Origin of the sequence: Rubellimicrobium roseum, assembly GCF_006152145.1 — a bacterium.
Taxonomy (GTDB): domain Bacteria; phylum Pseudomonadota; class Alphaproteobacteria; order Rhodobacterales; family Rhodobacteraceae; genus Rubellimicrobium; species Rubellimicrobium roseum.
On the sequence record NZ_VDFV01000020.1, the window covers coordinates 1 to 53,468 of the forward strand.

The window sequence follows — 53,468 nt, forward strand, 5'->3', positions numbered from 1 at the left end:
CCTCCGAAGTCGGGCCGGATGAATCAGCTAAGCCGCTGAAACGCCAGAGCGCTTACAGGTCCTGAGCCTAGACGTTCGGCGAGTTCACGGGCCGCAGTGGCGTTGAAGGCCAGAAGCAGGATCTCCTCGGGTTTGGCCAGACCTTCAAGCAGGAGATAGCCTGTCTTGGCCACCAGGGTGGAGGTCTTACCCGAGCCCGCGGCCGCGACGATTTGATCGGCGGCGTCCATACAGATGCACGCTTCGGCCTGCTCGTCCGTCAGCGGATTCTTCTCCACGGTTGCGAAGAAGGGCCTCAGTCGCTCCTTCTGGGCGGGCATGAAGGTGACATTGGCGGCCGCGAACTCTGCGTCGAGAGCCTTCTGGATGCTGTTCCGGCTTCGTTCGAACTGGCTCGACCGGATTATGTTGGTGCCCGGGTAGCTGTAGCTCGACAGAAGACGCGCTGCCGTTCCGGCTCGGATCCATTTGGAGCGGTCGATCGACCTATCCCATAGCGCCTTCCATTCCGGGAAGTCGTCGCTTGTCAGAGTTAGCTCGGCTGGACGAGCCGGCGGCACGTAGACCGGCCTCCGCAGCTCATCGCGAACCGACGATGTGCTGGAACTTCCGAGACCGAAGAGGGCTGCAATTCCCTGAGGACGAGCCACTCGATCAAGCTTCAGCTCGCCTCTGTTGTTTGAGTGATTGTAGCCTCGCGTTCCAAGGCGCGAGCCACGGCTCACCAATCGCCGCGTCCATGATGATCTCCCCAATATACTGCCTGCTTGGTCCAAGACCCCTTGGGCCAGCGTGGCCTGCCGGCGCCGACGGAACAAGGGCAAGCGGAGATCTGATCCGTGGCTTACTGGCAACCTATTGGACGGAGACGGCCATGGACTTCCCAGAGGCGCTGGCGACGGCTGCGCGATAGTCGGTCGCCCTCAGGGCAGGGTACCGCCGGCTCGACCGTCAGGGTCTCCATCCGGTGCTGAACGATTACCTTTTCGGTCGCAATCGAGCCTGATGCCCCTCTATAAATACGATGCAAGCTGGATAACGAGGATGACGCCGATACGCGGGGCTCTTTACGAGCGCAACCTCGTGCACCATGCGGAAGTGCGGGATCTGCCCCATGTCGTCACCAACTCCCTCCCGATCCCCTACTTCGGGGATGTGGAGGCCTACGATGCCTCCGACCTCCGCATCGTGACAGCCGCCCTGAACCCCTCGCGCGAAGAGTTCCCGGTCGGCGGCCCGGCGCGCTTCGACCTTAAGGAGGGGCTGTCCGGGCAGGAGGGGCTCGAAACCCAGCTGTCCAACTACTTCAAGCATAAACCCTACACGAGATGGTTCGGCAACTTCGAGCATGTCCTGAACGGGATGGGAGCGACCTACGGCGGCCACATGCGGGGCCGTGACAACCGCCGGACCGCCCTCCACCTCGACCTGTGCTCGCCTATCGCCACCAATCCCACCTGGTCCAAGCTCGACGCGGCTACCCGGGAGAGCTTGAGGGGACCGGGCCGGGCACTCTTCGAACTCGCCGTCCAAGCCCTCGAGCCTGACATCATCATCGCCTCCGTGGGTCCAAAGCATCTCACGGGGTGGCGGAAGGAGCTCGCACCGGGCCCACACTGGGAGGAGATTCTGGGCTACAAGGTGAAGGAGAACGGACAGCCGTTTGTCTCGCCCTTGGTCGTCTGCGTGACCTCGGCGGCGTTCGGCACAGAGCGGTTGATCCCTTTCGCGAACGGCTCCGCCTCCATCAAGCCGTTTGTCAACTTCGCCACCTCGCGGAAGCGGACGGCGGGGGAGGCGCTCCTGAGGTGGCTCAAGACCAACGGCGAATGATCGATAACTGAGGCTGCTGGGCGTGCTGCGAGGACTCGTCAGGCCGGTTCTCGGCGCGGAGCACTACCTTGGCAACTTTCGGTCAATTCGTCGATTTGGGCCGAAAAACCCTTATGGATCAGAGGCCTAAAAACCCTTAGCAGGGGTGTGCCTTCGACCACTCGTCCACGTTTCCGGGGGCGTGTGTAGGGGGACGGGCCGGGGAAAACAAGGCGAAAACGCCCCCCCATGGCAGCAAGCTTCTAAGATCGTGATCCCCGTTCGTGGTGGCCCCGATCCGTAAGATCCGTCGCCCGATCACCAATGAAGCAGTCGTTCCTGCCTGCCCGGAATGTGGGCAGACTGTCGCAGGCGTTGCACGAAAGCGGCATGAACATTACCTGAACGTTATGACAGCCCTGACCCTCCAAGAGAAGCTCGCGATCCTGTCGGACGCGGCGCGCTACGATGCCTCCTGCGCCTCCTCGGGCACAGCCAAGCGCGATTCGCGCGATGGCAAGGGCCTGGGGTCGACGGACGGCAACGGCATCTGCCACAGCTTCACACCGGACGGCCGCTGCGTGTCGCTCCTCAAGATCCTGATGACCAACTTCTGCATCTTCGACTGCGCCTATTGCGTGAACCGGGTGTCGTCGAACGTGCAGCGCGCCCGCTTCACGCCCGAGGAGGTCGTGGAACTCACGCTCGAGTTCTATCGGCGCAACTACATCGAGGGGCTGTTCCTGTCCTCGGGCATCATCAAGAGCCCGGACGACACCATGCGCGACATGGTCCGCATCGTCCGCACGCTGCGGGTGGAGCACGATTTCCGCGGCTACATCCACCTCAAGACGATTCCTGGCGCATCGCCGGAACTCGTCGCCGAGGCGGGGCTCCACGCCGACCGCCTTTCGGTCAACATCGAGCTGCCAACGGAGGCCAGCCTCGCCGCCTTTGCGCCCGAGAAGGACCCCGCCGAGATCCGCCGGCACATGGCCGACCTTCGCCTGCGCAAGGAGGCCGCCTCGGATACGACGCTGAAGGGCACCCCGGCGCCCAAGTTCATTCCCGCCGGGCAGTCCACGCAGATGATCGTCGGCGCCGATCCGACCGACGACGCCACGATCCTGAAGCAGTCCGCGCGCCTTTACGGCTCCTACGGGCTCAAGCGCGTCTACTATTCTGCCTTCTCGCCCATCCCCGACGCCACGGCCAAGCTGCCGCTGGTGCAGCCTCCCCTCCTGCGCGAGCATCGGCTGTATCAGGCGGACTGGCTCATGCGATTCTACGAGTTCGCGCCCGAGGAGATCGCCTCGCAAGGCAATCTCGACCTCGACCTCGACCCCAAGCTTGCCTGGGCCTTGCAGCACCGCGACCGCTTTCCGGTGGACGTGCAGCGGGCCGACCGCGAGATGCTGCTGCGCGTGCCGGGCTTTGGAACCAAGTCGGTGGACCGCATCCTGCGCACACGCCGCCACCGGACGCTCCGTTACGATGACCTCCTGCGCATGGGGACGACGCTGAAGAAGGCCCGGCCTTTCATCGCGCTTACCGATTGGAGCCCTGGCGCACTCACCGACCACAAGGATCTGCGTGCCCGCTTCGCGCCCGAGCCACGGCAGCTGTCCCTGTTCTGATCCCGCCACGCTCCGGGACCCCTTGCCAGACTCGGGCGTTGCTCTCACGTTGCGACTCGGATGCGCGAACAATACATGAACTCCATGCCCCATGTGACGCTTCCCAAGGTCGGCACGGCCGAGGCCTGGCGCGAGGCCGCGCGCGCCTGCCTTTCGGCCCGCATCCCGCCCGAAGGGATCACCTGGAGCCGCGGCCCGACCGAGGCCGTGCTCTTCACCGAGGACGAGGCGCCGCCCGCGGCCAAGGTCGGCGCCATCCGCGTGCCCGAGAGCTTCGTCCACCTCGCATCTCAGGTCGTCTGGCACAGCCACCCCGAGCGGTTCGCCCGCCTTTACGCCGTCCTTTGGCGACTGCGGACCGAGCCCCAGCTCATGCAGGACGCCGCCGACCGCGATCTCGTGGCGCTCCGGCAGATGGAGCGGGCCGTCCATCGCGATCTTCACAAGCTCAAGGCATTCGTGCGCTTCCGCGAGGTCGGCGAGCGCGCAGCCTCCCGCCGCAAGTTCGCCGCCTGGTTCGAGCCCGCGCACCATACGCTCGAACCCGCGGCCCCCTTCTTCGCCAGACGCTTCGCGGACATGGACTGGCTCATCGCCACTCCCGACCTCGTGGCCCGCTTTGAGGATGGCGTAGTGACATTCGAGGAGGGCGCCGAGCGTCCCGACCTCCCCGACGACGCAGCCGAGGACCTGTGGCTCACCTACTTCCGCCACATCTTCAATCCGGCGCGCGTCAAGGTCGACCGGATGCTCGCGGAAATGCCCAAGAAGTACTGGAAGAACCTCCCCGAGACCGCCGCGATTCCCGATCTCCTCCAGACGGCCGAATCCCGCGTCCGCGCCATGGCCGAGGCCGCGCCGACCCGTGCGCCCTTCTACGCCAAAGCCATCGCCGCCCGCCCCAAGCAGCCTGCCGCGCCTCCGCCCGACTCGGGCTCGCTCGCCGGCCTGCGCGCCGAGGAGGCCGCCTGCACACGCTGCCCCCTGTTCAGCGAGGCCACGCAGGTCGTCCCCGGCGAGGGGCCGCCCGATGCGCCCCTGATGCTGGTGGGCGAGCAGCCGGGCGACCAGGAGGACCTTGCAGGCCGTCCCTTCGTGGGTCCCGCGGGCCAGCTTCTCGACGACATCATGGTCCAGGCCGGCATCGACCGGCGCCGCGTGTTCCTCACCAACGCCGTCAAGCACTTCAAGTACACGCTCAAGGGCCGCCATCGACTGCACCAAAGCCCCAACGGCAGCGAGATCTCGGCCTGCCAATGGTGGCTCCGGCAGGAGATCGACCTCGTGAAGCCCCGGCTTCTCGTGGCCTTGGGGGCCTCCGCCGCCGAAAGCCTCACCGGATCACGCGATGGCATCCTGAAGCGGCGGGGCCAGATCGAGGACGGGCCCGAGGGCCTGCCCGTCTTCCTGACCGTGCACCCGAGCTTTCTCCTCCGCCTGCCCGACCCCGTGGCGCGCGAGATGGAGACCGAGCGCTTCCGCGATGACCTCGCCGCCGCCCGCGAGCATCTGGAGCGCCTGCTCGCCGCCTGACCGCCCCTTCCGGGATCGGGAGCGAATGCTATCTTGCAGGCGACCGGACACAGGACACCCGCCTCGGCCATGCCCGACCTCGTCCTCCTGCCCAAGCCCAAGACGCGGACCGAACGGCCGCGCCTCTACAAGGTCATCCTGCTCAACGACGATTTCACGCCGCGCGACTTCGTGGTGAAGGTGCTCAAGGCGGTGTTCCGAATGACCGAAGCCGAAGCGCTGGGCGTCATGCTGACCGCCCACCGCAAGGGCGCCTGCGTGGTCGCCGTCTACACGCAGGAGGTGGCCGAGACCAAGGCCCGGCAGGCTACCGATATGGGCAGCCAGGCCGGCTACCCGCTGGCCTTCACGACCGAGCGGGAGGAGTGACGCCCCCCTTCATCGCGTGAGCCCGGCGACGGCCCGTTCCGCCTTGAACTCCGCTTCAAGAGCTTCGCGCCACAGCCGGATGAAGCGCCGATACCCGTCCGGGTCCAACCAGGCCGCCGTGCCCCCGGTCGCGGCGCGCCCGCGCTTGCCCCAAAGATCGACGACCGGGTTGTGGGGCGGCAGCCAGGTGTCCGGGTGCAGCATCTCCAGCCGGTGACAGGTCTCCCGCAGGTCGCCGCCGATCCCCGGATAGGAGGGATCGACCTCGACGCGGGTGCCGGGATCGATCTTCGTACCGTCCGGGAACACGACGCGGTAGACCCGTCCGCCGCCCATCGCGAAGGTCGCGGAGCCCATCGTGTGCCCCGGAGTCGCGATGATCTCCAAAACGACCTAGCCCAGCGTTACGCGGTCCCCGCCCCTCAGCACGCGGTTTACTTCGACGGGATTGAAGGCCGTGTTGCGGGCCCGTCGGCGTAATGGAAGTCCAGCTTGCCCCCGCTCTCGATCAGCGGCACCTCGGTATCCAGCATGATCATCTGCGCGGCGGACAGATCTTTCATCTAGGCATGGCCGCCCACGTGATCGACATGGGCGTGCCCGGCCAGCAGGATCTCGATCTCCGCCGGATCGTGCCCCAGGGCCCGGATCGGCTCCTCGATCATCGGGCCCGAGCCGGGCATCCCCGTGTTCATCAAGATCAGCCCGTCGCCCGTCTCGATCAGGCAGATGCCAAGCCCGCGCGTCCCGACGAAGCTGATGGGTCCCACGATGCGGAACGGCTCCGCCGGCTCCTCCCACCGCCGCCCCTGATCGGTGGCGAGCGCGGCGGCCCAGTCCTAAGGCGCCTGAGCGAACGCGGGCTGACCCGTCCAGGCAAACAGGCCAAGGGTCCCCAGGCAGGCAAGCCGGCCTCAAGACCCTCCCGCACCCGTCCTTGAAACAGGAGCGACAAGCATACGGCGCCCTTACGTCAGCCTGTCCGCCGGTCCGGGATCGGGACCGACGCGCCTCAGGTGTTGAACAGGAAGTGCATCACGTCGCCGTCCTTGACGACGTAGCTCTTGCCCTCGGCGCGCAGCTTGCCCGCGTCCCGCGCCCCGGCCTCGCCGCCATAAGTCACGTAGTCGTCGTAGGCGATGGTCTCGGCCCGGATGAAGCCCTTCTCGAAGTCGCCGTGGATCACCCCAGCCGCCTGCGGGGCCAGCGTCCCCTGCCCGATCGTCCAGGCCCGCGCCTCCTTGGGTCCGACCGTGAAGTAGGTCTGGAGGTGCAGGAGTTCGTAGCCCGCGCGGATCAGCCGGTCGAGCCCGGCCTCCTCCAGCCCCATCGTCTCTAGGAACTCCGTCTGCTCCTCGGGCGGAAGCTGGGCGATCTCCTCCTCGATCCGGGCCGAGATCACGACATGGCTGTTGCCCTCGGCGCGGGCCATCTCGGCCACGCGGGCCGAGTAGGCGTTTCCCTCGGCCGCATCGTCTTCGTTGACGTTGCAGACGTAGAGCACGGGCTTGGAGGTCAGGAGCTGCAGCAGCCGCCACGCCCGCCGCTCGTCGTCGCTGACCTGCACCGTTCGCGCGGGTTTGCCATCGGACAGCGCGGCTTGGGCGCGCTTGAGCAGCACCTCCTGCTCCACCGCCTCCTTGTCGCCGCCCTTGATCTTGCGCTGGATGTTCTGGAGCCGCCGCTCGACCGACTCGAGGTCCGCCAGCATCAGCTCGGTCTCGATGGTCTGGGCGTCCGCAACGGGATCGACGCGGCCTTCGACGTGGGTGATGTCCCCATCCTCGAAGCAGCGCAGCACATGGGCGATGGCATCCGTCTCACGGATGTTCGCGAGGAACTGGTTCCCCAACCCCTCCCCTTTGGACGCGCCCTTCACCAGCCCCGCGATGTCCACGAAGGTCATCCGCGTCGGGATGATCTGGCGCGACTTGGCCAGTTCCGCCAGCCTGTCCAGCCGGGGGTCGGGCACCGCCACCTCACCCACGTTGGGCTCGATGGTGCAGAACGGGAAGTTGGCGGCCTGCGCGGCGGCCGTGCGCGTCAGCGCGTTGAACAGGGTGGATTTGCCCACGTTGGGCAGCCCCACGATCCCCATGCGAAAGCCCATGATCCCCTCCGTGGCCGAAACGCCGCGCTTCTAGGGCGACCTTGGCCCCACCGCAAGCAAGGCTTGGGAACAAAACAGGAACGTGGTAGTTTATGAGTCGCCCCAAGGGAAAGGAATCGGTCATGACCATTCCCCGCATCCGCATCGAGGGCCTGGACGAGGCGCGGCGCTCCTATGCCGCGATCTTTCGCCCCCCGGCCCGCTCCCGCGTCCTTTACACGGCCATACGGACCCGCTCGGGCTGGCGCCGCCTCGCCGATCCCGCGCGAACCGAACCCGGTCACGCCGTGGCGCTCACGCTCTCCGACCCGGGTGAAGGGCGGCGCGTGTTCGACGCCCTAGCCATTGGGGGGCGCGTCGAGACGCCTTACCAGCCCACGGTCTGGTCGCCGGGCTTCGGACGCCTCATCGATCGCTGGGGCACGCGCTGGATGGTGGATGCGATGCCGGCGCCGCGTGGCGGGGCCTAACGGTCGTATCGCCGGGCACGCCGGTCCTCCTGCCGCTGCCAGATGATGATCCAGGCGAGCAGCACGAAGATCGGATGTCCCAACCCGCCAGAGAAGATGATGGCGGGCACCCAGAACAGGAACACCACGACGGCCAGAAAGGGCCGACCTGCAAGCAGGATCGACAAGGGCGGGAGGAGAAGGGCGAGCAGGTAGTTCATGTCCCACCATCTAGGTGCGCGACGGTCCTCCTTCACCCGGCATCGGCAGAAAATGACCTAAGGGCAACTCGGCGCTTTGGAACGAAACATGAACATGGTAACCTGACGCCACCCAACCCGGAGGACGACGCCATGACCCCGATTCCTTATCTCTTCTTCAAGGGCACCTGCGAAGAAGCGCTGCGCGCCTACGCCCGCATCTTCGGCTCGCCCGAGCCCGAGCTGATGCGCGAGCGCGATGCCCCCGAAGGGCAGTCGATGGGCGGCCACCCCGATCACGTCATGCATGGCTCGGTGAAGATCGGCGACGGCCTGCTCTACGCCTCCGACTGGTCGCAGGCGCAGCCGATGGCAGGCAATTCCATCTGCCTCACCGTCCGCGACACGGCCGAGGGCCGCCGTCTGTTCGACGCCCTCGCCGACGGCGGCGCGATCGAGATGCCCTACGAGCCCACCTTCTGGTCCCCCGGCTTCGGCGCCTTCACCGACCGCTTCGGCACCCGCTGGATGATTGATACCGAACCGCAACAGGCCATGGCCGATCCGGCCTTTGCCATGGCCTGAGCGGCGCCGCGCCCCATCTTGCCCAAGGCCGGGCACCCCTGCCCGGCCAAGGACCCGAGGCTCCCATGCCCACGATCCCCTATCTCCACTTCCGGGGCGACTGCGCCGAGGCGCTGGCCTTCTACGCAGGCGCGCTGGGCGGCACCGACCTCGCCCTCTTGCGCTACGCCGACAGCCCCAACGCCTCCGAGGCGGCCAAGGGCTCCGATCGCGTCATGCACGGCCAGCTTCGCCTGGGCGACGGAATGCTCATGGCCTCCGACGTCCCTCCGGGGATGGAAGGCCACCCGCAGCAGGGCGTCTCGGTCATGCAGACCTTTCCGGAACCCGCGGCAGCACATCAGGCCTTTGATCGCCTGACCGATGGCGGCACGGTCATCCAGCCCTTCGCGCCGACCTTCTTCTCGCGCGGCTTCGGCATGGTCCGCGACCGCTTCGGCACCCATTGGATCATCTCCACGGCACCCGAGGCGGCGTCACAGTCCGCCGACCCCGCCGCCGTGGCCGAGACCGAGGCGCACCCGACCTGAGGGCGCCCCCGACAGGGCGGGCCGGTTTCTCCTCCCCCGGCCCGCCCGCCCCGGCCCGCATGCTGCCCGGCGGGCCGGGGTCCTTGCCTTTCCCCGCGTCCTGTCGCATCCCCGGACCGTCACGGGGGAGCTTGGCATGACACGCATCGACGACACCTTCGCGCGGCTGAAGGAACAGGGCCGCAAGGCTTTCGTCTCCTACATCATGGCCGGCGACCCCGACTTCGAGACCTCGCGCGAGATCGTCCTGGGCCTGCCCGCCGCCGGCGTCGACATCATCGAGCTCGGGCTTCCCTTCACCGACCCCATGGCCGACGGCCCGACGATCCAGCTCGCCGGACAGCGGGCGCTGGCCAACGGCCAGACGCTGGACCGCACGCTCCAGATCGCCCGCGACCTGCGCGCGACCGGCGACCAGACACCGATCGTCATGATGGGCTACTACAACCCGATCCACTCGCGCGGCGTGGACACTTTTCTCGCGCAGGCCAAGGAGGCCGGGATCGACGGCCTGATCGTGGTGGACCTTCCGCCCGAGGAGGACGACGAGCTCTGCATCCCCGCCCAGAAGGCAGGCCTGAACTTCATCCGCCTCGCCACGCCGACCACGGATGACCGCCGCCTGCCCAAGGTGCTGCAGAACACCTCGGGCTTCGTCTATTACGTCTCGATCACCGGTATCACCGGCGCGGCCGCCGCGCAGGCCACGGACGTGGGCCCCGAGGTCGCGCGCATCAAGGCCGCGACCGACCTGCCCGTGATCGTGGGCTTCGGCATCCGCACCCCCGAGGCCGCCCGCGAGATTGCCTCCGTCGCCGATGGTGCGGTGGTGGGCTCGGCCATCGTCGCCGAGATGGCGCAGGGACGCAGCCCGGCCGAGGTCCTGGCCTTCGTCCGCTCCTTGGCCGAGGGCGCTCACACCGCCTGACACGGGGGGCGGGACCTCCGGTCTCCGCGCCCATGGGTCCGGGCCCGACCTGCCAAGGGCCAGTCACCGAGCCCCGGACGTCACGGCCAGCCAGCCGTGCTCACGGCGGACCAGGACGGTCCCGGTCGGCATCGAGCGCCCGGCGCAGCGCCTCGAGTCCCGGCACCAAGGCCGCCATGGTTTCCTCGGGCACAAGCGCCGCAAGCCGCGCCACATCGGGCCCCAGCCCGGCGATGGCCTCCTCCCGGAAGGCGCGGCCCTCTTCCGTGATCCAGACGCGTTTGGATCGACCGTCTTCCGGGTTGGGCCGCATCTCGACGAGGTGCGCCCGTTCCAGCCCGCCCAGCGTGTGCGTCATCGTGGTCTTGGGCACTTGGAAGGCGCGCGCCAGTTCCAGCGGCGTGCGCCCGTCCCCTACGCGGATCAGATGGTTCAGCACCGAGAAATGGGACACGAGGAACCCGGACGGCAGCCGCGCCTCGAATAACGCGCGGGCGAGCTGGTCGATGATCGCCACTTCGTTGAGCACGCGGAACCACAGGTCCGTGGTGGTGTCAGGCATTCCGAATCTTCGACTCCAGCGACCAGCGGGGGCTCGGGGGGACAACCGCGCCGAAGCCCACCCGCGCGAACATCTGGACCGTCCCGCCCTCGGGGGCAAGCCGCGCATGGATCTCCCGGTAGAGTCCATCCATCTCGGGATATTCCTGCAGCGCCTGGCTCAGCGGCTGCACGCCCAACCCCTCGGTGGTCACCGCAAGGTTCACCCGCAGCCAGTCAACTCCCGCCGCCAACTGCCCGACGCGCGAGTTGTCCCGCGACACCAGCCACAGATGTCCCATCGCGCTGTCGGCATTGGCAAAGACCGCATCAAGCCCGGCCCGGTAGACCTGCGACGAAGGATCCGCCGCCGCCTCGCGCGTGAAGAGGCCCGCCATCCGCAGTGATTCGAACAGCGGTCCGGTGAAGTCGATTCCGTCGGGGTTCGCATCCACCTCGCGCCAGCCGATGCGGAACAGGTCCACGCTTTCCTGAAAAGTCCGGGGCGTTTCGACCTCGATCCGCAGCGCTTCGCGCGTGAGCGCGCGGAGAGCCACGACTTCGGCCTCCGTCACCGTGTTTCCGAAGCGTGTTCCTCGAACCACGTCACCGATCCGCTCCAAGGACGCAGCGGGCACGGGACGGGTCATGTCGAAAGGCTCCTTGTTCGATCTCCTGGCCAGCGCCTGCGCGAACAGCGGCTCTCGTGCGACATCAGGCTCCTTGAGGAACACCGCGCGCGCAACCGGCCGACCATCGAGTTCACTGGGGTCTTCCCCGTCCGGGAACGGAACGATCTCCACACGGTATCCGTCCGCGGCGGCCGCCATCCGCATCAGTTCCAGAAAGGCGCCGAGCCCGATGGTGATCTGGCGGCTGTACGGATCCGTTTCCGGCAGCAGCCGACCAAGATCGGCGCGCAGCGTCACGATGCCCTCCTCGCGCAGATCCGCGATCCAAGGCTGGCGATTGTGGGGGTTGGGCGCCAGCAGCGCCCAGGACAGGGCCCGTTCCCGCGGGCCCTCGTAGGTTCCGGCGAGTTGCCATGGACGCCCCGCCAGTTGTGGCTCGCGCGTTGCCGCCCATCCGGCTCCGCCTCCCGCCGCAAGAATCATGCCTCCGCCGACAAGGCCCAGCATTCGACGCCGCGTCAGGGTCATGGCCGCCTCCATAGTTTCACATCGCACTATATAGTACGATATGATACTAAAGGCAACGCCGTTAAGTTGAGCTTGGTGTTCGGCTCCCGTTCACAAGCCTGACCTGTGGCAGCGGCCGATCCTCCACGGCAGGCCACGTCAGCCGGCGTCTTGCAGAATTCCTGGCTCGTCGGCCAGCAGCTGCGCAATGCCCTCGGCCGGTTGCGGGCGCCCCAGAAGAAAGCCCTGTCCCCGGGCGCAGTGTCTTTGCTGCAGGAAGCGCAACTCCTCGTCGCGTTCGATCCCTTCGGCGGTGACGGACAGCCCCAGCGACTCGGCCAAGGCCAGGACGCCCGTGACGATCTTGCCCCGCTCGGGAAGCCGATCCACGCCGGCGATGAAGCTCCGGTCGATTTTGATATGGTCGATGGGGAGCTGGGTCAGGATGGCGAGGCTCGAAGTCCCGGTCCCGAAGTCGTCCAGCGACACCCGCACGCCGGCCTCCGCGAGATCCCGCACGATCCGCCGTGCCACGTCGATATCGGCCAGGACGGCCCGTTCGGTGATTTCGATCTCCAGCCGCGAGCCCGGCAGCCCGTGCCGCCCCAGGATCTCCAGGATGCGGCGGGGAAGATTCGGATCGGCGAACTGCCGGGGCGAGAGATTGAACGAGAACGGCAGCGGCAAAGGCCAGGCCGCCGCCGCCGCGCAGGCCCGGTCCAGCACCAGCTCCGACAGGCGCTCGATCTGCCCCAGCTCCTCGGCCAGGGGGATGAAGACATCGGGAGGCACGAAGCCGCGGCGGGGGTCGATCCAGCGCGCCAGCACCTCGACGCCGCGCAGCGACCGGCCGCCTATGGCCCAGATCGGCTGGAACCAGGGCGTGATCGCCCCGATGGCCAGCGCGACGCGCAGATCCTGCTCCAGCGCGGCTCGCTCCCGCTGACGATCGCCCAAGGGACCGTCGAAGCGGGACCAGCCGTCGCGACCGGACTGCTTGGCGCGGTACATGGCCTGATCGGCCATCCGCAGCAGGTCCGCCGACCCCAGTCCCGGCATCCAGTCAGCCACGCCGATGGAGCAGGAAATGCCCGCCGACCACCCGTCGAAATCGAACGGCTCCGTCAGGGCCTGCAGGATGTGCTGGGCCAGCGTCTCCCCCATTCCGGAGGCGTCGGCGCGCGCAAGCACGACCACGAATTCGTCTCCGCCCAGCCGGGCGACCATGGCGTCCTCGGGGCAGGTTTGTCGTAGCCTCTGTGCGACCGCGCGCAGCAGCAGGTCCCCCGCGTCGTGGCCACGCAGGTCGTTCACCGGCTTGAACCGGTCGAGGTCGAGAAGCAGCAGCGTCACGCCGCCCGGCCCCTCCCGTTCGGCCGCTCGCATGGCGTACTCGTGAACGGCGCGGCGGTTCGGCAGCCCGGTCAGCGGGTCCTGCAGGGCGACCCGCTGCGCTTCGTCCTGGGCCTCGCGGGTCTGGCGCTGGGCCATCGCCAGCCTGCGGTTCCAGCGCCACTGGAACAGCGGCAACGTCACCCCGGCCACGATGGAGATCGCGAAGAACTCGTCGATCTCCCAGTCCTCGTGCAGCCTGGAGAACTGATAGAGTCCCTCCAGAAGCTCCAGGCGCATGGCCAGGAGGACAGCCCCGGCCGAGGCGGCCAGCCACAGGAGCGCCGCTGGCTGAAGCGCACGTTGCAACAGGTTCCTCATTCCGATCTCACATTTGAGTCGGGATCAGTTCTAAAGGGCAAACGGAAAGACCCGGTTAAGGCCGCGAACGGTTCTTTCATCGGCGGGGGAAAGAACGCTAAATCCCTCCGATCACCTGCGAGAACCCCATGCCCGTCATCACCTGCATCGACGACCTCAAGCGCCTGCATCGTCGGCGCACGCCCAAGATGTTCTTCGACTACTGCGAGTCGGGCTCGTGGTCCGAGCAGACGTTCCGCGAGAACACCACCGACTTCGACCGTCTGCGTTTCCGCCAGCGCGTGGCGGTGGACATGTCGGGGCGCACTCTGCGCTCCACGATGCTGGGCGAGCCGGTGACGATGCCCGTGGCGCTCGCGCCCGTGGGCTCGCTCGGGATGCAGCGCGCCGATGGCGAGATCCTGGCCGCCCGCGCCGCCGCGCGGTTCGGCGTGCCCTTCACGCTGTCCACGATGTCGATCTGCTCCATCGAGGACGTAGCCGAAGCGGTGCCCCAGGCGCCCTTCTGGTTCCAGCTCTACGTCATGCAGGACACGGGCTTCACGGACGAGATCATCGAGCGCGCCCGCGCCGCGAATTGCTCGGCCCTCGTGCTGACGCTCGATCTCCAGATCCTCGGGCAGCGGCACAAGGACATCAAAAACGGCCTCTCCGCGCCGCCCAAGATCACGCCCCAGAACGCCTTCGACTTCGCCACCAAGTGGCGCTGGTCCTTCGCCATGGCGGGCACCAGGCGACGCACCTTCCGCAACATCGTGGGCCATGCCAAGAACGTGGGCAACCTCGCCTCGCTCCATTCCTGGACGGCCGAGCAGTTCGACCCCCGCCTCGATTGGGCCAAGGTCGAGCGCATCCGGGCCAAGTGGGGCGGCAAGATCATCCTGAAGGGCATCCTCGATGCCGAGGACGCGCGCCTAGCCGTCAAGGCCGGGGCCGACGCCATCGTGGTGTCGAACCACGGCGGCCGGCAGCTCGACGGGGCGCTGTCCTCGATCCGCGTCCTGCCCTCCATCGTGCGCGCAGTGAAGGGCGAGACCGAGATCTGGCTCGACTCGGGCATCCGCTCGGGCCAGGACATCCTCAAGGCCGTGGCCCTGGGTGCCGACGCCACGCTCGTGGGCCGCTCCTACGTCTACGGACTGGGCGCGATGGGCGAGGCCGGGGTGACCCGCGCCCTCGAGATCCTGCAAAAGGAGATGGACGTCACCATGGCCTTGTGCGGGCGCAGGAACCTTCAGGAGGTCGACCGCGACATCCTGCTGGTCCCCAAGGATTTCGAGGGCGAGTGGGCGCAGAACGCCTGACGGCTCAGGTCCGGCGCCCGGCCTCCAGCGGCTGGCAGGTCCAGCGCCGGACCTCCCATCCTGGATGATCGTTCAGCCATTCGGCCAGTTGCGGCTGCGCGCCCATGAGGCAGGCCATCAGTGACACGTCGGCGAACTGCATCGCCTTCTGCTCGCAGCGCATCGGCTCCGTGCCGAGACACACCACGAATGCCAGTTCGATCATGACAGGAAACCCCTTTCCACATTGCGTCGGACGCCCGACGCAGGCGAAAGCCTGCGCACGGGACCATGCCCCGTCCCGAAACGAACCGGAAATCCGGCCGAATTCAGGTCGCCTCCGCGGTGAAGTCGCGCAACGGCGGGGCCGGCACCGGGCGCTTGCCCGAACCGCCATCCTGCCCTAACCCGCCAAGGGTTCCGCGAGTCCCGGAGGACGCCCCATGGCCAGATCAACGACCGCCCCCCATGGCCCCGCCACCCCGCGCCGGGCGGCAGGTCCGGCCCCTGACCCGCTCTTCCCCCTGCGCTGGCGCCGGGCGCTCCGCGACCTGCGCGGTCCCCTCGCCCGACTCTATGGCGAGGCGCACGACGTCCCGGCTCTCCTGGACCGCATCCGGCGGATCGCCGAGGCCGCCTCGGTCGCGCGGCCCGAGGACCTGCGCGCTTTGGACCTGCGCCGCGACGTGGACCCCGAATGGTTCCTGAGCCAGGAGATGGTGGCCTACGTCGCCTACCCCGACCGCTTCTGCGGGACCTTGGCCGACCTGCCTCGGACCATCCCCTACCTCCGGGATCTGGGCGTCACCTATCTCCACCTGATGCCCTGCCTGCTGCCCCGTCCCGGCCAGTCCGACGGCGGCTATGCGGTGATGGACTACCGCCGGATCGACCCGAAGGTGGGCACGATGGAGGACTTCGAGCAGGCCGCCCGCGCCCTCCGGCAGGAGGGGATCTCGGTCTGCCTCGACCTCGTCCTCAACCACACCGCAAAGGAGCATAGCTGGGCCGAAAAGGCGAAGGCCGGCGACCCGTTCCATCAGGCCTTCTACCTGATGTTCGACGACGACCGCCTGCCCCGCGCCTACGAGGAAACGCTGATCGACATCTTTCCCGACCAGGCGCCGGGAAGCTTCACCTTCTATCCCGACCTGAACAAATGGGTCTGGACCACTTTCAACGAATACCAGTGGGACCTGAACTGGGCCAACCCCGAGGTCTTCCTCGCCGTCCTCGACACCATCCTCCACCTCGCCAACAAGGGCGTGGAGGTGTTCCGGCTCGACGCCGTGGCCTTCATGTGGAAACGGCTCGGCACGCCCTGCCAGAACCTGCCCGAGGTGCACGACATCCTGCAGGCCATCGTGCAGGCCACCCGCGCGAGCGCCCCGGCGGTGATCCACAAGGCCGAGGCCATCGTCGGCCCCCGCGACCTCGTCCCCTACCTGGGCCAGGGCGGGAAATCCGGCAAGGTTGCCCAGCTTGCCTACCACAACAACCTCATGGTCCAGTTCTGGTCGTCGCTCGCGTCCCGCGACACGCGGCTGATGACCCACGTCCTCCAGACCCACTTCCCCGAACGCTTCTCGCGCGCGTCCTTTGCCACCTACATCCGCTGCCACGACGACATCGGCTGGGCCATTACCGAGGAGGACGCGGCCCAGGTCCCTCACCTGCTGGCCCACGCCCACCGCAACTTCCTCGCGGACTTCTACAACGGCAGCTTCCCCGGCAGCTTCGCGCGCGGGGCCGATTTCCAGTCCAACGCGGAAACGGGCGACCGTCGCACCAACGGCAGCTTCGCCAGCCTCGCCGGGCTGGAGCAGGCGCTGGAGGCCGGCGACCCCGGCCTGATCGACCACGCCGTGGCGCGCGTCCTTCTGGGCCATGCGCTGATCGCCAGCTTCGGCGGCCTGCCACTCCTTTACATGGGCGACGAGTTGGGGCTCCTGAACGATCCCAGCTACCGGGAGGACCCCGACCTCGCCCCCGATGGGCGCTGGATGCACCGGCCCCGGATGCCCTGGGACCTGGCCCAGAGCCCCGCCGGCCCCTCCGCCCGTATCCTTGCTGGGACCAAGGCGATCTTGGCCGCGCGCAAGCGGCTCGACGCGCTGGCGGGCCAGATCCGCACCCGCATCCTCGACACGGGCCACCCGGCGCTTTTCGCGTTCCTTCGCGCCGACGAGCAGGACCCGGTCACCTGCGTCTTCAATTTCACGGAACGCGAGCAGCGCATCGCCGCCTGGGCGCTGCGACTGGAGGGCCCCGTCGTGGACGCGCTCTCGGGCCATCCCCTGGACTGGGAGGGCGACACGCTGCGCGTCGCCCCCTACGCTGCGCTCTGGCTCAGGCGGGCTGGCTGACGACAGGGCGTCGCGCCAGCGCCAGCGCCAGCGGCACCGCGCAGGCCACCAGCACCGCCATGGCGGTGAAGGCCCAGCGCAGACCCGCCGCCTGGCTCACAAGCCCCATGATGACAGGGGCGAAGAAGAAGCCCGAGAAGCCCATGACTGCCGCCCGGCTGATGGCCTCCGTGCGGAAATGCGCGGGCACCATCTTTCCCACGAGCGCGAGGCCCATGGGCCCGATCACCGACACGCCCAGCCCGAACATGCCGAAGCCCAGGTAGGCCACCACGGGCGCAGGCGCCCAGGCGGCGACCAGCGCGCCCGCCGCCGCCAGCGCCGAGGCCGCCACGACCACCTGCACCTCGCGCAGCCGCTCGGCCACCACCTGCCCGCCGAAGCGCCCGATGCTCATCGTGAGCCCCAGCATCGCCGGTCCCAGCGCGCCCTCGGCAGCCCGCCCGCCCAGCGTCCGCTCGATGTGGAGCGCCGACCAGGCCTCGGTCGCGGCCTCGGTCATGAAGGCCGCCAGCACCACGCCGCCGCAGAGCAGGATCGGCACCAGCGGATAGCGCCCCCGCCCGCCCTCCGGGTGCGGCACGACATGGGGCTCCTGCCGCATCCGGGGCACGAGGCCCACGACCACGACCACCGCCACGCACAGGAGCGCCCCCACCGGGGGCAGCCCCGCTTCGCGCGCGAAGCCCGCGAAGACCGCCCCCAGCGTGTAGCCCACCGAGAACATCCCGTGCGCCCCGTTCATCAGGCTGCGCCCCGTCTGCGCCTCCAGTTCGGACACGCGCGAGTTCATGGTGACGTCCAGAAGCCCCGAGCAGAGCCCCACGACGACGAGCGCCGCGAAGAACGCCGCCTCCGAGGGCGCCAGCGTCGGCAGAAGCCAAGCCAGCGCGAAGCAGGCGGCCAGCACCTGCATCGCCCGCGCGCCCAGCGCCCGGTCGGTCCGCGGCGCAATCCACATCGCGGACACGAGCCCGCAGGCCGAGCCCAGCAGCAGAAGCCCGAAGGTCCCGTCCGAGACCCCGAGCCCCCCCTTCACGACGGGAACGTAGGCGGCCCAGCAGCCCCAGAAGAGCCCCAGCGAGAAGAAGGCGGCGCTCGGCCGGGCCGATAGCCGGACGGCGGTCAGGATGGACATGGGATCAACCTGTTCGTGTTCGGAATGAGGCGCTTCTCGCAGCCCCGCCCGCCCCCCGCAACAACTCCGGCTTCACCGATTGTTACTCCAGCGGCAGGACATTTCAGCCCGCCGAGGACAGCTTCATCAGGACCAGCCCCGCGACGATCAGCCCGGCCGCCACGACCCGCCCCGGATTCAGCGGCTCCCCTAGGACGATCACGCCCACGGCGAAGGCCCCGACCGCGCCGATGCCGGTCCAGACCGTGTAGGCGGTCCCCAGCGGCAGCACCCGCATCGACCAGGCCAGGAGCGCGACGCTCGCCAGCATCGCGACGAGCGTGACGACGGTCGGCCCAAGCCGGGTGAACCCCGCCGACTGCTTCATGGAGAAGGCCCAGACCACTTCCAGCAGTCCGGCGACAAGGAGCGACATCCAGGCCATGCGGCCCTCCGCGAAAAGGGCCGGGCCGTCCCGGACGATGGTGCCAAGGAATGGGCGGGGCCGTCCCCGCGCGGGACATATGGTCCGGTCCGGCCGGCGCGGCAAGAGGGTCCTTCCCTTCCGCCGCGACCTGCGCTAAGGGGGCCGCCTCGAAGCCGGGCCGCACACCCTTGGAGGGCGGCCCCTTTTTTCATATTGGAGACTACCATGGCTGGTGAGGTCATCGATCTCGTGGCCCAGGTCCGCGCGGGGACAGGCAAGGGGGCCGCCCGCGCCGCTCGCCGTGACGGCGCGGTTCCTGGGATCGTCTACGGCGGCGGGCAAGAGCCGCTTCCGATCAACCTCGAATTCAACGCGTTGATGAAGCGCCTGAAGGCCGGGCACTTCCTGTCGACCATGTTCAACCTCAAGGTCGAGGGTCAGGCCGACCAGCGCGTCGTCTGCCGCGGCGTCCAGCGCCACGTGGTCAAGGACCTGCCGACGCACGTCGACTTCCTGCGCATCTCGCCCACGACGCGGATCAACCTCCGCATCGACGTGGTGTTCGAGAACCACGCCGCCGCCCCCGGCATCAAGCGCGGCGGCACCCTCGTGGTCGTCCGCCCGCAGGTCGAGCTGGAAGTCACCGCCGGCGACATCCCCGACCACATCACCGTGGACCTGACCGGCCGCCAGATCGGCGACGTCATCCACATCAACGACATCTCGCTCCCCGCCGGCGTCAAGCCGACCATCGAGCGGAACTTCGTCGTCGCCAACATCTCGGCCCCCTCGGGCCTGCGCGCCTCCGACGCGGTGGACGAGCCCTCGGCCGAAGCCTGAGCGGATCGCACCTGACGTTCGACCGGACGGGGCCCTTCGGGGTCCCGTTTGCGTTCGGGGCCCTCAATGCCCCACGGACTTGGAGAACAGGTTCACGACCAGCACCCCCGCGAGGATCAGCCCCATGCCGAACAGCGCCGGGCCGTCCAGCGCCTGCCCGTAGCGCAGCCAGGCCACGGCGGCGATCAGCACGATCCCCAGCCCCGACCAGATCGCATAGACGATCCCCGTCGGGATGACCTGAAGCGCGAGCGACAGGAGCCAGAAGGCCACCGCATACCCCCCGATCGCCACCAAGCTGGGGACGAGCTTCGTGAAACTCGCCGAGCGGGCCAGCGCGGTCGTTGCCACCACCTCGGCCGCGATGGCCACGGCCAAGACGGCGTAGATCTCGATTCGGCCCATGGCGTACCTCCCTGTTCCCAAGTCGTGCCACGCCGCCCCGCCGCGCGCGGCGGCCTCCGCGACACGGCCGCGCCCGCCCGCGACCTCCCCCGTTCCCTTCGGAGGGCCCGCGCACTACAACCCAAGCCATGAAACTCTTCGTCGGCCTCGGCAACCCCGGCGCGAAGTACGCGCTCAACCGTCACAACATCGGCTTCATGGCCGTGGACCGCATCGCCGAGGCGCACGGCTTCGGCCCCTGGCGGTCGCGCTTCCAGGGCCAGACCTCCGAAGGCACGCTCGGCGGCGAGAAGGTCCTGCTCCTCAAGCCCCAGACCTACATGAACGAATCCGGTCGCTCGGTGGGCGAGGCGATGCGCTTCCTCAAGATCGCCCTGCCCGAGGTGACGGTCTTCCACGACGAGATCGACCTGCCTCCCGCCCGGCTCAAGGTCAAGACCGGGGGCGGCCATGCCGGGCACAACGGCCTGCGCTCGCTCCACGCCCATGTCGGCGACGCCTACCACCGCGTGCGGATGGGCGTGGGCCATCCGGGCCACAAGGACGCGGTGCCGGGCTACGTGCTCCACGACTTCGCCAAGGCCGACCGCGAGGGGTGGCTGGAGGATCTGCTGCGGGGCGTCGAGGACGGCGCCGCCGCGCTGGCGCAGGGCGACGTCGCCACCTTCCAGAACAAGGTGGCCCTGCGCCTCAACCCGCCGCGCTCCTCCAGGCCCGCACCTGATGCCAAGGCTCCGGCCGCTTCCGCCGAGCCCCCGAAGACGACCTCGGACACCCGCAGCCCCCTCCAGAAGCTCGCCGACCGCTTCCGCTGAGGCGTCGCGCCTTGTCCGCCGGGCGACCCGACCCAATGTTCCGAAAGACCGCAACGCACCGGAGGACAGCATGGACAAGGATCCCTCGCTCAACGTGCTGGGCGGCGCCCTCGCCCCCTGCTCGCGCGATCCTCTCACCGGCTTCTTCCGCAATGGCGCCTGCGACACGTGCCGCGAGGACCGCGGCTCGCACACCGTCTGCGCGGTGATGACGGCCGAGTTCCTCGCCTACTCGAAGTACGTGGGCAACGATCTCTCCACCCCGCGTCCCGAGTTCGGCTTTCCCGGCCTCAAGCCTGGCGACTCCTGGTGCCTCTGCGCCGGCCGCTTCCTTCAGGCGCACGAGGAAGGATGCGCCCCCCGCGTGCACCTGGAGGCCACGCACCGCCGCGCGCTCGAGATCGTGCCGCTGGAGATCCTGCGCGCCCAGGCCGCCGAGAGCTGAGCCTCAGGCCTTGACCGGCACGCGGCTCTTCTCCAGGGGCCCGTCCATCAGGTCCTCGATGAACAGCGACAGAAGCTGAGGCCGGCCCGACACGCCCGCCTTGCGGTAGATCGCGGCCGTCTGCGCCTTCACGGTCCCTTCGCTCGTCTGCCGCATCTTCGCGATCTCGGGCGTCGACATCCCCTTGATGGCGAACAGGGCCACGTCCCTTTCGGCGGGCGTCAGACCCCAGGCGGCGAACCGCTCCTCCAGCAGGTCCATGAAGGCCCCCGAGGCCGCGCGCAGCCGCGCCTCGGCCTCGCGGGTGCGGATCAGGCTGCGGCGCAGCGCGACGCCGCCCAGCACCGTGCCCAGGATCAGCCCCAGCGCGGCGCCGATCTCGGTCAGCTCATACACCACCCAGGCCACAGGAGCCACGCCGAGCACCGAGAAGACGATGTTGGCGATGAAGAGCACCGCCGACACCGCCTGCACCGCAAGGATGGCGACGATCACGCCCGTCCGATTCACAAAGGTCCCTCCCCCGAAGCCTCTATGTAGGGGAAAGCGTCTCAGTCGTCACCGTCATCGCTGTCGTCGTCGTCATCTCCGCCCCGACCGCGCCCTTGGCCGCCGCCATTGTCGTCATCGTCGTCCGACCCGGACCCGCCATTCCCGCGCGGGTCGTCGCCGCCCCGGCCGCGCCCGCGCCCCTGGCCGCCATCATCATCGTCATCGTCGTCGGCTCCGGAGCCGTTGCCATTACCGTTGCCGTTGCCATTACCGTTGCCGCGGCCCGGGCCGTCGTCAGAATCGTCGCCGCCCCGACCGCGTCCCCGCCCCTGGCCGCCATCGTCCTCATCCTCATCGTCGTCGGCACCGGAGCCATCGCCCGATCCGCTGCCCGCATCATCCGAGTCGTCGTCCGAGGCATCGTCGCCACCCCGGCCGCGCCCGCGCCCTTGGCCGTCGCCCTCATCGTCACCCGCGACCACCGCGCCACCGCCCGCTGTCCCGTTTCGGCCCTCGTCATCGTCCTCCTCGACGGGGTCGAAGATCCGAGGCACGGCGCTGCCGTCCCGCCGCTCGATGTAGTCGCGCAGGATCTCGCCCGTGCCGGGATTGAAGACGATCTCCCGCCGCTCCTGCGGATTTTCGGCCACCACGCGGATTCGGCCCAGCAGGGTCCGCGTGACCGTGAACTCCTCGTAGCCCTGCGCCCGGAGCTGCTCCACCACGCTGTCGGCAGCCGACTGCGCCAGCGCCGCGCCCGCCCCCAGCACCAGCGCCGCCGCCAGGAGCCGTCCGCGCCAAGATCCCATTCCCATCCCCCTCTCCGGCCCAAGGCCCCCGCATCGCTCGGATGCGGAGGCCGGGTCCCGTGTCACGCCGGACGTCGGCGCTCAGTCGTCGCTGTCGTCATCGCCGCCGCGGCCCCGGCCACGCCCGCGCCCGCGGTTGTCGTCCTCGTCATCGTCGTCCCGGTCGCTCCGGTCGTCGTCGTCGTCGTCGTCGTCGCGACCACCGCGGTCATCGTCATCATCGTCACCGCCGCGGCCCGGATTGTCATCGTCGTCGCGGTCGTCGTCGTTGCCGTGGCCCCGGTCGTCATCCTCGTCGTCGTCGCGGTCCCGGTCCCCGCCGTTGTCGTCCTCGTCATCCTCGTCCACGCGCCCGTCACCGTCGTCGTCCACGCCGTTGCGGTCATCGACGTCGTGGTCGCGATCCGGGTTGTCGTCCTCGTCGGCCTCGTCCACCAGCCCGTCGCCGTCATCGTCCCGGCCGTTGCGATCGTCCCTGCCGTCCCCGCGCGACCCGCTGCGCACGAAGTCCTCGTCCTCGCGGTCGATCTCCACGCCGGGGGCGGTATCGTCGTCGCCGTCGACCCGCTCGACCTCGCGGCTCAGGACCTGGCCGGTCGCCCGGTCATAGACGTATTCGAGCTTGGTGTCGCCCTGGATCGCCTCGACCTTCATCTGGGTCGGGCCTTCCTTGACCTCGATGCGGGTGTAGCCCTGGGCCTGAAGGCCCGCAATCACCTCCTCGGCGGCCGACTGCGCCAGCGCGGCGCCGGTGCTCAGGGCCATGACGGCCGTGGTGGCCAGGAACATGCGCGTCATCTCGAACCTCCGGTTTGGCAGGGCAGTCTGCGCCTGCGGCTGCCCCGACCATGCACGCCGCGCTCCACCGATCCATACTCCGCCTGCATAGCGCGCCCCAACCGAACGCAGTAACATGGGTTATGGCGGAAAGTTTAAGGGCGGTTTGGCCCGCCCGCCAATCCGGACGCCACCCCGTCACCACACCTCTGCCCCATTGTCACCCCAAAGAGACGGGCCCGGAGGTGTCCCTCCGGGCCCCGGCCCGTCGCACGACTCGCGGTCCCCCGCCCTAGGTGCGGACTTCGACGCCCAGGTGCTTGGCCACCGTGAAGATGTCCTTGTCGCCCCGCCCGCACATGTTCATCACGATCAGGTGGTCCTTGGGCAGCGTCGGCGCGATCTTCATGACATGCGCGAGCGCGTGGCTCGGCTCCAGCGCCGGAATGATCCCCTCCATCGCGCAGCAGAGCTGGAACGCCTCCAAGGCCTCCTTGTCGGTGATCGCCACGTACTCGGCCCGCCCGATGTCATGCAGCCAAGCGTGTTCCGGCCCGATCCCCGGATAGTCGAGCCCCGCCGAGATCGAGTAGCCTTCCAGGATCTGCCCGTCCTCGTCCTGCAGCAGGTAGGTCTTGTTCCCGTGCAGCACCCCCGGCCGCCCGCCGGTCAGCGAGGCGCAATGCTCCATCTTCTCGTCCACGCCCTTGCCGCCGGCCTCCACGCCGATGATCCGGACCGTGGGATCGTCCAGGAACGGATAGAACAGCCCCATGGCGTTCGAGCCGCCACCGATGGCCGCGATGATGGTGTCCGGCAGCCGCCCCTCGGCCTCCATCATCTGCGCCTTGGCCTCCTTGCCGATGATCGACTGGAAGTCGCGCACCATCGCCGGATAGGGATGCGGCCCCGCCACCGTGCCGATGCAGTAGAAGGTGTCGCGCACGTTGGTCACCCAGTCCCGCAGCGCGTCGTTCATCGCATCCTTGAGCGTGCCGCGCCCCGAGGTCACCGGCACGACCGTCGCGCCCAGCAGCCGCATCCGGAACACGTTCGGCGCCTGCCGCTCCACGTCGTGCGCGCCCATGTAAACGATGCACTGGAGCCCGAACTTCGCGCAGACCGTGGCGGTCGCCACCCCATGCTGCCCCGCCCCGGTCTCGGCGATGATGCGCGTCTTGCCCATGCGGCGGGCGAGCAGGATCTGCCCCAGCACGTTGTTGATCTTGTGCGCGCCCGTGTGATTCAACTCGTCGCGCTTGAGGTAGATCTTCGCCCCGCCGAGGTGCTCGGTCAGCCGCGGCGCGTAATAGAGCGGCGAGGGCCGCCCCACGTAATGAGTCCAGAGATCGTCCATCTCGGCCCAGAAGGACGCATCCGTCTTGGCCCTCTCGTACTCCGCCTCCAAGTCGAGGATCAGAGGCATCAGAGTCTCCGAGACGAAGCGCCCCCCGAACTCCCCGAAGCGGCCGCGCTCGTCCGGCCCGGTCATGTAGCTGTTCTGTCGCGTATCCGGCATCGCGCGCCCTCCCCTCGTGTCCGGGCGTGTCTAGCGCGATCCGAGGTGCGGCGGAACCCATGGTCCGTCGGTTCCGCCACAGGCCGATTGAAAGGGCAATGTCGGCACTTGACTCAACCCATGGGTGATCTAATGGAACCTTGTAAGCGCATGATGAGAGCGCCGAATGACTGGCCCTTCGAACAGACCCGTTGCCCGCCTTCTCCTCCCCTGTCTCACGGCCCTTCTCCTGATCTCCGCTCTCCTGTCGGCTGGTCCGGTCCCGGCGATGGTCCCCGGAGCGCCCACGTCCAGCGGAGAAGCCGTCATGGCAGGCGCGCAGCCCGACGCCGCCCTGTCTGATCTCGGGATGGGGCTGCCTTCGGCCGCGGGCACTCCGTTCGCGCCAACCGAACGTGCGATCCCATATCGGCGTCTGGACGGCATCGCGGCGACACTACCAATGGTCGTGCCGACTGCCGAAGGTCCGCCGACCGCCCAAGGACGTCCATCCCTGATCCCGGATGGTTCCCTGCCGCTGCCCAAGCCGCTGAATCCGCTCGCCCGGTGGCTCCTGATCGGTGGGAGCCTGGTCCTTCTGTCACTCCTTCTGTGGCTGGTCTTGGCGCTGCGTCGCCGGCACCAGGCCCGCGCCGAAATCCGCAAGAGGCTGCGCCGAAGCAGGATCCGCCAAGATCGCCGGAGCAGATCGACGCTGCCTCTTCGCCGCACGTTTCCCAATGCCGAGCCGATGCCGGGGACCGCGGATCTCCGGGAAGCCGCCTAGGCCATGCGGCCGTCAGACCGAGCAGGATCGGGCGCCCTTGGGCCACCCCCAGAGACGGCGGGCAAGACGAGCTAGTCCGTAGCCCTTTCGGCTAAGGGGCTGCCGGCCGGCCTTGGCCAGTCCCCTACTCCCAAGGCCGGCGTCCTCCCTCAGGAATGACCGCTCCCTGCCGCCTTCACGAAGGCGCGCACGAGCCCCGCGTCCTTCACCCCCGGCGCGCTCTCGACGCCCGAGGAGACGTCCACCTGCCGCGCGCCGCTCGCGGCCAGCGCCTGGGCCACGTTGTCAGGCCGGAGCCCCCCGGCCAGCATCCACGGCACGCCCCAGCGCGCCCCGGCGACCAGCCCCCAGTCGAAGGCCACCCCGTTGCCTCCGGGCAGCGGCGCCCGCGCCGGCGCCTTGGCGTCGAGGAGAAGCTGGTCCGCCGCCCCCTCGTAGCCTCGCGCCCGCTCCACGTCCTCCGGCCCGGCGATGCCCACGGCCTTCATCACCGGCAGGCCCCAGCGCTCGCGCACCTCGCGCACCCGCTCCGGGGTCTCGCGGCCATGGAGCTGCACCATGTCCAGCGGCACGCGGTCGATCACCGCCTCCAGTTCCTCGTCGGTGGCGTCCACGAACAGCCCGACCTTGGCCAGCCCGACCGGAGCCGCCCAGGCGATCTCGCGCGCCGCATCGATGCCCAAGGCGCGCGGCGAGGGCGGAAAGAACACGAGCCCCACATAGCCCGCCCCGGCCTCGGCCGCGGACTCGACCTGCGCGGGGGTGGTCAGCCCACAGACCTTGACCCGCACCGGGCCGCCAGCCCGCCCGGCCGCCCGCGAACCCGCGGCCTCCGGCCCGGTGACGCGAAAGGCCATCAGGCCCGCCGGGCCGGGACGACCGGCGCCTCGATGGCGGCCAGCACCCCATCCTTGGGCGCGGCGGCCTCGCGCTGGCGCGCGACCTCGCGGCGCAGCCGCTCCAGCTCGCGCTGCGTCGCGCGCAGCTGCGCCCGCTCGGGGATCTCGCGGATCCATTCCCAGATGAAGCCGATGAACAGGCCCAGCGCCACGCCCGCCAGGATCACCAGGAACTGCGGAAGCTGCAGGTCCGGCGCCACCCCCAGCCAGTCGCTGAGCGCCTCGGGCAGCACACGGAGCCGCACGATGTCGCGGTTGGCGAGCCCCATGGTCACGAGGGCGATGGCGACGATCGCCCAGAAGGCGGTCTTGAGCAGTCTCATGCAGCGGGCTCCCGGCTCTGGCGGCCGACCTATAGCGCCGGCCCTGCCCCATCCGCAACGGGGCGCGTCAGTCCTCGCCGTTCTCGTCGATGCCGATGCCCTGGCCGTTCAGCCTCTCGCGCAGCAGCTTGCCGGTCTTGAAGAAGGGAACGTGCTTCTCGGTGACCTCAACCGACTCGCCGGTCCGGGGGTTGCGACCCGTGCGCCCGTCGCGCTTCTTGACGGAGAAGGCGCCGAAGCCCCGCAGCTCCACCCGGTTGCCCTGCGCCATGGCCTCGACGATCCGGTCGAAGATCACGTTCACGATCTTCTCCACATCCTTCTGGTACAGATGCGGGTTCTCTTCCGCGATCTTCTGGATCAGTTCGGACCGGATCATCTCACCCCCAGGGACAGTGAACGTCGTGCAGGCGCGCCCTGCTTTGTTCGTGGACTATAGGGGTTTCCCGTTCTGCGACAAAGGCTTTCGCACATCGTCGCCACGTCACCCCGCCCTGTGCGGCCATTCGCCGGGCGCATGGCCGGTCCCCGCCTGCGGCTTGCGCCAGATCAAGGCGCCGAGAGCGGCCGGCTCCGATCCTTCGGCCGGAACCAATCACGAGGGATCATCATGAGACGACTCATTCCCCTGGCAGCGGCCCTGGCGCTGACGGCCGGGGCCACCTCCGCGCAGGAGGCCGAGGTCGCGCCGGGCTACACGGACGCGGCGCTTCGACAGGCCGCGCAGGACAGCTTCGACGTCATCCTGCCGCCCGCCCCCGCCGCCGACGGGATCGAGGCCGCCCGCCGCGAGCTCGGCGCCATGCTCTTCTTCGATCCGCGCATGTCCTCCTCGGGCCTCTTCTCCTGCCAGACCTGCCACAATGTCGGCATGGGCGGGGTGGACGCGCTGCCCACCTCCATCGGCCACGGCTGGCAGAAGGGCCCGCGCAACGCCCCCACCGTCTACAACGCGCTCTTCAACGCCGCCCAGTTCTGGGACGGCCGCGCCGCCGACCTGGCCGAGCAGGCCATGGGCCCCGTCCAGGCCGCCGTCGAGATGAACAACACCCCCGAGCAGGTGGTGGCCACGCTCAATTCAATGGACGCCTACCGCGAGGCCTTCGTCGCCTCCTTCCCCGACGAGGCCGAGCCGGTGAGCTTCGCCAACTTCGCCACCGCCATCGCCGAGTTCGAGGAAACGCTCGTCACGCCCGGCGCGGATTTCGACCGCTGGCTGGCGGGCGACGCCGACGCCATGACCCACGAGCAGAAGCGGGGCCTCGCGCTCTTCATGGACTCGGGCTGCTCGGCCTGCCATTCGGGCGTCAACTTCGGCGGTCAGGACTATCATCCCTTCGGCGTGGTCGAGAGGCCCGGCGCCGACGTCCTGCCCGAAGGCGACCGCGGCCGCTTCGCGGTGACGGCCACGGCCGGGGACGATTACGTGTTCCGCGCCGCCCCCCTGCGCAACGTGGCGCTGACGCCGCCCTACTTCCACTCGGGCGCGGTCTGGTCACTCGAGGAGGCGGTGCACATCATGGGCACGTCGCAACTCGGCGCCGACCTGGGCGAGCCCGAGATCGCGGCCATCACCGCCTTCCTTCACAGCCTCACGGGCGAGGCCCCGAAGGTCGAGCATCCGGTGCTGCCGCCCCGGACCGCGGAAACGCCGCAGCCGACGCCGTTCTGAGGCGCCCGCTGCGCCCCGGCTCCTGGACAACGCAAAAGGGCCCCGCCAATGGCGGGGCCCTTCTGATGTCATCGTTCTGGCCTTGAGGCCGGACGGTCCCGACTCAGCGGTCGCCGCCGCGCAGCGCCGCGCCCAGGATGTCGCCGAGCGAGGCGCCCGAGTCGGACGAGCCGTACTGCTCCACGGCTTCCTTCTCTTCCGCGATCTCGCGGGCCTTGATCGACAGGCCCAGCTTGCGGGCCTTGGTCTCGACCGACACCACGCGCACGTCGACCTTGTCGCCGGGCTGGAAGCGCTCGGGGCGCTGCTCGGAGCGGTCGCGCGACAGGTCCGAACGGCGGATGAAGGACTTCATGCCCTCGTAGTCCACCTCGATGCCGCCGTCCTCGATCTTCGAGACGGCCACGGTGATGACGTCACCGCGCTTCACGCCGCCCAGGGCCTCGGCATAGGGATCGTTCTCGAGCGCCTTGATGGAGAGCGAGATGCGCTCCTTCTCGACGTCGACCTCGATGACCTTGGCCTTGACGTGGTCGCCCTTGCGGAAGGACTGGATGGCGTCCTCGCCACGCTGGTCCCAGGACAGGTCCGACAGATGCACCATGCCGTCGATGTCGCCGGGCAGGCCGACGAACAGGCCGAACTCGGTGATGTTCTTGACCTCGCCCTCGACGGACGCGCCCTCGGGATACTGTTCGGCGAACACTTCCCACGGGTTGCGCTGGGTCTGCTTGAGGCCCAGGGACACGCGGCGCTTCTGGCTGTCGATTTCGAGCACCATGACCTCGACCTCTTGCGAGGTGGAGACGATCTTGCCGGGGTGCACGTTCTTCTTGGTCCAGGACATCTCGGACACGTGGACGAGGCCCTCGATCCCCGGCTCCAGCTCCACGAAGGCGCCGTAGTCGGTGATGTTGGTGACGCGGCCGGTGTGGACCGACTCGATCGGGTACTTCCGCTCGACGGTGTCCCACGGATCTTCCTGGAGCTGCTTCATGCCCAGGCTGATGCGGTGGGTTTCCTTGTTGATCTTGATGACCTGCACCTTGATCGACTCGCCGATCGACAGGATCTCGCTCGGGTGGTTCACCCGGCGCCAGGCCATGTCGGTCACGTGCAGCAGGCCGTCCACGCCGCCCAGGTCCACGAACGCACCGTATTCGGTGATGTTCTTGACCACGCCCTCGACCACCTGGCCCTCGTAGAGGTTGCCGATGACCTCGGCGCGCTGCTCGGCGCGCGACTCTTCCAGGATGGCGCGGCGCGACACGACGATGTTGCCGCGGCGACGGTCCATCTTGAGGATCTGGAACGGCTGCTTGAGGCCCATGAGCGGGCCCGCGTCGCGCACGGGGCGCACGTCCACCTGCGAGCCCGGCAGGAACGCCACGGCGCCGCCCAGGTCCACGGTGAAGCCGCCCTTGACGCGGCCGAAGATCGCGCCCTCGACGCGCTCCTCGCGCTCGTAGGCCTTCTCCAGGCGATCCCAGGCTTCTTCGCGCTTGGCCATCTCGCGGGACAGCACGGCCTCGCCACGGGCGTTCTCGACGTTGCGGAGGAAGACCTCCACGTCGTCGCCGACCTTCACGGCGGGGGCTTCACCCGGAGCGGCGAATTCCTTGAGGTCGACGCGGCCTTCCATCTTGTAGCCGACGTCGATGATGGCTTGGCCCGCCTCGACGGCGATGACCTTGCCGCGCACCACGGTCCCTTCGGACGGGGTGTCGATCTCGTAGCTTTCCTTGAGGAGTTCCTCGAACTCCGCCATGCTGTTGCCAGCCAAATGCTTATCCTTTTCTCGGTTTTCGGGCCTGGCGGTTGTCTCCGCCGGTCTGTGGGGGATTCGCCCCATATGGGACACGCCCCTCTACATCACAAGAGCTTTCGGGGCAAGCAAAAGGCGCAAAACCCCGACGGACGGCCTTGCCGCGCGCCCGTCGCCGCCCGATCAGGCGGGCCTCCGTGCCCGCTCCGGCCACCGCCTGCGCGGCAGCGCGGCGCTCACACCTCCCCAAGCGCCCCCTGCACGGCCGCGAAGAAGTCGCCCACCTGCCGGCCGTCCACCAGGGCGTGATGCACTTGAAGCGTCATCGCGCAGGTCCAGCGCCCGCCCGCCTCGACGAACCGCCCCCAGGAGATGCGGGGGATGCAGTCGTCCGCATGGGGCAGCGCGTTGTCGAGGCTCGTGTAGTCGAGCCAAGGCAGGCAGCTCAGATAGGCCAGGTCGTCGCGCGACCCGTCATTCGCCGCAAGAGGCTGCCCCGCCCGCACCGCCTCGATCCGCCGCGCGGCCCCGGCGTCGAAGGCCGCGAAGTCCGGCTCCCAGGGCAGGTAGACGTAGTTGAAGTTTCCGTCCGCCAGCGGCACCGTGGCCGACAGCTCGATCCGGTCGTATTCGGTCACGACGTCTTCCCGGAACCGCATCCGCAGTTCGGGCACCGCATGGACCCCCGCTCCGATGGCCCAGATACAGGCCCGGAAGGGCGAGACCCCCTCGCGCCGCCCCGCCTTGAGCCGCGTCACGTCCACCCGCGCCGTGATCGCATAGTGCGGCCTGCCGAAGCCGCGGAAGAACCGGAACTGGTCCGCGCGCGGCCAGGCCGCCAGATCCACCACCCGTCCCGCCATCGTGCCGCCCCCCTGCCGACGTTTCGCCCCTGCCCTAGCGCCTCGCGGTCCGGATGCCCATGCGCCGCGTGACCCTCTAGCGCGCGCTCTCGGCCGCGATCAGATCGGCCAGGGTCCGGCGCACCTCGCGCAGGCCGAAGTCCAGCGCCCCCCGCCCCCCGTGCAGCAGGGTCGCCGGGTCCTCTCCGGCCAGATGCTTCTCCAGCCTCTCCAGCGCCGGATCGAGGTCCCCCGGATCGGGGCTCCGCTCGCCGCGGGCCAGCGACGTCAGCACCCGGCAGGCCTCGCGCCGAAGGTGCTCGACCTCCTCCCGCATCCGCCGCGCCCCGGCCACCGGCGGCTCGTCGCTCTCGGCCGCGCGGTCCAGGATGATGACCGAGTTGTAGAGCCGCCGCAGCGCCTCCAGCCGCCGCCGCATCCCGTCGCGCTCCACCAGCTTGGCCGCGTCCAGCGCGTCCTGCGCCCGCCCGACCGCCCGGTGATAGGCCGAGACATGGTCGGCCGGCGCGGCCTCGCGGCTGGGCTCCATCGTGGCCTCGATGGCGTCCGACAGCCGGGTCGCCGTGGCGCGCAGCGCCTCGCGCAGGTGGCGGTCGAAGCGCGCCTCCGCCCGGTCGGGCCAGGCCAGCAGCGACACCAGCACCCCGATTCCCGCGCCGATGGCCAGCGCCAGGGTCCGCTCGACCGCCTCCTCGACTGCCTGGTCCTGGCTGGCCAGCGCGATCCCTACGGCCGCCACCATGCCGTAGCTCCAGTCCGACCGCAGCCCCGACACGCCACCCACGACCAGGAGCGACAGCGCCAGCGCCCCCATGGTGCCCCAGCCATCCGGCAGCACCAGAAGGCAGGCGAGCCCCAGAAGGCTGCCCACCACCGTCGCCTGAATGCGCGTCAGCGCCGCGCCCATGGTCCCGCCGATGCTCGTCGTCAGGATCAGCGCCGCGCCCAGGACGGCCAGGAACTCGTGTCCCAGCCCCAGCGCGCGCACCGCCGCATAGGTGCCGACCCCCGCCAGGGCCGCCTGCAGGCCGCGCCGGATCGCGTCGCGCCAGTCCTCGCGGGGGATGGTCCGCAGCCGTTCAAGCATCCGTCCTCGGGTCCTGCCTCGTCGCGCCCCAACGCCGCCCGGCCCGCCCGGGTCCGCCGGGGGATGCTGCGCGAATCGGCCGGGGACCGTTCGGTGCCCCAAGGTTTCGTTAACCTCTGCCGGCGATCCTCTCCCTCAGACCCAGGGAGAGCCCATGCCCGCCGCCCACCGCCTTGCCCCTGCCGACGCGCCCCGCCCGGGCGGCCTCGGGCGCTCAGCGCCCGATCCGGCTCCGCACCACCGCCAGCGCGGCGGAGACCGCCTGCTCGATGCTCAGGCCCGAGGTGTCGATCAGCACCGCGTCCTCCGCGGGGCGCAGCGGGGCCACGTCGCGCCCGGCGTCCCGCGCGTCGCGCGCCCGGACCTCGGCCAGCGTGCCCTCCAGGGTCGAGTCGAGCCCCGCCGCGACCTGCTCGGCGTGGCGCCGTCCCGCGCGGGCCTCGGCGGTCGCGGTGACGAACAGCTTGGCTTCGGCCTCGGGGCAGACCACCGTGCCGATGTCGCGCCCGTCCAGCACCGCGCCGCCGTCGCGCCGGGCAAAGCCCTTCTGGAAATCGAGGAGCGCCGCCCGCACCTCGGGGATGGCGGCGATGCGGCTCGCCTCCTGCGCGACCCGTGGCTCGCGCAGCCGAGGATCGCCCAGCCGCTCGGGGTCGAGGCTCCGCGCCGCCGCCACGGGGTCCTCGCCCTCCAGGCTCCGCAGCGCGACCGCTCGGTAAAGGCTCCCGGTGTCGAGATGCCGGAAACCCAGCTCGCGGGCGAGCGCCTTGGCGATCGTCCCCTTGCCCGAGGCGGCCGGCCCGTCGATGGCGACCGTGAAGATCATGGGACCTGCCGCCCGCGCGTCAGCTGCGACAGCAGCCGCGCCGCCCCGATCCCGCCCAGGGCCACACCCAGCAGCAGCCGGCGCCGCGACCGCGGGGCGGCGGGTTTCGCCTCGGCCTCGGCAAGCCGCGCCAGCGCCTCGGCCCGCGCCGCCCGCATCCGCCGCATCGCCACCGCCTCGGGCGTGTTGTCCAGAAGCTCGTCCCGGCTCGGCTCCGCGCTCATGTCAGCCCCGCGACAGATCGGCGCCAAGGTCGCGCATCAGCGCCTCGAAGATCGGGAACGAGGTCGCGATGGGCGAGCCGTCATCGACGCTCATCCCCTTCCTCGCCGCCATCCCCAGAATCAGCCCCGACATGGCGATCCGGTGGTCGAGCCGGCTTTCGGCCACCGCCCCGCCCCCGACCCCGTCCGCGCCGCGCCCGTGGACGATCCACCAGTCCGGCCCTTCCTCGACCTCCACGCCCGCCGCACGCAGGAGCTTGGCCATCGCGTCGATCCGGTCGCTTTCCTTGACGCGCAGCTCCTTGACCCCGCGCATGACCGTGGGCCCCTCGGCAAAGGCCGCGACCACGGACAGGATGGGATATTCGTCGATCATGCTGGCCGCGCGCTCGGGCGGCACCTCGAGGCCCTTGAGGTTGCCCCCGAACCGGGCGCGCAGGTCGGCCACGGGCTCGCCTCCCTCGTCGCGCAGGTTCTCGTAGGACAGATCCGCGCCCATCTCGCGCAGCGTCGTGAACAGCCCCGCCCGCGTCGGGTTGAGCCCGATGTTCGGCACCAGCACGTCCGACCCCGGCACGACGATCCCCGCGCAGACCGGAAAGGCGGCGGAACTGGGGTCGCGCGGCACGGTGATGGTCTGGGCCCGCAGCTCCGGCTGGCCCACCAGCGTGATGACGCGCCCCTCGGCCCCGTCCTCGACCCGGACCTCGGCACCAAAGCCCGCGAGCATCCGCTCGGTATGGTCGCGCGTGGCCTCTTTCTCGATCACGACCGTCTCGCCGGGGGCGTTCAGCCCCGCGAGCAGGATCGCCGACTTCACCTGCGCCGACGGCACGGGCAAGGCATAACGCACCGGCACGGGCTCCCTCGCGCCCACGACCGTCATGGGCAGGCGCCCGCCCTGCCGGCCGAAGCTCTGCGCCCCGAACAGCGAAAGCGGATCGGTCACGCGTCCCATGGGGCGGCCCCGCAGGCTCGCGTCCCCGGTGAAGGTCGCGGTGATCGGGCTCGTGGCCATGCACCCCATGATGAGCCGCACGCCTGTCCCCGAGTTGCCGCAGTCGATGACGTCCGACGGCTCCGCGAAGCCCCCCACGCCCACGCCGTGAACGACCCAAGTCCCATTCTGCCGCTCGACCTGCGCCCCGAAGGCCCGCATCGCCTTGGCGGTGTCGAGCACGTCCTCCCCTTCGAGGAGGCCCGTCACGCGCGTCTCGCCCACCGAGAGCGCGCCCAGGATCAGGGAGCGGTGCGAGATGGACTTGTCGCCGGGGACGTTCGCGACGCCGTTCAGCGGATGCCCCGGACGGGCGGTCATCGGGATGGGTTGGCCGTGGCCGGACATGGCGCCTCCTTGTTCGGGGGGCCTTCTAGCCCGCTGTCAGAGGCGACGGAAGGTCATGTAATGCGGCGACCGCCCCTCGCGCAGCGCCTTGGCCTCATAGCGGGTGCGCGTCCAGTCGGGCCAGGCCTCGTCCGTGGGCCCTCGCTCCAGCGCGAAGCCCGCCGGCGGCACCTCCTCCAGCGTCTGGCGCACGTAGTCCTCGATATCGGTGGCGACCCGCAGCTCGGCCCCCGGCGCCATGGCGCGGGCGAGGAGCCGCAAGGGCTCGGGCGTCACGAAGCGTCGCCGGTGATGCCGCGCCTTGGGCCAGGGGTCGGGGTAGTTGAGGAAGGCCTTGTCCAGGCAGCCGGCGGGCAGCACCTCCAGCAGGTCGCGCGCGTCGCCCGGATGGACGCGGACGTTCCCCACTCCCTCGGCCTCCAGCTTGCCCAGGAACTGCGCGATCCCGTTCACGAAGGGCTCGGCCCCAATCAGCGTCACGTCCGGGTAGGCCTTCGCCATGTGGACGAGATGCTCGCCGCCCCCAAAGCCGATCTCCAGCCAGAGCGGCCCGTCCAGGGCCGAGACGTCCAGCACCTCGCGTCCCGGATTCTCCTCGCGGGTGACGCCGCCCAGGGTCAGCCGGGGCAGCAGCCCCTCCAGCCGCTCGCGCTGGAGCGGGCGGAGCGTCTTGCCCCGGGTGCGGCCATAGAAGTTGCGCCACTGGCGGTCAGGCATGTCTTCGGTCATGGGACCGGGCGTATGGGAGCCACCCGGTCCCGCGTCAAGTCAGCTCCGGGCCGAGCCGTCCTCGTTCAGCTCGATCCAGCGTCCCGCCTCTCCGGCCGACCGGTAGATCGCCTCGATCAGCCGCACGTCGCGCAGCCCCATCTCGCCCGGGGTCAGGACCTCCGTGTCGTTCAGGATCGCCCGCGACAGGTGGTCGATCTCCCGGTCGAACTGGACTTGGCTGCCGAACTCGGACTGCCGTTCCTCGGTCCCTTCGCTGGACGACACCATGAGCCGGTTGCCCATGTACTCGGTCGCGGGGTCGAGCACCGCCACCGCCTCCGAGCCCCAGGCATCGATGCGCTTCTTGTCCGCGATGTAGCCCGAGGACAGCGTGGCGAGCCGCCCCGAGGAAAAGCGGAGCTGCACCGTGCAGACGGCCTCCACCTCGGCGAAGCGCGAGTCCCCCTCCGGGCTCCAGGTCCGGGCCGACAGCGCGGCGGGCGTCTCGCGCAGATACCAGAGCGCGCCGTTCAGGGCATAGATGCCGATGTCGATGAACGAGCCGCCGCCGGACAGCGCGCGCTTCATGCGCCACTGGTCCTTGGGCGTGGAGGGATCGAGCGGCCGGTGGTGATCCGAGGAGAAGAAGGTCAGGTCGCCGATCTGCCCTTCGCGGATCATGGTCCCGGCCATCAGGTTCACGGGCTCGAAATGCGCGCGATACGCGACCATGAGCTTCTTCCCGGCCGCGTCGCGCGCCGCGATCATCGCCTCGCAGTCCGCAGGGGTCGTCGCCATGGGCTTCTCGACCATGACGTGCTTGCCGGCCTCGAAAGCCCGGACCACGAGGTCGCGGTGCAGCGAGTTCGGTGTGATGACGTAGACGACGTCGATCTCCGGGTTCTCGGCGATCCGGTCGAAATCGTCGTAGCTGTAGACGCTTCCCTCGGCGACGCCCGTGCGCTGGGCGATCTCGGCCGCCTTCTCGGGATTGCCCGAGACAAGGCCCTTCAGCTCCGAGTAGCGCGCCCTGCCCAGCGCCGGGATCTGGTAGGAGGTGGCGAAGTGGCCCAGTCCCGCCACGGCCCAGCCCAGACGGCGCGCCTCGGGCTGGCGCAGCTCGTTCTCGATCTCGGCGGGCCGACCCACCAGTTCGTTGGGGACGTCCGCATCGCGCACGACCCCGCCGGCAGCCTCCTGCGCCTGGGCCCGTCCGGCCGCTCCGGCCAGCACGGCCCCGGCAGCCAGGCCGCTCGCCCCGGCCATGAAGCCGCGGCGCGAAACGTCCGCGGTCCAGTTCTGATGCGCCATCGCTCGTGCTCCCGTGTCGGTGACAGCGGTGAACAAGGGCGGGCCGGCGCGAGGGCAACTCACGCCAGCGTGAAACGGCCGATCTCAGGCGGCGATCGCCACCGAGCGCCGCAGCGCCTCGGCCAGATCGGTCCGTTCCCACGAGAAGCCGCCGTCGGCCTCGGGCGTGCGGCCGAAATGGCCATAGGCGGCGGTGCGGGCATAGATCGGGCGGTTCAGGCTCAGATGCTCGCGGATGCCACGGGGCGTGAGGTCCATGACCTCGGGGATCGCCCGCTCGATGGCGGCGGCGTCCACGACACCCGTGCCGTGCAGGTCGGCGTAGATCGTCAGGGGCCGCGCGACGCCGATGGCGTAGGAGAGCTGGATCGTGCACCGCTCCCCCAGCCCCGCCGCCACGACGTTCTTGGCAAGGTAGCGCGCCGCATAGGCGGCCGAGCGGTCGACCTTGGACGGGTCCTTGCCGCTGAAGGCGCCGCCCCCGTGCGGAGCCGCGCCGCCGTAGGTGTCGACGATGATCTTGCGCCCCGTGAGGCCCGCATCCCCGTCAGGGCCGCCAATCACGAAGGTCCCCGTGGGGTTCACCCACCACCTGGTCGCGTCGGTGATCCAGCCCTCGGGCAGCACTTCGCGCACGTAGGGCTCGACGATGGCGCGGATGTCGGCGCTGGTCTGCGCCTCGCTCTCGTGCTGGGTGGACAGCACGATGGAGGTCACCTCCACCGGGCGCCCGCCCGCGTAGCGGAGCGAGACCTGCGACTTGGCGTCGGGACGCAGCAGCGGCTCCTGCCCGGACTTCCGCACCTCGGCCAGCCGCCGCAGGATGGCATGGGCGTACTGGATCGGAGCGGGCATGAGCTCGGGCGTCTCGCGCGTGGCGTAGCCGAACATGATGCCCTGGTCGCCCGCGCCCTCCTCGCCCCGCTCGCCGGTGACGCCCTGGGCGATGTGGGCGGACTGCTCGTGCAGGAGATTGGTCACCTCGCAGGTGTTCCAGTGGAACTTGTCCTGCTCGTAGCCGATGTCGCGGATGCAGGCGCGGGCGATGTCCTCGACGCCCGCCTTGAACTCCCGCAGGCGGGCCTGGTCCGACAACCCCACCTCGCCGCCGATTACCACCCGGTTCGTGGTGGCGAAGGTTTCGCAGGCGACACGCGCGCGCGGGTCCTCGGCCAGGAAGGCGTCGAGGACGGCGTCCGAGATGCGGTCGCACAGCTTGTCGGGGTGCCCCTCGGAGACGGATTCCGAGGTGAACACATAGTCGAGGCGGGACATGGGGAGCGCTCCATTGAGGTCAGCCCGTCACGCCAGGAAGCCGTTGTGACGGGGGTTCGGACATCGCTAAGCGCCACGCCCCCTCGGGTCAATCCCCCGGCGTCCCCATGCCGCAGCCAGCAGGAGCAGGAGCAACAGAAGCACGGGCGCATCCCCAAGCCGGGCGTAGACGGTGGGCGGCAGGGCCTGCGGCAGCGGCATGTCGATGACCCCGGCCTCGTGGAGCGGCAGCGCCGCCAGCACCCGCCCCTTCCCGTCGATCACGGCCGAGATCCCCGTGTTCGCGGCCCGCACCATGGGCAGGCCCAGCTCGACCGCGCGCAGGCGGCCCCAGGCGAAGTGCTGCTCGGGCCCCGCCCGCCGTCCGAACCAGGCGTCGTTGGTGACGAGCAGGAGGAAGCGCGGCCGTTCGGGCCCGATCTCCTCCGCGAAGATGCCTTCGTAGCAGATGAGCGGCCGCGCCGTCCCCAGGCCGGGAATGTCGATCAGGCTCGGCCCCGGCCCCGGCGTGAAGCCCTCGCCCTGGATGTCCGCCAGCGCCCGCAGGCCGATCCGCGACAGGAGGCCGCGGAACGGGATGTACTCCCCGAACGGCACGAGGTGGACCTTGTCGTAGAGCGCCGTCACCGCCCCCGTCCCGTCGGCCACCACGAGGCTGTTGCGGTAGCCCCCGTCCCCGTCCACCCGCACGACGCCGGTGGCGAGCGGCGCGCCTCCTGCGGCCTGGGACCCCGCCGCGAGCGTGGGTCCCGCCCAGTCGAGCGGCTCGGTCAGCGCCGTCTCGGGCCATACCACGAGATCGACGGGCGCCTCGCCGCCCGACAGCTCCAGCAGACGGCGCAGATGCATGGGCTGGAGCACCGGGTCCCACTTCTCCTGCTGGGGTACGTTGGGCTGGACGACCCGGACGACCGGCGCCTGCGGGTCCGGCACGGGCGCAGGTCCGGGGTCGAGCCCGACCCAGCCCAGGGCGATGGCTCCGACAACCGCCGTACGCCCTGCCCAGCCGCCCGCCGCCAGCAGCGCCGCCCCGCCCAGCGTGAGCAGCGTGAGTCCGTGCACGCCGACGAAGGCCGCGAGCTGCACGAGCGGCGTCGGGCTCCAGACCTGGCCGATCAGGACCCAGGGAAATCCGGTGAAGGCCAGGGACCGCAGCGCCTCGACCCCCGCCCACAGCACGACGAGTCCCAGCAGCCCCAGCCGCAGCCGCCTCGTCAGTCCAAAGGCCGCGCCCCAGAAGAGCGCCAGTCCCCCCGCCATGAGAAGGAGCGCGAAGGGCGCCATCCAGCCGGTGCGCGCGGGGTCCACGAGGAAGGGCTCGGTGATCCAGCGCAGGGTCAGCGCGAAGTAGCCCGCCCCGAAGGCCCAGCCCTCACGGAAGCCCGCCCCCTCTCGCCGCGCGAGCGCCAGGACCAGCGTCAGCGCCAAGAGCGTCACAAACGGCCAGCCGGTCGGCACCTGCCCCAGCCCCGCGACCGCGCCCAGCGCCCCGAGCCCCGCCATCCGCAGGACGGAGGCCCCGAGACCGCGCCGGAACAGGACGGCGGTGACGGTCACCGGGCCTCGGCAGGCAGCCGCACGCGCAGCCGCCGGACCCGGCGCCTGTCGGCGTCGAGCACCTCGAACAGCGGACCTTCGGGATGGACGATCACCTCGCCCTTCTTCGCCACGTGGCCCGCCAGCAGGAAGACGAGCCCGCCCAGGGTATCGACCTCCTCGGCGTCGATCTCCTCGTGCGCCGTGAGGTCGAGCCCGATCTCGCGCTCGAGTTCCTCGATGGGGGTGGTTCCGTCCACGACCCAGACGCCTTCTCCCTCGCGAAGGACGTGCTCGGGCTCGGCGATGTCGTGCTCGTCGTCGATCTCGCCCACCACGGTCTCCAGCAGGTCCTCGATGGTGCAGAGCCCGTCGGTCCCGCCGTACTCGTCGATGATGAGCGCCATGTGGATTCGCTCCTGCTGCATCTTCTGCAGAAGGGTCGCCAGCGGCATGGAGGGCGGCACGTACAGCAACGGCCGCAGCATCTCGCGCAGATTGAAATCCGCGCCCCGGCCGAAGCCGTGCCGCAGCGCCACGTCCTTGAGGTTCACCATGCCGATCGGCTGGTCCAAGGTTTCCTCAAAGACCGGGATGCGCGTGCGCCCCGACTCGCGGAACTCCTCGACCAGATCCGCGAGCGAGATGGTCACCGGCACGGCGACGATCTCGGATTTCGGGATGGCCACGTCCTCGGCGCGCATGCGCCTCAGGTTGACCAGCGTGTGCGAGGATACCGTCGCGGGCGCCGTCCGGGTGGCAGGGCGCTCCTCGTCAGGGGGACTCAGCGCTTCGATGATGCGGGAAAAGAAGCCGCGACTCTGGCCTTCGCCAGCGTCCTCGCCTCCCTCGTCGCGGCGCGGCGCGGGGTTGCTCGCGTCAGACATCGGTGATCCTCGTCATGGCGGCCCCTTCTGCCCCAGGAGCATAGGGGTCCGCAAGCCCGAGCCCGAGCAGGATCTCGGTCTCCAGCCCCTCCATCAGCAGGGCGTCGGCGTCCCTCTCGTGATCGAAGCCCAGAAGGTGCAAGGTGCCGTGCACCAGAAGGTGCGTTGCGTGATGTTCCAGGGACTTGCCCGCTTCCTTGGCCTCGCGGGCGCAGGTCTCCCAGGCAATGGCGATGTCGCCCAGGCCCACCGGCATCGGCGGCTCGGGCGCGGGAAGGTGCGGCATCTCGCCCGCCTTCTCGGCGCCCCGCTCCTCCGAGGGCCAGCTCAGGACGTTGGTGGGCTGCGGCTTGCCGCGGAAGTCCTCGTTCAGTTCGGCGATGCGCGTGTCGTTGCAGGCCAGGAGGCTGATCTCATAAGCCGCGGGATCGAGACCCAGCCGTTCGAGAGTCGCGCGCGCGGCGCTCTCGGCCAGGGTTTCGAGATCGAGCCCCTCCCAGCGGTGGTCCTCGGTCAGGGTCTCGACGAGTGGGTCGTCCGTCATCGGTCAGCCAGGGTCCTCGAGCCGTTCGCGGGCACGCGCATCGGCGTCATAGGCCTCGATGATGGCGGCGACCAGCGGGTGGCGCACCACGTCGCGGGCCGTGAAGCGGGTGAAGCTGATCTTCGGCACGTTATGCAGCAGCCGCTCGGCCTCGATCAGGCCCGAGGGCACGCCGCGCGGCAAGTCGATCTGCGTCCGGTCCCCCGTGATGACCATGCGCGACCCTTCGCCCAGCCGCGTCAGGAACATCTTCATCTGCATCGACGTCGCGTTCTGCGCCTCGTCCAGCACGATGAAGGCGTTGCTCAGCGTCCGGCCGCGCATGAAGGCAAGCGGCGCGATCTCGATGATCTTCTCCTCGATCATCTTCTGCACCTGCTTCTGCGGCAGGAAGTCGTTCAGCGCGTCATAGAGCGGCTGCATGTAGGGATCGACCTTCTCCTTCGCGTCGCCGGGCAGGAAGCCCAGGCGTTCCCCCGCCTCGACGGCGGGGCGCGACAGGATGATCTTGTCCACATGGCCGCCCAGGAACATGCTGACGCCCACGGCCACGGCGAGGTAGGTCTTGCCCGTCCCTGCAGGCCCGATGCCGAAGGCCAGCTCGTGATCGAAGAGCGCGCGGACATAGGCCTTCTGCGCCTCGGTCCGGGGTTCCACCACCTTGCGGCGGGTGCGGATCTCGACGCGGTCCGCGGGGCCGCCTTTCCCGAACATCTCCGTCTGGTCGCCCTCCTGCGGGCCGGCCTCGCGGCCCGCGGGGCCCATGCGAAGCTCACGGTCGATGTCGCCCAGATCGAGCCCCTTGCCCGATTCGAGCCGCTGGTAGAGCGCGCGCAGCACCTCGGCCGCGCGGGCGCGGGCCTCGGCGTCGCCCATCACCGCCAGGCGGTTGCCCCGACGCAGGATCTGCACGCCGATGCGATCCTCCAGCACGGCGAGGTTGCGGTCATGCTCTCCGCACAGGTCGATCAGCAGGTAGTTGTCGGGGAACTCGAGCAGGGTCTCGCCATTGGCGGGGGCAGCGGCGGACGCGTTCAGCGCGGTCACGGGCAGGGTCGCTCTCCTTTGGCAGGCGCCTCGTGGGGCCATGGTGGCGCGGCCGAGGCTCTCGCGCAAGCGTCGCGACGACCGCTGGCGATGGAACGCCCGAGAGAGCGCAAGTTTCCCTGTCCCCGGCCCCGACCAGCACATTTCCCGGTCGGGCGATCATCAGGGCGCCACAAGCTCGCCTCCGAGGGAGTTCTGGAAGGCAGCCGTGACCCGCACTGGGCGAATCTCGCCGCGCAGGGATTCGGAGCCGACAACGCTCACCGCCATGAGGTGCTCGGACTTGCCGGCCATCTGGCCGGGCAGCCGCCCCGGCTTCTCGAAAAGCACGGGAATCACCTGCCCCACCATCGCGGCCTGCGCCTCTCCCTGCTGCCGCGCGATCACGGCCTGAAGCCGCAGGAGCCGGTCATGAGCCTCCTCCGCCAAAACCGGCGTCCTCTCGGCAGCCGGGGTTCCGGGACGGGAGGAATAGGCGAAGGTGAAGGCCGAGGCGAACCGCACGGCCTCCACGAGGTCGAGCGTCGCCTGGAAATCCTGCTCCGTCTCGCCGGGAAAGCCCACGATGAAGTCCGAGGACAGCGCGAGGTCGGGCCGCGCCACCCGCAGCCGCTCCACGAGCCGCAGATAGCTCTCGGCCTTGTGCTTGCGGTTCATGGCCTTGAGGATGCGATCCGACCCCGACTGCACCGGCAGGTGCAGGAAGGGCATCAGCTTCGGCTCCCCGCCATGGGCGGCGATCAGGGCCTCGTCCATGTCGTTGGGATGCGAGGTCGTGTAGCGGATGCGGTCGAGCCCCTCGATCCGCGCCAGTTCCCGCACCAGCACCGCCAGTCCCCCCTCGGCCCCGTGCCAAGCGTTGACGTTCTGACCCAGGAGCGTGATCTCGCGCACTCCTTGCCCCACCAGCGCGCGGGCCTCGGACAGGATGCGCGCGGCCGGACGGCTGACCTCGGCGCCGCGCGTGTAGGGCACGACGCAGAAGGCGCAGAACTTGTCGCAGCCCTCCTGCACCGTGAGGAAGGCCGTGGGCGCGCGCGGCTTGCGCGGCGGCAGATGGGCGAACTTGTCCTCGGGCGGGAACTCGGTCTCCACGACCTTCTCGCCCGCCTCCATGCGCTGCATGAGCCGGGGCAGGTTGTGATAGCTCTGCGGCCCCACCACGAGGTCCACCATTGGCGCGCGGGCGATGATCTCCGGCCCCTCCGCCTGTGCCACGCAGCCCGCGACCGCGATGCGCAGGTCGGGCTTGACGGCGCGCAGGGGCTTCAGGCGCCCGATGTCGGAATAGACCTTCTCGGCCGCCTTCTCGCGGATGTGGCAGGTGTTGAGGAGCACCATGTCGGCCTCCTCCTGCTTGTCGGTCTGCTCGTAGCCCTGCCCGGCCAGAAGCTCGGCCATGCGCTCGCCGTCATGGACGTTCATCTGGCAGCCGTAGGTCTTGACGAAGAGCTTCTTGGTCATGGAAGGGACCTCGCGCTGGGGCGGGACGGGGATAGGCGGTCAGGGGCGGGGTTGCAACGGCAAAGCCCAAGGCCTTGGCGTCCCGGGTGCCTCACTACGGCCAGACGAAGGGCTGAAACGCCTTCAAACCTTTCTCAGCCGAATCACCACATCCACGGCCGCGATCTCGGCGCCCTCGGGGGCCTCGGGCAGGCGACGGATCTCCAGTTCGGACGCGGGCGCGTCGGTCAGCCGACACTCGTCCTCCCAGAAGAAGTGCGGGTGGTCCGTCATGTTGGTGTCGAAGTAGCTCTTGGACCCGTCCACCGTGATCTCACGCATCAGGCCCGCCTCGCAGAAGGCGCGCAGCGTGTTGTAGACGGTGGCGAGGCTCACGGGCTCCCCGGCCCGGACAGCGGCGTGGTGCAGGCTTTCGGCGGTCACATGCCGGTCGCGGCCATCGCCCACGAGGAGTTGAGCCAGGGCCACCCTCTGCCGCGTCGGCCGCAGACCTCCGCGCGCGAGCCACGCCTTGCCGCGCCCTTCGGTCGCCGCTCCGGTCGTCATGTCGTCGTGCATCGGCCTCGTGCGCCCTTTATCCCAAGCATCCTAAGCATATGTCGCCCAAGGGGTCGGATTCAACCGGGGCCTGGCCCCGCCCTTGCCCCCGTCGCCGGGCGGGTGATAAGGCATCCCCCGGCGCGCAACAACCGGATGGACCAGCGACACATGGCCGACTTCCCGCGACACTTCGACAGGGAGGCGCTGCTCGCCTGCGCCCGGGGCGAGCTTTTCGGCCCCGGCAACGCCCAGCTGCCCGAGCCTCCCATGCTGATGATGGACCGCATCACCGACATCTCGGGCGACGGCGGCGCGAACGGCAAGGGCCACGTCGTGGCCGAACTCGACATCCAGCCGGACCTCTGGTTCTTCCCCTGCCACTTTCCCGGCAACCCGGTCATGCCCGGCTGCCTGATGCTCGACGGGCTCTGGCAGCTCACCGGCTTCAACCTGGGCTGGCGGGGCTGGCAGGGCCAGGGCTTCGCGCTGGGCGTGGGCGAGGTGAAGCTGTCAGGGATGATCCGGCCGGACCGCAAGCTCGTTCGCTATGTCGTGGATTTCACCCGGGTGATCGACCGCCGTCTCAAGATGGGCGTGGCTGACGGCCGCGTGGAGGCCGACGGCGAGGTGGTGGCCGAGGTCAAGGACATGCGGGTGGGCCTGGCCGTGGCGCAGGGAGGCTGAGGCATGCGTCGAGTCGTCGTCACCGGGATCGGGATCGTCTCGCCCATCGGAAACAGCGCGGCCGAGGTGCTGGAAGCCTTGAAGGCCGGCCACTCGGGCGTCGAACGCTCGGAGGAGATGGCCGAGCACGGCTTTCGTTCCCAGGTCGCGGGCACCATCAAGCTCGACCCGGCCCAGCACATCGAGAAGCGCAAGATGCGCTTCATGGGCCCTGGCGCGGCCTATGCCTACATCGCCATGGAACAGGCCATCGCCGACGCGGGCCTGACCGACGCCGAGGTGAGCCACGACCGCACCGGCCTGATTGCCGGATCGGGCGGGCCCTCCACCTCGAATCTCTTCGCTGCCCACCAGATCGTGCTCAAGACCGGCAGCCCCAAGAAGATCGGGCCGCTTATGGTGCCGCGGGGCATGTCCTCGACCGTCTCGGCGAATCTTTCGACGGCCTTCCGGATCAAGGGGATCAACTACTCGATCACCTCCGCCTGCTCGACTTCGCTTCACTGCATCGGCGCGGCGGCCGAGCAGATCCAGATGGGCAAGCAGGACGTCATGTTCGCGGGTGGCGGCGAGGAGCTGGATTGGACGCTGTCCTGCCTCTTCGACGCGATGGGGGCGATGTCCTCCAAGTTCAACGATGATCCCACCCGCGCCTCGCGCGCCTTCGACCGCGACCGCGACGGCTTCGTGATCGCGGCGGGCGGCGCCATCGTCGTGCTGGAGGATCGGGACCGGGCGCTCGCCCGTGGGGCCAGGATCTACGCCGAGGTCGCAGGCTTTGCCGCGACCTCGGACGGGCACGACATGGTCGCCCCCTCGGGCGAGGGTGGCGAGCGGGCCATGCGCCTTGCGCTCCAGACGTTGCCGCAGGGCCGCAAGGTCGGCTACATAAACGCCCATGGCACCTCGACCCCCGTGGGCGACGTGGGCGAGGTGGAAGCTGTGCGCCGCGTGTTCGGCGACGAGCATCCGCCCATCTCCTCCACCAAGTCCATGACCGGCCACAGCCAAGGCGCGACCGGCGCACAGGAGGCGGTCTACTGCCTGCTGATGCTTCAGGACGACTTCATAGCGCCGTCGATAAATGTCGAGAACCTCGACCCAGCGCTGCGGGAAGGCGAGATCGCCACAGCCCTCGTGGAAAACGCCGGCCTCGACACGGTGATGACGAATTCCTTTGGCTTCGGCGGCACGAACGGGTCGATGCTCCTGTCCCGGCACCTCGATTGAGCGGACGCGACTTCATGAACCTGTCTGGCAAACGCGCGCTCGTCATGGGCGTCGCCAACGACCACTCGATCGCCTGGGGCATCGCCAAGGCGCTGCACGGGGCCGGGGCGGAACTGGCCTTCACCTACCAGGGCGAGGCTTTCGGCCGGCGCGTCGCCCCGCTTGCCGCCTCGGTGGGCTCGGATTTCCTGGTGGACGCCGACGTGACCGACGACGCCTCGCTCGACCGCGCCTTCGGGGGCATAGCCGACCGGTGGGGCACCCTCGACATCCTTGTCCACGCCATTGCCTTCGCCAGGAAGGACGAACTCCAAGGCCGTTTCGTGGACACTTCGCGCGACGGATTCCAGACCGCGCTGACCATCTCCTGCTACTCCCTGATCGAGGTGGCGCGCCGCGCACGACCGCTCATGCCGAACGGCGGGACGATCCTGACGCTGACCTACCAAGGCTCCAATCGCGTGACGCCCCACTACAACGTCATGGGCGTGGCCAAGGCGGCGCTGGAATCGGCGGTACGCTATCTGGCGAACGATCTCGGACCCGAGCAGATCAGGGTCAATGTCATCTCTCCTGGCCCCATGAAGACGCTGGCGGGCGCGGCCATCGGCGGCGCGCGGGCCACCTTCCGGCATACCGAGGCCAATGCGCCCCTGCGGTCCAACGCCGCACTCGACGCCATCGGCGGCACCGCCGTCTGGCTCTGCTCGGACGCGGGCCGCTGCACCACCGGCGAGGTCGTGCGCGTGGACGGCGGCTTCCACGTCCTGGGCATGCCGCAGGCCGAGAACTTATAGACGTGACCGCCTACGTCCTCCTGTTCCGAGGCGTGGGCGGAGCAACGCAGCTTCCTACGGCGCCCCTACGCGCTGCGTTGACAGAGGCGGGTTTCGGGAACGTCGCGACATACATCAATAGCGGCAATGCAGTCCTCGCTAGCGGTCGGCCGCGCGAGGAGATCTTGGCGCAGGTCGCAGCCCTATGCGCCGTTCGCTTCAGCTTTTGCAAGGACATCCACGTCCGCAGCCGCGCGGAATGGGTCGAACTCGTCGCACGGAGCCCGTTTCCAGCTGCCACCGCCGCTCCTACGTCGCTCCACGCGGCCGTGCTGGCGCAGGACCCCGATCCCGCCCGCATCGCCGCCCTCCAGGCCGTGGCCGAGAACGGGGACGAACTCCTTGTGCTGGGCCGAGTCGCCTATCTTCACACTCCAAGAGGCTTCGGCCGCTCCAAGCTGGCCGCCCGCTTCGACAAGGGCCTGGGCGTCCCCAACACTGCGCGCAACTGGAACACGGTGCTGCGATTGCTGCATCTCGTCACCGAGGCTGAGCGGGACTGACCAGCGAGGCGCTTGGCCGGCGGCTGGTCCACCGCTAGGCTTAGTCGACCCTCCGGAGGAGTTCCCATGCCGCAGCTCGTCTTCGTCAACCTGCCTGTCACCGACCTGCCTCGGGCCCGCGCGTTCTACGCGGCGCTCGGTTTTGGCTTCGACGAGCGCTTCTCGGACGACACCGCCGCCTGCGTAGTGGTATCGGAACAGATCAACATGATGCTCCTCACGCGCGAGAAGTTCGCGGCCTTTGCGCCCCGACCGGTAGGCGATCCAGCCAGTGCCTGCTCGGTCCTCGTGGCGCTCTCGCGGGCCTCGCGCAAGGAGGTGGATGCTTTCATGACGGCGGGCCTTGGCGCGGGGGGCACCGACAACGGCTCCTTCCAGGACTTCGGATTCATGTATGCGCGCTCGATCTCCGACCCCGACGGAAACGTGCTGGAGCCGATGTGGATGGATGTCGGCGCCTACGAAGGCACGCTGGGCCAAGAGATCGCCGCCGCGGTGGACGCCTGATGGGCCTCGAGCCGAAGGCAGCGGTCTTCGACGCCTATGGCACGCTCTTCGACGTGGCGGGCGCGCTACGTCACGTGGCCGAGGGCGATCCCGGCGCTTCCTGGGCTGCCGATTGGCAGGGACTCGCGCGCCTCTGGCGGCAGAAGCAGCTTGAGATCACCTGGCTTCGGGCGGCAGCCGGGCGGCATTCCGACTTCGCCACCGTCACCGCCGACGCGCTCGACTGGACGCTGGCACGGGCGGGCCTTTCGGAGCCTGACCTGCGCGAACTGCTCTTGGAACTCTATGCGGCGTTGCCGGCCTATCCCGAAGCCCGCGCGGCGGTAGAGGCCCTGCGTGCTAAAGGTCTGACCTGTGCGATCTTGACCAACGCCACGCCGGGCATGATCGCGGGCCTTCTCGATGCCTCGGGCTTCGCCCCCCTCTTCGATGCGGTTCTGACAGTGGAAGAGGCCGGGGTCTACAAGCCACATCCCTCCGTCTACGCCCTTGCAACTGCCCGCTTCGGGGTTCTCCCCGAGGAGGTGCTCTTCGTCTCCGCCAATGCATGGGACGCTGCAGGCGCGGCGGGCTTCGGCTTCCGCACCGCCTGGATCAACCGCGAGGGCGCGCCGCCGGACCCGCTCTGGGCGCGGCCCAACTGGACCCTTCCCTCCCTGGACACACTGCCGGAGCTGATCTGATGCCCCATGTCACCGTCGCCGACGGCGCACGGCTGTTCTATGCCGACGACGGCGAGGGCCTGCCTGTCCTCGCTCTGGCGGGCCTCACCCGCAACGGCGGCGACTTCGACCATGTGGCGCCGCACCTCGCCGGGGTCCGCCTCCTCCGCCTCGACGCACGCGGGCGCGGGCGCTCCGATTGGACAGGTCCCGCGACCTACACGCTCCCACAGGAAGCGGCCGATGCCATGGCTCTCCTTGACCACTTGGACCTGCCCCAAGCGGCGATCCTGGGCACCTCGCGCGGGGGTCTCGTGGCCTTGGCGCTGGGCGCGATGGCCAAGGACCGCCTCCTCGGCGTCGCATTCAACGACATCGGCCCCGTGATCGAGCGCAAGGGCCTGGGCGTGATCGAAGGCTATCTTGGCCGTCGCCCCGCGCAAGCGACCTGGGAGGAGGCCGCCCGGGCCCGCGCCCGGCTCTGGACCGGGTTCGCGGAGGTCCCGCACGAGCGCTGGGTCCATGAAGTGCGCAACCACTACGAGGAGACGCCCGAGGGGCTCCATCTTCGTTACGACCCCCGCCTGCGCGAGGCCTTCCTGCCTCCGGGCGATGCGCCGGTGCCGGACCTTTGGCCCTATTTCGACCTCCTCGACGGGCTCCCCCTCGCAGTCCTGCGAGGCGAGACCTCGGATATCCTGTCGCGAGCCACGCTGGACGAGATGCGGCAGCGTCGCCCCGACCTCCTCTCGGCCGAGATCGCGGGACGCGGCCATGTCCCCTTCCTCGATGAGCCCGAGGCGCTCGCCACGCTGCGCGCCTGGCTCGACCTCTGCCGCGCTCGGGCCTGACGCGTCCGCGACATCCGGGGGCGCTGGCGTGCTGGCCGTCCTCCTCGGGGCGGACTAGCTCCGGGGCCATGCGCTCGCCCCTGCCCCTCATCATGGCCATCCTGTTCCTCGACGCGGTCGGGATCGGCCTCGTCTATCCCGTGATGCCCGACCTCATAGCCCAGATCGAGGGCGGCAGCCTGGCCGACGCCGCGCTCTGGGGCGGGCTGCTCGCCACCGTCTATGCGCTCATGCAGTTCCTCTGCGCCCCCGTGATCGGGGCGCTCTCGGACCGCTGGGGGCGGCGTCCGGTCCTGCTGGTGGCGCTGGCCGTCCTGGCAATCGACCACGCAGGCAGCGCGCTCGCCCAGTCGATGGAGATGCTGCTCGTCCTGCGCGTGATCGCCGGGATCACCGCCGCCACCCACGCCACCTGCAACGCCGCCATGGCCGACGTCACCCCGCCCGAGAAGCGGTCCCAGACCTTCGGCCTCCTGGGTGCGGCTTTCATGGGGGGCTTCATCTTGGGCCCGGTGATCGGCGGCCTCTTGGGCGAGATCGGCCCTCGCGCGCCCTTTTGGGCGGCGGCGGCGCTGGCAGCGGCGGGTTTCGTCTTCGGTTGCTTCACCCTGCCCGAGACCGTGACCGATGCCACGCGGCGTCCCTTCGACCCGTCCCGCACCAATCCCCTGGGCGCGCTGCGGGCGGTTGCGCAACTGCGGGGCGTGGCCCCGCTCCTCGTTGTCCTGGGGCTGACGGAGTTGGCCTTCCTGTCCTACGGGACGATCTGGGCCTACTGGGGCAAGGCGGCCTTCGGCTGGACCCCGACCCAGACGGGCCTGTCGCTGGCCGCCTTCGGCATCGCGGCGGTCGTGGTCCAGGGATGGGGCATCCGGCTCTATCTGCGCTGGCTGGGCGAGCGGGGCACGATCCTGTGGGGCTTCGTCTGGGGGATCGTCACCTTCGTCGTCTTCGCGGCGCTGCCGCCTACCCCTTGGGGCGGCCTCCTGGCCATCATCCTGTGCCCGATCTCCGCCTTGGGCGAGGTTGTGATGCCTGCGCTTCAGGGCCGCATCTCGCGGCTTGTGCACGCCGACGCGCAGGGCGAGGCGCTGGGTGTCGTGGCTTCGGTGCGTTCGGGTGCGCAGGTGATCGGCCCGCTCGTCATGACGGGTATCTTTGCCTGGGGCGCCTCGGTGCCCGGAGGCTATCTCTACGGCGCCCCCTACTACCTGGGCGCGGTGCTGATGGTCGCCTGCTGGCTTCTCTTCCGCCGGACCAACGCGACCGAGCCCGCGCCTGCGACTTCCTGAGGTCGGTTTCCGGCCTGCGGCGCAGGCCGGGACCGCGCAGGATGGCCGCATGAAGCTCCGCGAACTCGACATCCTCGTGACCGCGCCCCCCGCCCCCGGCTGGGGCGGACGATACTGGATACTTGTCAAGCTCACCTCCGACACGGGCGTCACCGGCTGGGGGGAGGTGTACGCCGCCGCCGTGGGCTCCGAGGCGATGGGAGCCGTGATCCGCGACGTATTCGCCCGCCACATGGAGGGCGAGAACCCCGAGAACGTGGAGCTTATGTTCCGCCGCGCCTACTCCTCGGGCTTCACCCAGCGCCCTGACCCCACGGTGATGGGCGCCTTCTCGGGGCTGGAGATCGCCTGCTGGGACATGGTCGGCAAGGACCGGGGCCGACCCGTCCACGCCCTGATCGGCGGGCGTGTGAGCGACCACATCCGCGCCTACACCTATCTCTACCCGACGCGACCGCACCACGCGCTCCCCGCCTTCTGGGGCGACGCGGACCAAGCCGCCGAGGCCGCTCTCGACACCGTGGCGCGCGGCTACACGGCGGTGAAGTTCGACCCTGCGGGTCCCTACACGATCCGCTCGGGGCACATGCCCTCGCTCCACGATATCGACCGCTCCGTCGCCTTCTGCCACGCGATCCGCGAGGCAGTGGGGCCGCGCGCCGACCTCCTCTTCGGCACCCACGGCCAGTTCTCGACCGCCGGCGCGCTGCGCATGGGCGCCGCCATCGCGCCCTTCAACCCGCTCTGGTTCGAGGAACCGGTGCCCCCGGACGACATGGACAGCCTGGCCCGGGTCGCGGCGGCGCTTCCCATTCCCGTCGCCACCGGCGAGCGCCTGACGACGAAGCGAGAGTTCGCCCAGGCGCTCGCGGCCGGGGCAACGATCCTCCAGCCCGCCCTCGGCCGCTCTGGCGGGATCTGGGAAACGCGCAAGATCGCCGCCCTGGCCGAGGCCGCGAACGCTCAGGTCGCGCCCCATCTCTATGCCGGCCCCGTCGAATGGGCGGCCAACATTCACCTTTGCGCCGCGATCCCCAATGGCCTCATGGCCGAGACCATCGAGACCCCCTTCCACAACGCGCTCATCCGCGGCGCCATCCGCGTCGAGGAGGGGTTCGTCCGGATCCCGACCGAGCCGGGCCTAGGGCTTGAGGTGGACGAGGCTCTTGTTCGCGCTCATCCGTTCACAGGGACGGGGTTGCATCTCGAAATGCAGGAAGCCGAGGTCGACTACCGGGGCAGGACGGTCTTCGGAGGTGGCGCGCCGCGGGAGTGACCCGGCCGCAGACCGCGGTCGTGCAGGGGTGGCCCAAGCGGGGGGCGCCCGGGGGCTTCCCGCTTCCAAGCACGCCCGCCACGCGCCACTCTGAGCTAGCCTATCAGCTGCACGATCCTCATCCCTGTCTATGTGTTCGCTCTCTGCCGTGCTCTAGGCGTTCCGCGACAGCCCCGACCGCTCCCTGCCCCGCGTGGCGGAAACGCAATGGGCCCTCATGACCTGCGATTATGGCGCGAGCCACACCCCCGCGCTGGTCACCCTGCCGCTTGGGGGCGCACCGCTCATCGCCTTCCTAATCTTCACCGTACAAGGAGCCGCGATCACCGACGCCGTGGCGGGCCGGCGGCTCGGAGTCCGACCCATTGCCCCTGCGCTGTCGCCGCGTTCCTAGTGCGGGGCAGGCGCGGAAGTCGGGGCGGAAGTGCTGCTCGGGGCGGGGCTATCTTGGCTCACGCCCTTCGGACTTGCCGGAACCGCCGGGATAGGGATGGCCGCGGCGATAGCTGGGCTGGCCGGCACCTTTGTGCTGGCCGCTGTCAAGCGCGAGAGGGACTGGAGCCGCCAGATCCCCGGCTGAAGGGGCGTAATCGACCAGTTGGGCGGCGTCCTCTTCGCGGCCTTTCTCGTCTATAACCTCGCCAGCTACGGTTGGAACTGAACTCTGGCCACAACAGCGCCGGATGGTCGCGCGGACAGTTGCCAATCGGAGCACCGGCCCAAAGCGGAAGGCCGCCGGCCCAGTGAACGCCACCGAATTGCAGTCTCGACCCGTCCCGGCCCTAGGTGTACTTTCTTCTCATATAATACGTTAGCGCAATTGACGCACCCAAACCGTTTCTGATGGCCGACATGATCCAGAGCTCCTCAGCTTCAAGCCGGCCATACTCATTGCAATCATTCAGTTCGTATAGTGTTTCGGTGTCCCGACAGCGACTTGGTCGACCGGGAGACGAACTAGACCCAACTAAACGAATGGGAAGCATGGGCAGCCGCTACCACCCGACGATCCGTTGCGGCTTCTGCTGGGGGCCGATCGGCCATCGCGTCGAGCACGACCCCGCCAGCCGTCTCGGCTGCGCCCTCTGCGATAACTGGGCTGGCCTCCCCGAGGTCGCGGCCTCTGTCGAGCGCTTCGAGCGTGACCACGCCCGGATCATGCACGCGACGCACCGACCGACCGCCCGGCCTCTTCCCCCTTACCGTCGCTATCGCTTCGTGCCGGAGCCCTGAGACACGCTCAGCCGCGGACGGCGTTGCCGAAGGCCACGGCCTCCCGAAGCAGCAGCGAGGCCCATCCTTCCCTCTCCTCCCCGGCCTCAGGCAACCGGGCCAGCTCGGCCTCGAGCCAGTCCAGGATGACTGTCCGGGGGTGCACCTTGGTCGCCGCCGCCACGGACGCCTCCAGGCGGCCATAGGCTTCACGGGCCACGTCCGAGCGGGCCTCCATCTGCCGGAGTGCGAGCATGTACATCAGCCGCTCAGGTGGCTTTGTCATGTTCGGGCGACCCTCTAGGCTGCGACCGCCCAAACGGGCCGGCGGATGGCTCTTCTATCCGACTCAATGACGGACGGCTTGATTTCGATCAACCTATGGGACACAACACGCGATCGTGAGCAAGGGCCACGATGCATCGCGGCTCGTTGCATGGCAACCGTGGACCATCCGGGATGCGGTCAAGAGTTGCTGTCGGGCATTAAG

The 53,468-nt window shown here is 69.5% G+C and carries 61 protein-coding genes, 1 pseudogene and 1 riboswitch; of the genes and pseudogenes, 26 read left to right on the plus strand and 36 right to left on the minus strand.

The features are described from left to right. Window positions 1-23: 23 nt before the first annotated feature. Window positions 24-560, minus strand: a complete 537-nt coding sequence (locus FHG71_RS23995; protein WP_139082202.1) for a UvrD-helicase domain-containing protein — start codon at window positions 558-560, stop codon at window positions 24-26. A 484-nt stretch (window positions 561-1,044) separates the two neighbouring features. Here FHG71_RS23995 and FHG71_RS13415 point away from each other — a divergent pair, with 484 nt between their 5' ends. The 4 genes from FHG71_RS13415 (at window position 1,045) to clpS (ending at window position 5,351) form a co-directional block, all read left to right on the plus strand. Then, a complete protein-coding gene (locus FHG71_RS13415) occupies window positions 1,045-1,833 on the plus strand; it encodes a hypothetical protein (RefSeq protein ID WP_139082203.1) in 789 nt (262 codons plus the stop codon). A 389-nt stretch (window positions 1,834-2,222) separates the two neighbouring features. Beyond that, window positions 2,223-3,449 (plus strand): putative DNA modification/repair radical SAM protein, encoded by a 1,227-nt coding sequence (locus tag FHG71_RS13420; protein WP_139082204.1) that lies wholly within the window; start codon window positions 2,223-2,225, stop codon window positions 3,447-3,449. 84 nt (window positions 3,450-3,533) lie between these two features. After that, a complete protein-coding gene (locus tag FHG71_RS13425) occupies window positions 3,534-4,982 on the plus strand; it encodes a UdgX family uracil-DNA binding protein (protein ID WP_139082263.1) in 1,449 nt (482 codons plus the stop codon). Window positions 4,983-5,051: 69 nt separating this feature from the next. Next, window positions 5,052-5,351 carry an ATP-dependent Clp protease adapter ClpS gene (gene clpS / locus FHG71_RS13430; protein WP_139082205.1) on the plus strand — a complete coding sequence of 100 codons (300 nt, stop codon included), beginning with the start codon at window positions 5,052-5,054 and terminating at the stop codon, window positions 5,349-5,351. Window positions 5,352-5,360: 9 nt separating this feature from the next. On the opposite strand, the gene FHG71_RS13435 is transcribed toward clpS, so the two are convergent. The 4 genes from FHG71_RS13435 to ychF form a co-directional block, all read right to left on the minus strand. Continuing rightward, window positions 5,361-5,708 carry an MBL fold metallo-hydrolase gene (locus FHG71_RS13435; RefSeq protein ID WP_139082206.1) on the minus strand — a complete coding sequence of 116 codons (348 nt, stop codon included), beginning with the start codon at window positions 5,706-5,708 and terminating at the stop codon, window positions 5,361-5,363. Between the two features lie 77 nt (window positions 5,709-5,785). Beyond that, window positions 5,786-5,914 (minus strand): hypothetical protein, encoded by a 129-nt coding sequence (locus FHG71_RS24585; RefSeq protein WP_281281968.1) that lies wholly within the window; start codon window positions 5,912-5,914, stop codon window positions 5,786-5,788. After that, window positions 5,915-6,121, minus strand: a complete 207-nt coding sequence (locus FHG71_RS13440; RefSeq protein WP_139082207.1) for an MBL fold metallo-hydrolase — start codon at window positions 6,119-6,121, stop codon at window positions 5,915-5,917. Window positions 6,122-6,363: 242 nt separating this feature from the next. After that, the gene (gene ychF / locus FHG71_RS13445) at window positions 6,364-7,461 is read right to left on the minus strand and encodes a redox-regulated ATPase YchF (RefSeq protein WP_139082208.1); all 1,098 of its coding nucleotides are present in this window, start codon (window positions 7,459-7,461) and stop codon (window positions 6,364-6,366) included. A gap of 122 nt (window positions 7,462-7,583) precedes the next feature. On the opposite strand from ychF, the gene FHG71_RS13450 reads away from it, so the two are divergent. Beyond that, a complete protein-coding gene (locus FHG71_RS13450) occupies window positions 7,584-7,931 on the plus strand; it encodes a VOC family protein (RefSeq protein ID WP_139082209.1) in 348 nt (115 codons plus the stop codon). Here FHG71_RS13450 and FHG71_RS13455 read toward each other — a convergent pair. Continuing rightward, window positions 7,928-8,131, minus strand: a complete 204-nt coding sequence (locus FHG71_RS13455) for a hypothetical protein (protein WP_139082210.1) — start codon at window positions 8,129-8,131, stop codon at window positions 7,928-7,930. The two genes, FHG71_RS13450 and FHG71_RS13455, sit on opposite strands and share 4 nt — an antisense overlap. 132 nt (window positions 8,132-8,263) lie before the next feature. On the opposite strand from FHG71_RS13455, the gene FHG71_RS13460 reads away from it, so the two are divergent. The 3 genes from FHG71_RS13460 (at window position 8,264) to trpA (ending at window position 10,153) form a co-directional block, all read left to right on the plus strand. Continuing rightward, window positions 8,264-8,695, plus strand: coding sequence for a VOC family protein (locus tag FHG71_RS13460; protein WP_139082211.1), 432 nt, complete (start codon window positions 8,264-8,266; stop codon window positions 8,693-8,695). Window positions 8,696-8,760: 65 nt separating this feature from the next. Further along, entirely contained in the window at window positions 8,761-9,225 is a 465-nt protein-coding gene (locus FHG71_RS13465; protein ID WP_139082212.1) for a VOC family protein, read from the plus strand. Between the two features lie 136 nt (window positions 9,226-9,361). After that, window positions 9,362-10,153, plus strand: coding sequence for a tryptophan synthase subunit alpha (trpA, locus tag FHG71_RS13470; RefSeq protein ID WP_139082213.1), 792 nt, complete (start codon window positions 9,362-9,364; stop codon window positions 10,151-10,153). Between the two features lie 100 nt (window positions 10,154-10,253). Here the strand turns inward: trpA and FHG71_RS13475 are convergent, their stop codons facing one another. From FHG71_RS13475 to FHG71_RS13485, 3 genes are all read right to left on the minus strand, one after another. After that, on the minus strand, window positions 10,254-10,715 hold the full coding sequence (locus FHG71_RS13475; RefSeq protein ID WP_139082214.1) for a MarR family winged helix-turn-helix transcriptional regulator: 462 nt from the start codon (window positions 10,713-10,715) through the stop codon (window positions 10,254-10,256). Beyond that, on the minus strand, window positions 10,708-11,865 hold the full coding sequence (locus FHG71_RS13480) for an Acg family FMN-binding oxidoreductase (RefSeq protein WP_425467360.1): 1,158 nt from the start codon (window positions 11,863-11,865) through the stop codon (window positions 10,708-10,710). Before FHG71_RS13480 ends, FHG71_RS13475 begins: the two co-directional genes overlap by 8 nt. 126 nt (window positions 11,866-11,991) lie before the next feature. Further along, on the minus strand, window positions 11,992-13,533 hold the full coding sequence (locus FHG71_RS13485; protein WP_176559421.1) for a putative bifunctional diguanylate cyclase/phosphodiesterase: 1,542 nt from the start codon (window positions 13,531-13,533) through the stop codon (window positions 11,992-11,994). 140 nt (window positions 13,534-13,673) lie between these two features. On the opposite strand from FHG71_RS13485, the gene FHG71_RS13490 reads away from it, so the two are divergent. Beyond that, window positions 13,674-14,849: an alpha-hydroxy acid oxidase gene (locus FHG71_RS13490; RefSeq protein ID WP_139082216.1), complete on the plus strand. Its 1,176-nt coding sequence runs from the start codon at window positions 13,674-13,676 to the stop codon at window positions 14,847-14,849. Window positions 14,850-14,853: 4 nt separating this feature from the next. Here the strand turns inward: FHG71_RS13490 and FHG71_RS13495 are convergent, their stop codons facing one another. Continuing rightward, a complete protein-coding gene (locus tag FHG71_RS13495; RefSeq protein ID WP_139082217.1) occupies window positions 14,854-15,054 on the minus strand; it encodes a hypothetical protein in 201 nt (66 codons plus the stop codon). 217 nt (window positions 15,055-15,271) lie between these two features. Here FHG71_RS13495 and FHG71_RS13500 point away from each other — a divergent pair, with 217 nt between their 5' ends. Then, window positions 15,272-17,194, plus strand: a complete 1,923-nt coding sequence (locus FHG71_RS13500; RefSeq protein ID WP_139082218.1) for an alpha-amylase family glycosyl hydrolase — start codon at window positions 15,272-15,274, stop codon at window positions 17,192-17,194. Here FHG71_RS13500 and FHG71_RS13505 read toward each other — a convergent pair. Together FHG71_RS13505 and FHG71_RS13510 are read right to left on the minus strand one after the other, a co-directional pair. After that, on the minus strand, window positions 17,178-18,332 hold the full coding sequence (locus FHG71_RS13505; RefSeq protein WP_139082219.1) for an MFS transporter: 1,155 nt from the start codon (window positions 18,330-18,332) through the stop codon (window positions 17,178-17,180). The two genes, FHG71_RS13500 and FHG71_RS13505, sit on opposite strands and share 17 nt — an antisense overlap. 103 nt (window positions 18,333-18,435) lie before the next feature. Beyond that, window positions 18,436-18,756, minus strand: coding sequence for a DMT family transporter (locus tag FHG71_RS13510; RefSeq protein WP_139082220.1), 321 nt, complete (start codon window positions 18,754-18,756; stop codon window positions 18,436-18,438). 207 nt (window positions 18,757-18,963) lie between these two features. Between FHG71_RS13510 and FHG71_RS13515 the strand changes: the two genes are divergently transcribed. Next, a complete protein-coding gene (locus FHG71_RS13515; RefSeq protein ID WP_139082221.1) occupies window positions 18,964-19,578 on the plus strand; it encodes a 50S ribosomal protein L25/general stress protein Ctc in 615 nt (204 codons plus the stop codon). A 63-nt stretch (window positions 19,579-19,641) separates the two neighbouring features. On the opposite strand, the gene FHG71_RS13520 is transcribed toward FHG71_RS13515, so the two are convergent. Further along, entirely contained in the window at window positions 19,642-19,983 is a 342-nt protein-coding gene (locus FHG71_RS13520) for an SMR family transporter (RefSeq protein WP_139082222.1), read from the minus strand. 128 nt (window positions 19,984-20,111) lie between these two features. On the opposite strand from FHG71_RS13520, the gene pth reads away from it, so the two are divergent. Both pth and FHG71_RS13530 read left to right on the plus strand, forming a co-directional pair. Then, the gene (pth, locus tag FHG71_RS13525; RefSeq protein ID WP_139082223.1) at window positions 20,112-20,798 is read left to right on the plus strand and encodes an aminoacyl-tRNA hydrolase; all 687 of its coding nucleotides are present in this window, start codon (window positions 20,112-20,114) and stop codon (window positions 20,796-20,798) included. Window positions 20,799-20,868: 70 nt separating this feature from the next. Continuing rightward, a complete protein-coding gene (locus FHG71_RS13530; protein ID WP_139082224.1) occupies window positions 20,869-21,243 on the plus strand; it encodes a DUF2237 family protein in 375 nt (124 codons plus the stop codon). A 3-nt stretch (window positions 21,244-21,246) separates the two neighbouring features. Here the strand turns inward: FHG71_RS13530 and FHG71_RS13535 are convergent, their stop codons facing one another. From FHG71_RS13535 to trpB, 4 genes are all read right to left on the minus strand, one after another. Beyond that, window positions 21,247-21,753, minus strand: a complete 507-nt coding sequence (locus FHG71_RS13535) for a helix-turn-helix transcriptional regulator (RefSeq protein WP_139082225.1) — start codon at window positions 21,751-21,753, stop codon at window positions 21,247-21,249. Between the two features lie 41 nt (window positions 21,754-21,794). Beyond that, window positions 21,795-22,544 (minus strand): hypothetical protein, encoded by a 750-nt coding sequence (locus FHG71_RS13540; RefSeq protein WP_139082226.1) that lies wholly within the window; start codon window positions 22,542-22,544, stop codon window positions 21,795-21,797. A gap of 81 nt (window positions 22,545-22,625) precedes the next feature. Continuing rightward, on the minus strand, window positions 22,626-23,342 hold the full coding sequence (locus FHG71_RS13545) for a hypothetical protein (protein WP_139082227.1): 717 nt from the start codon (window positions 23,340-23,342) through the stop codon (window positions 22,626-22,628). 271 nt (window positions 23,343-23,613) lie between these two features. Beyond that, a complete protein-coding gene (gene trpB / locus FHG71_RS13550) occupies window positions 23,614-24,840 on the minus strand; it encodes a tryptophan synthase subunit beta (protein WP_139082228.1) in 1,227 nt (408 codons plus the stop codon). 307 nt (window positions 24,841-25,147) lie between these two features. On the opposite strand from trpB, the gene FHG71_RS13555 reads away from it, so the two are divergent. Beyond that, window positions 25,148-25,606, plus strand: a complete 459-nt coding sequence (locus tag FHG71_RS13555) for a hypothetical protein (RefSeq protein ID WP_139082229.1) — start codon at window positions 25,148-25,150, stop codon at window positions 25,604-25,606. 149 nt (window positions 25,607-25,755) lie between these two features. On the opposite strand, the gene FHG71_RS13560 is transcribed toward FHG71_RS13555, so the two are convergent. From FHG71_RS13560 to ihfB, 3 genes and pseudogenes are all read right to left on the minus strand, one after another. Next, the gene (locus FHG71_RS13560; RefSeq protein ID WP_139082230.1) at window positions 25,756-26,463 is read right to left on the minus strand and encodes a phosphoribosylanthranilate isomerase; all 708 of its coding nucleotides are present in this window, start codon (window positions 26,461-26,463) and stop codon (window positions 25,756-25,758) included. After that, complete coding sequence (locus FHG71_RS13565; RefSeq protein ID WP_139082231.1) at window positions 26,463-26,828, minus strand: lipopolysaccharide assembly protein LapA domain-containing protein; 366 nt, start codon at window positions 26,826-26,828, stop codon at window positions 26,463-26,465. The genes FHG71_RS13560 and FHG71_RS13565 overlap by 1 nt, the downstream gene beginning before the upstream one ends. Before the next feature lie 67 nt (window positions 26,829-26,895). Beyond that, window positions 26,896-27,210 (minus strand): annotated as a pseudogene (gene ihfB, locus FHG71_RS13570) (integration host factor subunit beta); the annotation flags it as partial. A 228-nt stretch (window positions 27,211-27,438) separates the two neighbouring features. Here ihfB and FHG71_RS13575 point away from each other — a divergent pair. Further along, on the plus strand, window positions 27,439-28,500 hold the full coding sequence (locus FHG71_RS13575) for a cytochrome-c peroxidase (RefSeq protein ID WP_139082233.1): 1,062 nt from the start codon (window positions 27,439-27,441) through the stop codon (window positions 28,498-28,500). A gap of 103 nt (window positions 28,501-28,603) precedes the next feature. Here the strand turns inward: FHG71_RS13575 and rpsA are convergent, their stop codons facing one another. The 15 genes from rpsA to irr form a co-directional block, all read right to left on the minus strand. After that, entirely contained in the window at window positions 28,604-30,352 is a 1,749-nt protein-coding gene (gene rpsA / locus FHG71_RS13580) for a 30S ribosomal protein S1 (protein ID WP_139082234.1), read from the minus strand. A gap of 149 nt (window positions 30,353-30,501) precedes the next feature. Then, complete coding sequence (locus FHG71_RS13585; protein ID WP_139082235.1) at window positions 30,502-31,128, minus strand: CatA-like O-acetyltransferase; 627 nt, start codon at window positions 31,126-31,128, stop codon at window positions 30,502-30,504. 76 nt (window positions 31,129-31,204) lie between these two features. Beyond that, on the minus strand, window positions 31,205-32,215 hold the full coding sequence (locus FHG71_RS13590; protein WP_139082236.1) for an FUSC family protein: 1,011 nt from the start codon (window positions 32,213-32,215) through the stop codon (window positions 31,205-31,207). A 214-nt stretch (window positions 32,216-32,429) separates the two neighbouring features. Continuing rightward, window positions 32,430-33,041: a (d)CMP kinase gene (locus FHG71_RS13595; RefSeq protein ID WP_139082237.1), complete on the minus strand. Its 612-nt coding sequence runs from the start codon at window positions 33,039-33,041 to the stop codon at window positions 32,430-32,432. Further along, window positions 33,038-33,265, minus strand: coding sequence for a hypothetical protein (locus tag FHG71_RS13600; RefSeq protein WP_139082238.1), 228 nt, complete (start codon window positions 33,263-33,265; stop codon window positions 33,038-33,040). Before FHG71_RS13600 ends, FHG71_RS13595 begins: the two co-directional genes overlap by 4 nt. 1 nt (window position 33,266) lies before the next feature. Next, entirely contained in the window at window positions 33,267-34,610 is a 1,344-nt protein-coding gene (gene aroA / locus FHG71_RS13605; RefSeq protein ID WP_139082239.1) for a 3-phosphoshikimate 1-carboxyvinyltransferase, read from the minus strand. 36 nt (window positions 34,611-34,646) lie between these two features. After that, window positions 34,647-35,327 carry a tRNA (guanine(46)-N(7))-methyltransferase TrmB gene (gene trmB / locus FHG71_RS13610; protein WP_246045449.1) on the minus strand — a complete coding sequence of 227 codons (681 nt, stop codon included), beginning with the start codon at window positions 35,325-35,327 and terminating at the stop codon, window positions 34,647-34,649. A 51-nt stretch (window positions 35,328-35,378) separates the two neighbouring features. Further along, window positions 35,379-36,632, minus strand: coding sequence for a Gfo/Idh/MocA family protein (locus FHG71_RS13615; protein ID WP_139082241.1), 1,254 nt, complete (start codon window positions 36,630-36,632; stop codon window positions 35,379-35,381). An 84-nt stretch (window positions 36,633-36,716) separates the two neighbouring features. After that, window positions 36,717-37,907, minus strand: a complete 1,191-nt coding sequence (gene metK / locus FHG71_RS13620; RefSeq protein ID WP_139082242.1) for a methionine adenosyltransferase — start codon at window positions 37,905-37,907, stop codon at window positions 36,717-36,719. Between the two features lie 6 nt (window positions 37,908-37,913). Beyond that, window positions 37,914-37,962, minus strand: a riboswitch (SAM-SAH riboswitch). Window positions 37,963-37,973: 11 nt separating this feature from the next. Beyond that, window positions 37,974-39,464, minus strand: a complete 1,491-nt coding sequence (gene lnt / locus FHG71_RS13625; RefSeq protein WP_246045450.1) for an apolipoprotein N-acyltransferase — start codon at window positions 39,462-39,464, stop codon at window positions 37,974-37,976. Next, window positions 39,461-40,330, minus strand: coding sequence for a hemolysin family protein (locus FHG71_RS13630; RefSeq protein ID WP_139082243.1), 870 nt, complete (start codon window positions 40,328-40,330; stop codon window positions 39,461-39,463). Before FHG71_RS13630 ends, lnt begins: the two co-directional genes overlap by 4 nt. After that, window positions 40,323-40,874 carry an rRNA maturation RNase YbeY gene (gene ybeY / locus FHG71_RS13635; RefSeq protein WP_139082244.1) on the minus strand — a complete coding sequence of 184 codons (552 nt, stop codon included), beginning with the start codon at window positions 40,872-40,874 and terminating at the stop codon, window positions 40,323-40,325. Before ybeY ends, FHG71_RS13630 begins: the two co-directional genes overlap by 8 nt. A gap of 3 nt (window positions 40,875-40,877) precedes the next feature. After that, the gene (locus FHG71_RS13640) at window positions 40,878-41,927 is read right to left on the minus strand and encodes a PhoH family protein (protein WP_425467361.1); all 1,050 of its coding nucleotides are present in this window, start codon (window positions 41,925-41,927) and stop codon (window positions 40,878-40,880) included. 156 nt (window positions 41,928-42,083) lie between these two features. Next, a complete protein-coding gene (gene miaB / locus FHG71_RS13645) occupies window positions 42,084-43,385 on the minus strand; it encodes a tRNA (N6-isopentenyl adenosine(37)-C2)-methylthiotransferase MiaB (RefSeq protein ID WP_139082246.1) in 1,302 nt (433 codons plus the stop codon). A gap of 123 nt (window positions 43,386-43,508) precedes the next feature. Next, complete coding sequence (irr, locus tag FHG71_RS13650) at window positions 43,509-43,943, minus strand: Fur family transcriptional regulator Irr (RefSeq protein ID WP_246045452.1); 435 nt, start codon at window positions 43,941-43,943, stop codon at window positions 43,509-43,511. Between the two features lie 150 nt (window positions 43,944-44,093). Between irr and fabA the strand changes: the two genes are divergently transcribed. From fabA to FHG71_RS13700, 11 genes are all read left to right on the plus strand, one after another. After that, on the plus strand, window positions 44,094-44,609 hold the full coding sequence (gene fabA, locus FHG71_RS13655) for a bifunctional 3-hydroxydecanoyl-ACP dehydratase/trans-2-decenoyl-ACP isomerase (protein ID WP_139082247.1): 516 nt from the start codon (window positions 44,094-44,096) through the stop codon (window positions 44,607-44,609). A gap of 3 nt (window positions 44,610-44,612) precedes the next feature. After that, the gene (gene fabB, locus FHG71_RS13660) at window positions 44,613-45,839 is read left to right on the plus strand and encodes a beta-ketoacyl-ACP synthase I (protein ID WP_139082248.1); all 1,227 of its coding nucleotides are present in this window, start codon (window positions 44,613-44,615) and stop codon (window positions 45,837-45,839) included. 14 nt (window positions 45,840-45,853) lie between these two features. Beyond that, window positions 45,854-46,636, plus strand: coding sequence for an enoyl-ACP reductase FabI (locus tag FHG71_RS13665; RefSeq protein WP_139082249.1), 783 nt, complete (start codon window positions 45,854-45,856; stop codon window positions 46,634-46,636). 2 nt (window positions 46,637-46,638) lie between these two features. Then, complete coding sequence (locus FHG71_RS13670; protein WP_139082250.1) at window positions 46,639-47,178, plus strand: DUF1697 domain-containing protein; 540 nt, start codon at window positions 46,639-46,641, stop codon at window positions 47,176-47,178. Window positions 47,179-47,244: 66 nt separating this feature from the next. Beyond that, entirely contained in the window at window positions 47,245-47,685 is a 441-nt protein-coding gene (locus FHG71_RS13675) for a VOC family protein (protein ID WP_139082251.1), read from the plus strand. Continuing rightward, entirely contained in the window at window positions 47,685-48,368 is a 684-nt protein-coding gene (locus FHG71_RS13680; RefSeq protein ID WP_139082252.1) for a haloacid dehalogenase type II, read from the plus strand. Before FHG71_RS13675 ends, FHG71_RS13680 begins: the two co-directional genes overlap by 1 nt. Next, window positions 48,368-49,198 (plus strand): alpha/beta fold hydrolase, encoded by an 831-nt coding sequence (locus FHG71_RS13685; RefSeq protein ID WP_139082253.1) that lies wholly within the window; start codon window positions 48,368-48,370, stop codon window positions 49,196-49,198. The genes FHG71_RS13680 and FHG71_RS13685 overlap by 1 nt, the downstream gene beginning before the upstream one ends. A 68-nt stretch (window positions 49,199-49,266) precedes the next feature. Continuing rightward, complete coding sequence (locus FHG71_RS13690; RefSeq protein WP_139082254.1) at window positions 49,267-50,490, plus strand: MFS transporter; 1,224 nt, start codon at window positions 49,267-49,269, stop codon at window positions 50,488-50,490. A gap of 49 nt (window positions 50,491-50,539) precedes the next feature. After that, complete coding sequence (locus FHG71_RS13695; protein ID WP_139082255.1) at window positions 50,540-51,766, plus strand: mandelate racemase/muconate lactonizing enzyme family protein; 1,227 nt, start codon at window positions 50,540-50,542, stop codon at window positions 51,764-51,766. Between the two features lie 217 nt (window positions 51,767-51,983). Then, window positions 51,984-52,160 carry a hypothetical protein gene (locus FHG71_RS23580; protein WP_176559422.1) on the plus strand — a complete coding sequence of 59 codons (177 nt, stop codon included), beginning with the start codon at window positions 51,984-51,986 and terminating at the stop codon, window positions 52,158-52,160. A 590-nt stretch (window positions 52,161-52,750) separates the two neighbouring features. Next, window positions 52,751-52,999, plus strand: coding sequence for a hypothetical protein (locus tag FHG71_RS13700; RefSeq protein WP_139082256.1), 249 nt, complete (start codon window positions 52,751-52,753; stop codon window positions 52,997-52,999). A 7-nt stretch (window positions 53,000-53,006) separates the two neighbouring features. Here FHG71_RS13700 and FHG71_RS13705 read toward each other — a convergent pair whose 3' ends face one another. Beyond that, entirely contained in the window at window positions 53,007-53,264 is a 258-nt protein-coding gene (locus FHG71_RS13705) for a hypothetical protein (protein WP_139082257.1), read from the minus strand. Window positions 53,265-53,468: the final 204 nt, after the last annotated feature.

Excerpts from the sequence above, each read along its gene's own strand:
- FHG71_RS13675 (WP_139082251.1), top strand. The coding sequence starts at position 47,245 with ATGCCGCAGCTCGTCTTCGTCAACCTGCCTGTCACCGACCTGCCTCGG.
- metK (WP_139082242.1), bottom strand. The coding sequence starts at position 37,907 with ATGTCCCGCCTCGACTATGTGTTCACCTCGGAATCCGTCTCCGAGGGG.
- FHG71_RS13600 (WP_139082238.1), bottom strand. The coding sequence starts at position 33,265 with ATGAGCGCGGAGCCGAGCCGGGACGAGCTTCTGGACAACACGCCCGAG.
- irr (WP_246045452.1), bottom strand. The coding sequence starts at position 43,943 with ATGCACGACGACATGACGACCGGAGCGGCGACCGAAGGGCGCGGCAAG.
- miaB (WP_139082246.1), bottom strand. The coding sequence starts at position 43,385 with ATGACCAAGAAGCTCTTCGTCAAGACCTACGGCTGCCAGATGAACGTC.
- FHG71_RS13460 (WP_139082211.1), top strand. The coding sequence starts at position 8,264 with ATGACCCCGATTCCTTATCTCTTCTTCAAGGGCACCTGCGAAGAAGCG.
- clpS (WP_139082205.1), top strand. The coding sequence starts at position 5,052 with ATGCCCGACCTCGTCCTCCTGCCCAAGCCCAAGACGCGGACCGAACGG.
- fabA (WP_139082247.1), top strand. The coding sequence starts at position 44,094 with ATGGCCGACTTCCCGCGACACTTCGACAGGGAGGCGCTGCTCGCCTGC.
- FHG71_RS13475 (WP_139082214.1), bottom strand. The coding sequence starts at position 10,715 with ATGCCTGACACCACCACGGACCTGTGGTTCCGCGTGCTCAACGAAGTG.
- FHG71_RS13450 (WP_139082209.1), top strand. The coding sequence starts at position 7,584 with ATGACCATTCCCCGCATCCGCATCGAGGGCCTGGACGAGGCGCGGCGC.
- FHG71_RS13560 (WP_139082230.1), bottom strand. The coding sequence starts at position 26,463 with ATGGCCTTTCGCGTCACCGGGCCGGAGGCCGCGGGTTCGCGGGCGGCC.
- trmB (WP_246045449.1), bottom strand. The coding sequence starts at position 35,327 with ATGCCTGACCGCCAGTGGCGCAACTTCTATGGCCGCACCCGGGGCAAG.
- FHG71_RS13495 (WP_139082217.1), bottom strand. The coding sequence starts at position 15,054 with ATGATCGAACTGGCATTCGTGGTGTGTCTCGGCACGGAGCCGATGCGC.
- FHG71_RS13565 (WP_139082231.1), bottom strand. The coding sequence starts at position 26,828 with ATGAGACTGCTCAAGACCGCCTTCTGGGCGATCGTCGCCATCGCCCTC.
- FHG71_RS13665 (WP_139082249.1), top strand. The coding sequence starts at position 45,854 with ATGAACCTGTCTGGCAAACGCGCGCTCGTCATGGGCGTCGCCAACGAC.
- FHG71_RS13510 (WP_139082220.1), bottom strand. The coding sequence starts at position 18,756 with ATGGCCTGGATGTCGCTCCTTGTCGCCGGACTGCTGGAAGTGGTCTGG.
- FHG71_RS13520 (WP_139082222.1), bottom strand. The coding sequence starts at position 19,983 with ATGGGCCGAATCGAGATCTACGCCGTCTTGGCCGTGGCCATCGCGGCC.
- FHG71_RS13505 (WP_139082219.1), bottom strand. The coding sequence starts at position 18,332 with ATGTCCATCCTGACCGCCGTCCGGCTATCGGCCCGGCCGAGCGCCGCC.
- FHG71_RS24585 (WP_281281968.1), bottom strand. The coding sequence starts at position 5,914 with ATGAAAGATCTGTCCGCCGCGCAGATGATCATGCTGGATACCGAGGTG.
- FHG71_RS13415 (WP_139082203.1), top strand. The coding sequence starts at position 1,045 with ATGACGCCGATACGCGGGGCTCTTTACGAGCGCAACCTCGTGCACCAT.
- aroA (WP_139082239.1), bottom strand. The coding sequence starts at position 34,610 with ATGTCCGGCCACGGCCAACCCATCCCGATGACCGCCCGTCCGGGGCAT.
- FHG71_RS13465 (WP_139082212.1), top strand. The coding sequence starts at position 8,761 with ATGCCCACGATCCCCTATCTCCACTTCCGGGGCGACTGCGCCGAGGCG.
- FHG71_RS13690 (WP_139082254.1), top strand. The coding sequence starts at position 49,267 with ATGCGCTCGCCCCTGCCCCTCATCATGGCCATCCTGTTCCTCGACGCG.
- FHG71_RS13540 (WP_139082226.1), bottom strand. The coding sequence starts at position 22,544 with ATGGGATCTTGGCGCGGACGGCTCCTGGCGGCGGCGCTGGTGCTGGGG.
- ybeY (WP_139082244.1), bottom strand. The coding sequence starts at position 40,874 with ATGACGGACGACCCACTCGTCGAGACCCTGACCGAGGACCACCGCTGG.
- FHG71_RS13545 (WP_139082227.1), bottom strand. The coding sequence starts at position 23,342 with ATGACGCGCATGTTCCTGGCCACCACGGCCGTCATGGCCCTGAGCACC.
- FHG71_RS13590 (WP_139082236.1), bottom strand. The coding sequence starts at position 32,215 with ATGCTTGAACGGCTGCGGACCATCCCCCGCGAGGACTGGCGCGACGCG.
- FHG71_RS13425 (WP_139082263.1), top strand. The coding sequence starts at position 3,534 with ATGCCCCATGTGACGCTTCCCAAGGTCGGCACGGCCGAGGCCTGGCGC.
- FHG71_RS13530 (WP_139082224.1), top strand. The coding sequence starts at position 20,869 with ATGGACAAGGATCCCTCGCTCAACGTGCTGGGCGGCGCCCTCGCCCCC.
- FHG71_RS13680 (WP_139082252.1), top strand. The coding sequence starts at position 47,685 with ATGGGCCTCGAGCCGAAGGCAGCGGTCTTCGACGCCTATGGCACGCTC.
- FHG71_RS13435 (WP_139082206.1), bottom strand. The coding sequence starts at position 5,708 with ATGGGCTCCGCGACCTTCGCGATGGGCGGCGGACGGGTCTACCGCGTC.
- FHG71_RS13685 (WP_139082253.1), top strand. The coding sequence starts at position 48,368 with ATGCCCCATGTCACCGTCGCCGACGGCGCACGGCTGTTCTATGCCGAC.
- FHG71_RS23580 (WP_176559422.1), top strand. The coding sequence starts at position 51,984 with ATGACCTGCGATTATGGCGCGAGCCACACCCCCGCGCTGGTCACCCTG.
- trpB (WP_139082228.1), bottom strand. The coding sequence starts at position 24,840 with ATGCCGGATACGCGACAGAACAGCTACATGACCGGGCCGGACGAGCGC.
- FHG71_RS13490 (WP_139082216.1), top strand. The coding sequence starts at position 13,674 with ATGCCCGTCATCACCTGCATCGACGACCTCAAGCGCCTGCATCGTCGG.
- FHG71_RS13575 (WP_139082233.1), top strand. The coding sequence starts at position 27,439 with ATGAGACGACTCATTCCCCTGGCAGCGGCCCTGGCGCTGACGGCCGGG.
- ychF (WP_139082208.1), bottom strand. The coding sequence starts at position 7,461 with ATGGGCTTTCGCATGGGGATCGTGGGGCTGCCCAACGTGGGCAAATCC.
- FHG71_RS13585 (WP_139082235.1), bottom strand. The coding sequence starts at position 31,128 with ATGGCGGGACGGGTGGTGGATCTGGCGGCCTGGCCGCGCGCGGACCAG.
- FHG71_RS13705 (WP_139082257.1), bottom strand. The coding sequence starts at position 53,264 with ATGACAAAGCCACCTGAGCGGCTGATGTACATGCTCGCACTCCGGCAG.
- FHG71_RS13630 (WP_139082243.1), bottom strand. The coding sequence starts at position 40,330 with ATGTCTGACGCGAGCAACCCCGCGCCGCGCCGCGACGAGGGAGGCGAG.
- FHG71_RS13500 (WP_139082218.1), top strand. The coding sequence starts at position 15,272 with ATGGCCAGATCAACGACCGCCCCCCATGGCCCCGCCACCCCGCGCCGG.
- FHG71_RS13480 (WP_425467360.1), bottom strand. The coding sequence starts at position 11,865 with ATGGAGGCGGCCATGACCCTGACGCGGCGTCGAATGCTGGGCCTTGTC.
- fabB (WP_139082248.1), top strand. The coding sequence starts at position 44,613 with ATGCGTCGAGTCGTCGTCACCGGGATCGGGATCGTCTCGCCCATCGGA.
- FHG71_RS13700 (WP_139082256.1), top strand. The coding sequence starts at position 52,751 with ATGGGCAGCCGCTACCACCCGACGATCCGTTGCGGCTTCTGCTGGGGG.
- FHG71_RS13420 (WP_139082204.1), top strand. The coding sequence starts at position 2,223 with ATGACAGCCCTGACCCTCCAAGAGAAGCTCGCGATCCTGTCGGACGCG.
- pth (WP_139082223.1), top strand. The coding sequence starts at position 20,112 with ATGAAACTCTTCGTCGGCCTCGGCAACCCCGGCGCGAAGTACGCGCTC.
- rpsA (WP_139082234.1), bottom strand. The coding sequence starts at position 30,352 with ATGGGGCGAATCCCCCACAGACCGGCGGAGACAACCGCCAGGCCCGAA.
- FHG71_RS13515 (WP_139082221.1), top strand. The coding sequence starts at position 18,964 with ATGGCTGGTGAGGTCATCGATCTCGTGGCCCAGGTCCGCGCGGGGACA.
- FHG71_RS13555 (WP_139082229.1), top strand. The coding sequence starts at position 25,148 with ATGGCAGGCGCGCAGCCCGACGCCGCCCTGTCTGATCTCGGGATGGGG.
- FHG71_RS13615 (WP_139082241.1), bottom strand. The coding sequence starts at position 36,632 with ATGGCGCATCAGAACTGGACCGCGGACGTTTCGCGCCGCGGCTTCATG.
- FHG71_RS13695 (WP_139082255.1), top strand. The coding sequence starts at position 50,540 with ATGAAGCTCCGCGAACTCGACATCCTCGTGACCGCGCCCCCCGCCCCC.
- FHG71_RS13595 (WP_139082237.1), bottom strand. The coding sequence starts at position 33,041 with ATGATCTTCACGGTCGCCATCGACGGGCCGGCCGCCTCGGGCAAGGGG.
- FHG71_RS13455 (WP_139082210.1), bottom strand. The coding sequence starts at position 8,131 with ATGAACTACCTGCTCGCCCTTCTCCTCCCGCCCTTGTCGATCCTGCTT.
- trpA (WP_139082213.1), top strand. The coding sequence starts at position 9,362 with ATGACACGCATCGACGACACCTTCGCGCGGCTGAAGGAACAGGGCCGC.